Source organism: Thalassococcus profundi, assembly GCF_003344785.1.
GTDB lineage: Bacteria > Pseudomonadota > Alphaproteobacteria > Rhodobacterales > Rhodobacteraceae > Puniceibacterium > Puniceibacterium profundi.
The window spans coordinates 450456-505400 of the sequence record NZ_QPMK01000003.1 but is presented as its reverse complement, the minus strand read 5'-3'; the positions used below and the strand labels follow the sequence as shown (position 1 = coordinate 505400).

At 66.4% G+C, this 54945-nt stretch carries 56 protein-coding genes and 4 tRNA genes (1 of these 60 cut by a window edge); 32 read left to right on the top strand and 28 right to left on the bottom strand.

Annotated features, from left to right (window positions below; genetic code table 11):
- The 3 genes in view from ppk2 to DU478_RS06650 are tightly spaced (at most 38 nt apart) and all read left to right on the top strand, a layout consistent with a single transcriptional unit that may run on beyond the window.
- Positions 1–334, top strand: the 3' end of a protein-coding gene (gene ppk2 / locus DU478_RS06660; RefSeq protein ID WP_114510143.1) for a polyphosphate kinase 2. The gene continues 536 nt to the left of window position 1, outside the view; 334 of the gene's 870 nt are visible here — the last part of the coding sequence; its start codon lies off the left edge, out of view; it ends in the stop codon at positions 332–334.
- A complete protein-coding gene (locus tag DU478_RS06655; RefSeq protein ID WP_114510142.1) occupies positions 327–944 on the top strand; it encodes a TetR/AcrR family transcriptional regulator in 618 nt (205 codons plus the stop codon). Before ppk2 ends, DU478_RS06655 begins: the two co-directional genes overlap by 8 nt.
- A 38-nt stretch (positions 945–982) precedes the next feature.
- Positions 983–1837, top strand: coding sequence for a sulfotransferase family protein (locus tag DU478_RS06650; RefSeq protein ID WP_114510141.1), 855 nt, complete (start codon positions 983–985; stop codon positions 1835–1837).
- A 189-nt stretch (positions 1838–2026) separates the two neighbouring features.
- Here the strand turns inward: DU478_RS06650 and rpsI are convergent, their stop codons facing one another.
- The 3 genes from rpsI to DU478_RS06635 form a co-directional block, all read right to left on the bottom strand.
- Complete coding sequence (gene rpsI / locus DU478_RS06645; RefSeq protein ID WP_114510140.1) at positions 2027–2515, bottom strand: 30S ribosomal protein S9; 489 nt, start codon at positions 2513–2515, stop codon at positions 2027–2029.
- A 2-nt stretch (positions 2516–2517) separates the two neighbouring features.
- Positions 2518–2976 carry a 50S ribosomal protein L13 gene (gene rplM, locus DU478_RS06640; protein WP_114510139.1) on the bottom strand — a complete coding sequence of 153 codons (459 nt, stop codon included), beginning with the start codon at positions 2974–2976 and terminating at the stop codon, positions 2518–2520.
- A gap of 216 nt (positions 2977–3192) precedes the next feature.
- A complete protein-coding gene (locus DU478_RS06635) occupies positions 3193–4590 on the bottom strand; it encodes an aminotransferase-like domain-containing protein (protein WP_114510138.1) in 1398 nt (465 codons plus the stop codon).
- A 95-nt stretch (positions 4591–4685) separates the two neighbouring features.
- Between DU478_RS06635 and DU478_RS06630 the strand changes: the two genes are divergently transcribed.
- Positions 4686–4913 carry a DUF1127 domain-containing protein gene (locus DU478_RS06630; protein WP_114510137.1) on the top strand — a complete coding sequence of 76 codons (228 nt, stop codon included), beginning with the start codon at positions 4686–4688 and terminating at the stop codon, positions 4911–4913.
- A gap of 119 nt (positions 4914–5032) precedes the next feature.
- Here the strand turns inward: DU478_RS06630 and DU478_RS06625 are convergent, their stop codons facing one another.
- Positions 5033–5455 (bottom strand): PaaI family thioesterase, encoded by a 423-nt coding sequence (locus DU478_RS06625; protein WP_114510136.1) that lies wholly within the window; start codon positions 5453–5455, stop codon positions 5033–5035.
- Between the two features lie 56 nt (positions 5456–5511).
- On the opposite strand from DU478_RS06625, the gene DU478_RS06620 reads away from it, so the two are divergent.
- Genes DU478_RS06620 through gluQRS form a run of 4 tightly spaced genes read left to right on the top strand, consistent with a single transcriptional unit; the run spans position 5512 to position 9207 of the window.
- Positions 5512–6300 carry an enoyl-CoA hydratase gene (locus DU478_RS06620; RefSeq protein WP_114510135.1) on the top strand — a complete coding sequence of 263 codons (789 nt, stop codon included), beginning with the start codon at positions 5512–5514 and terminating at the stop codon, positions 6298–6300.
- A 46-nt stretch (positions 6301–6346) separates the two neighbouring features.
- Positions 6347–7711 (top strand): methylenetetrahydrofolate--tRNA-(uracil(54)-C(5))-methyltransferase (FADH(2)-oxidizing) TrmFO, encoded by a 1365-nt coding sequence (gene trmFO, locus DU478_RS06615; protein WP_114510252.1) that lies wholly within the window; start codon positions 6347–6349, stop codon positions 7709–7711.
- Positions 7712–7723: 12 nt separating this feature from the next.
- Positions 7724–8338 carry a class I SAM-dependent DNA methyltransferase gene (locus tag DU478_RS06610; protein ID WP_114510134.1) on the top strand — a complete coding sequence of 205 codons (615 nt, stop codon included), beginning with the start codon at positions 7724–7726 and terminating at the stop codon, positions 8336–8338.
- The gene (gluQRS, locus tag DU478_RS06605) at positions 8335–9207 is read left to right on the top strand and encodes a tRNA glutamyl-Q(34) synthetase GluQRS (protein WP_114510133.1); all 873 of its coding nucleotides are present in this window, start codon (positions 8335–8337) and stop codon (positions 9205–9207) included. The genes DU478_RS06610 and gluQRS overlap by 4 nt, the downstream gene beginning before the upstream one ends.
- Positions 9208–9214: 7 nt before the next feature.
- Here gluQRS and hisI read toward each other — a convergent pair whose 3' ends face one another.
- Positions 9215–9577: a phosphoribosyl-AMP cyclohydrolase gene (gene hisI, locus DU478_RS06600; RefSeq protein ID WP_114510132.1), complete on the bottom strand. Its 363-nt coding sequence runs from the start codon at positions 9575–9577 to the stop codon at positions 9215–9217.
- A 68-nt stretch (positions 9578–9645) separates the two neighbouring features.
- On the opposite strand from hisI, the gene DU478_RS06595 reads away from it, so the two are divergent.
- Positions 9646–10098 (top strand): iron-sulfur cluster assembly scaffold protein, encoded by a 453-nt coding sequence (locus tag DU478_RS06595; RefSeq protein ID WP_114510131.1) that lies wholly within the window; start codon positions 9646–9648, stop codon positions 10096–10098.
- Positions 10099–10152: 54 nt separating this feature from the next.
- Entirely contained in the window at positions 10153–11577 is a 1425-nt protein-coding gene (locus tag DU478_RS06590; RefSeq protein ID WP_114510130.1) for a methyl-accepting chemotaxis protein, read from the top strand.
- A gap of 185 nt (positions 11578–11762) precedes the next feature.
- On the opposite strand, the gene DU478_RS23550 is transcribed toward DU478_RS06590, so the two are convergent.
- From DU478_RS23550 to sciP, 5 genes are all read right to left on the bottom strand, one after another.
- Positions 11763–11885, bottom strand: coding sequence for a hypothetical protein (locus tag DU478_RS23550; protein ID WP_267897087.1), 123 nt, complete (start codon positions 11883–11885; stop codon positions 11763–11765).
- A gap of 120 nt (positions 11886–12005) precedes the next feature.
- Complete coding sequence (recG, locus tag DU478_RS06585) at positions 12006–14096, bottom strand: ATP-dependent DNA helicase RecG (RefSeq protein ID WP_114510129.1); 2091 nt, start codon at positions 14094–14096, stop codon at positions 12006–12008.
- The gene (ligA, locus tag DU478_RS06580) at positions 14093–16216 is read right to left on the bottom strand and encodes an NAD-dependent DNA ligase LigA (protein ID WP_114510128.1); all 2124 of its coding nucleotides are present in this window, start codon (positions 16214–16216) and stop codon (positions 14093–14095) included. The genes recG and ligA overlap by 4 nt, the downstream gene beginning before the upstream one ends.
- Positions 16217–16295: 79 nt before the next feature.
- The gene (gene ctrA, locus DU478_RS06575; RefSeq protein ID WP_114510127.1) at positions 16296–17012 is read right to left on the bottom strand and encodes a response regulator transcription factor CtrA; all 717 of its coding nucleotides are present in this window, start codon (positions 17010–17012) and stop codon (positions 16296–16298) included.
- Between the two features lie 93 nt (positions 17013–17105).
- Positions 17106–17384, bottom strand: coding sequence for a CtrA inhibitor SciP (gene sciP, locus DU478_RS06570; RefSeq protein WP_114510126.1), 279 nt, complete (start codon positions 17382–17384; stop codon positions 17106–17108).
- Positions 17385–17504: 120 nt separating this feature from the next.
- Here sciP and mnmA point away from each other — a divergent pair, with 120 nt between their 5' ends.
- Positions 17505–18647, top strand: a complete 1143-nt coding sequence (mnmA, locus tag DU478_RS06565; protein ID WP_114510125.1) for a tRNA 2-thiouridine(34) synthase MnmA — start codon at positions 17505–17507, stop codon at positions 18645–18647.
- Positions 18648–18956: 309 nt separating this feature from the next.
- Here the strand turns inward: mnmA and DU478_RS06560 are convergent, their stop codons facing one another.
- From DU478_RS06560 to DU478_RS06545, 4 genes are read right to left on the bottom strand one after another with little or no spacing between them, the layout of a single operon-like run.
- Positions 18957–20165: a beta-ketoacyl-[acyl-carrier-protein] synthase family protein gene (locus DU478_RS06560; RefSeq protein WP_114510124.1), complete on the bottom strand. Its 1209-nt coding sequence runs from the start codon at positions 20163–20165 to the stop codon at positions 18957–18959.
- Positions 20162–20434 carry an acyl carrier protein gene (locus DU478_RS06555; protein WP_114510123.1) on the bottom strand — a complete coding sequence of 91 codons (273 nt, stop codon included), beginning with the start codon at positions 20432–20434 and terminating at the stop codon, positions 20162–20164. The genes DU478_RS06560 and DU478_RS06555 overlap by 4 nt, the downstream gene beginning before the upstream one ends.
- A gap of 38 nt (positions 20435–20472) precedes the next feature.
- Positions 20473–21564, bottom strand: a complete 1092-nt coding sequence (gene lpxD, locus DU478_RS06550) for a UDP-3-O-(3-hydroxymyristoyl)glucosamine N-acyltransferase (protein ID WP_114510122.1) — start codon at positions 21562–21564, stop codon at positions 20473–20475.
- 30 nt (positions 21565–21594) lie between these two features.
- Entirely contained in the window at positions 21595–23208 is a 1614-nt protein-coding gene (locus tag DU478_RS06545) for a L,D-transpeptidase family protein (protein WP_407703150.1), read from the bottom strand.
- A 309-nt stretch (positions 23209–23517) separates the two neighbouring features.
- Here DU478_RS06545 and DU478_RS06540 point away from each other — a divergent pair, with 309 nt between their 5' ends.
- On the top strand, positions 23518–24087 hold the full coding sequence (locus tag DU478_RS06540) for a YcbK family protein (RefSeq protein ID WP_114510121.1): 570 nt from the start codon (positions 23518–23520) through the stop codon (positions 24085–24087).
- Between the two features lie 134 nt (positions 24088–24221).
- On the opposite strand, the gene DU478_RS06535 is transcribed toward DU478_RS06540, so the two are convergent.
- The 3 genes from DU478_RS06535 to DU478_RS06525 all read right to left on the bottom strand — a co-directional run bounded on the left by DU478_RS06535 (position 24222) and on the right by DU478_RS06525 (position 25571).
- Positions 24222–24298, bottom strand: a tRNA-Asp gene (locus DU478_RS06535).
- A 30-nt stretch (positions 24299–24328) separates the two neighbouring features.
- Positions 24329–24405 (bottom strand) — tRNA-Asp (locus DU478_RS06530).
- 227 nt (positions 24406–24632) lie between these two features.
- Complete coding sequence (locus tag DU478_RS06525) at positions 24633–25571, bottom strand: pirin family protein (RefSeq protein ID WP_114510120.1); 939 nt, start codon at positions 25569–25571, stop codon at positions 24633–24635.
- 265 nt (positions 25572–25836) lie between these two features.
- Here DU478_RS06525 and DU478_RS06520 point away from each other — a divergent pair, with 265 nt between their 5' ends.
- Both DU478_RS06520 and DU478_RS06515 read left to right on the top strand, forming a co-directional pair.
- Positions 25837–26706: a LytTR family DNA-binding domain-containing protein gene (locus tag DU478_RS06520; RefSeq protein WP_114510119.1), complete on the top strand. Its 870-nt coding sequence runs from the start codon at positions 25837–25839 to the stop codon at positions 26704–26706.
- A gap of 92 nt (positions 26707–26798) precedes the next feature.
- Positions 26799–27113, top strand: coding sequence for an SH3 domain-containing protein (locus tag DU478_RS06515; protein ID WP_199488293.1), 315 nt, complete (start codon positions 26799–26801; stop codon positions 27111–27113).
- A 9-nt stretch (positions 27114–27122) separates the two neighbouring features.
- Here DU478_RS06515 and DU478_RS06510 read toward each other — a convergent pair whose 3' ends face one another.
- The gene (locus DU478_RS06510) at positions 27123–28109 is read right to left on the bottom strand and encodes a LysR family transcriptional regulator (protein ID WP_114510249.1); all 987 of its coding nucleotides are present in this window, start codon (positions 28107–28109) and stop codon (positions 27123–27125) included.
- Between the two features lie 139 nt (positions 28110–28248).
- On the opposite strand from DU478_RS06510, the gene chvE reads away from it, so the two are divergent.
- From chvE to DU478_RS06450, 12 genes are all read left to right on the top strand, one after another.
- The gene (gene chvE / locus DU478_RS06505) at positions 28249–29313 is read left to right on the top strand and encodes a multiple monosaccharide ABC transporter substrate-binding protein (protein WP_114510118.1); all 1065 of its coding nucleotides are present in this window, start codon (positions 28249–28251) and stop codon (positions 29311–29313) included.
- Between the two features lie 81 nt (positions 29314–29394).
- On the top strand, positions 29395–30927 hold the full coding sequence (mmsA, locus tag DU478_RS06500) for a multiple monosaccharide ABC transporter ATP-binding protein (protein ID WP_114510117.1): 1533 nt from the start codon (positions 29395–29397) through the stop codon (positions 30925–30927).
- The gene (gene mmsB / locus DU478_RS06495; RefSeq protein WP_114510248.1) at positions 30927–32135 is read left to right on the top strand and encodes a multiple monosaccharide ABC transporter permease; all 1209 of its coding nucleotides are present in this window, start codon (positions 30927–30929) and stop codon (positions 32133–32135) included. The genes mmsA and mmsB overlap by 1 nt, the downstream gene beginning before the upstream one ends.
- 5 nt (positions 32136–32140) lie before the next feature.
- On the top strand, positions 32141–33133 hold the full coding sequence (gene araD1, locus DU478_RS06490; RefSeq protein WP_114510116.1) for an AraD1 family protein: 993 nt from the start codon (positions 32141–32143) through the stop codon (positions 33131–33133).
- Entirely contained in the window at positions 33133–34875 is a 1743-nt protein-coding gene (gene araD, locus DU478_RS06485) for an L-arabinonate dehydratase (protein WP_114510115.1), read from the top strand. The genes araD1 and araD overlap by 1 nt, the downstream gene beginning before the upstream one ends.
- Positions 34876–34954: 79 nt before the next feature.
- Positions 34955–35899, top strand: coding sequence for a galactofuranose ABC transporter, galactofuranose-binding protein YtfQ (gene ytfQ, locus DU478_RS06480; RefSeq protein WP_114510114.1), 945 nt, complete (start codon positions 34955–34957; stop codon positions 35897–35899).
- 72 nt (positions 35900–35971) lie between these two features.
- Positions 35972–37486, top strand: coding sequence for a sugar ABC transporter ATP-binding protein (locus tag DU478_RS06475; RefSeq protein ID WP_114510113.1), 1515 nt, complete (start codon positions 35972–35974; stop codon positions 37484–37486).
- The gene (locus tag DU478_RS06470; protein WP_114510112.1) at positions 37483–38505 is read left to right on the top strand and encodes an ABC transporter permease; all 1023 of its coding nucleotides are present in this window, start codon (positions 37483–37485) and stop codon (positions 38503–38505) included. Before DU478_RS06475 ends, DU478_RS06470 begins: the two co-directional genes overlap by 4 nt.
- A complete protein-coding gene (yjfF, locus tag DU478_RS06465; protein WP_114510111.1) occupies positions 38502–39467 on the top strand; it encodes a galactofuranose ABC transporter, permease protein YjfF in 966 nt (321 codons plus the stop codon). The genes DU478_RS06470 and yjfF overlap by 4 nt, the downstream gene beginning before the upstream one ends.
- A gap of 20 nt (positions 39468–39487) precedes the next feature.
- Positions 39488–40426, top strand: a complete 939-nt coding sequence (locus DU478_RS06460; RefSeq protein WP_233501137.1) for a Gfo/Idh/MocA family protein — start codon at positions 39488–39490, stop codon at positions 40424–40426.
- A gap of 16 nt (positions 40427–40442) precedes the next feature.
- The gene (locus DU478_RS06455; RefSeq protein WP_114510109.1) at positions 40443–41960 is read left to right on the top strand and encodes an aldehyde dehydrogenase (NADP(+)); all 1518 of its coding nucleotides are present in this window, start codon (positions 40443–40445) and stop codon (positions 41958–41960) included.
- A 484-nt stretch (positions 41961–42444) separates the two neighbouring features.
- Entirely contained in the window at positions 42445–42837 is a 393-nt protein-coding gene (locus DU478_RS06450; RefSeq protein ID WP_114510108.1) for a DUF2177 family protein, read from the top strand.
- Positions 42838–42930: 93 nt separating this feature from the next.
- On the opposite strand, the gene DU478_RS06445 is transcribed toward DU478_RS06450, so the two are convergent.
- Together DU478_RS06445 and soxR are read right to left on the bottom strand one after the other, a co-directional pair.
- Positions 42931–43006, bottom strand: a tRNA-Val gene (locus tag DU478_RS06445).
- 35 nt (positions 43007–43041) lie between these two features.
- The gene (gene soxR, locus DU478_RS06440; RefSeq protein WP_233501136.1) at positions 43042–43533 is read right to left on the bottom strand and encodes a redox-sensitive transcriptional activator SoxR; all 492 of its coding nucleotides are present in this window, start codon (positions 43531–43533) and stop codon (positions 43042–43044) included.
- Positions 43534–43603: 70 nt separating this feature from the next.
- Between soxR and DU478_RS06435 the strand changes: the two genes are divergently transcribed.
- A complete protein-coding gene (locus DU478_RS06435; protein WP_114510107.1) occupies positions 43604–43801 on the top strand; it encodes a hypothetical protein in 198 nt (65 codons plus the stop codon).
- Complete coding sequence (locus DU478_RS22855; RefSeq protein ID WP_158545752.1) at positions 43795–43947, top strand: hypothetical protein; 153 nt, start codon at positions 43795–43797, stop codon at positions 43945–43947. Before DU478_RS06435 ends, DU478_RS22855 begins: the two co-directional genes overlap by 7 nt.
- Before the next feature lie 92 nt (positions 43948–44039).
- Here the strand turns inward: DU478_RS22855 and DU478_RS06430 are convergent.
- A tRNA-Val gene (locus DU478_RS06430) sits at positions 44040–44114 on the bottom strand.
- An 18-nt stretch (positions 44115–44132) separates the two neighbouring features.
- On the bottom strand, positions 44133–44552 hold the full coding sequence (locus DU478_RS23285; RefSeq protein WP_233501135.1) for an HU family DNA-binding protein: 420 nt from the start codon (positions 44550–44552) through the stop codon (positions 44133–44135).
- A 245-nt stretch (positions 44553–44797) separates the two neighbouring features.
- On the opposite strand from DU478_RS23285, the gene DU478_RS06420 reads away from it, so the two are divergent.
- On the top strand, positions 44798–45094 hold the full coding sequence (locus tag DU478_RS06420) for a hypothetical protein (protein ID WP_114510106.1): 297 nt from the start codon (positions 44798–44800) through the stop codon (positions 45092–45094).
- 100 nt (positions 45095–45194) lie between these two features.
- Here the strand turns inward: DU478_RS06420 and lon are convergent, their stop codons facing one another.
- Positions 45195–47603, bottom strand: coding sequence for an endopeptidase La (gene lon, locus DU478_RS06415; protein ID WP_114510105.1), 2409 nt, complete (start codon positions 47601–47603; stop codon positions 45195–45197).
- 283 nt (positions 47604–47886) lie between these two features.
- Entirely contained in the window at positions 47887–48993 is a 1107-nt protein-coding gene (locus tag DU478_RS06410) for an alkene reductase (RefSeq protein ID WP_114510104.1), read from the bottom strand.
- Between the two features lie 218 nt (positions 48994–49211).
- On the opposite strand from DU478_RS06410, the gene DU478_RS06405 reads away from it, so the two are divergent.
- Positions 49212–49709: a hypothetical protein gene (locus DU478_RS06405; protein ID WP_114510103.1), complete on the top strand. Its 498-nt coding sequence runs from the start codon at positions 49212–49214 to the stop codon at positions 49707–49709.
- Positions 49710–49977: 268 nt separating this feature from the next.
- Here DU478_RS06405 and tgt read toward each other — a convergent pair whose 3' ends face one another.
- Positions 49978–51102, bottom strand: coding sequence for a tRNA guanosine(34) transglycosylase Tgt (gene tgt / locus DU478_RS06400; protein WP_114510102.1), 1125 nt, complete (start codon positions 51100–51102; stop codon positions 49978–49980).
- A gap of 170 nt (positions 51103–51272) precedes the next feature.
- On the opposite strand from tgt, the gene rimK reads away from it, so the two are divergent.
- On the top strand, positions 51273–52676 hold the full coding sequence (rimK, locus tag DU478_RS06395; RefSeq protein ID WP_114510101.1) for a 30S ribosomal protein S6--L-glutamate ligase: 1404 nt from the start codon (positions 51273–51275) through the stop codon (positions 52674–52676).
- A gap of 11 nt (positions 52677–52687) precedes the next feature.
- Here rimK and DU478_RS22850 read toward each other — a convergent pair whose 3' ends face one another.
- Positions 52688–52852, bottom strand: coding sequence for a hypothetical protein (locus DU478_RS22850; protein WP_158545751.1), 165 nt, complete (start codon positions 52850–52852; stop codon positions 52688–52690).
- Positions 52853–52946: 94 nt separating this feature from the next.
- On the opposite strand from DU478_RS22850, the gene DU478_RS06390 reads away from it, so the two are divergent.
- Positions 52947–53768, top strand: coding sequence for a LysR family transcriptional regulator (locus tag DU478_RS06390; protein ID WP_114510100.1), 822 nt, complete (start codon positions 52947–52949; stop codon positions 53766–53768).
- Here the strand turns inward: DU478_RS06390 and DU478_RS06385 are convergent.
- Together DU478_RS06385 and ubiG are read right to left on the bottom strand one after the other, a co-directional pair.
- Positions 53761–54150: a DUF4149 domain-containing protein gene (locus DU478_RS06385; RefSeq protein WP_114510099.1), complete on the bottom strand. Its 390-nt coding sequence runs from the start codon at positions 54148–54150 to the stop codon at positions 53761–53763. The genes DU478_RS06390 and DU478_RS06385 overlap by 8 nt on opposite strands.
- Complete coding sequence (gene ubiG, locus DU478_RS06380) at positions 54147–54854, bottom strand: bifunctional 2-polyprenyl-6-hydroxyphenol methylase/3-demethylubiquinol 3-O-methyltransferase UbiG (protein ID WP_114510098.1); 708 nt, start codon at positions 54852–54854, stop codon at positions 54147–54149. The genes DU478_RS06385 and ubiG overlap by 4 nt, the downstream gene beginning before the upstream one ends.
- Positions 54855–54945 lie beyond the last annotated feature (91 nt).

The window sequence follows — 54945 nt, the reverse complement described above, 5'->3', positions numbered from 1 at the left end:
CTTCAAGCTCTGGCTCAACGTCGGGCGCGCCGAACAGCTGCGCCGCTTCCTCGCGCGCGAAGCCGATCCTCTGAAACAGTGGAAACTCAGCTGGATCGACGTCGAGGGTCTGAAACGCTGGGACGCCTATTCGCAGGCCATCCCCGAGACGCTGACGCTCACCCACACGCAGGCCGCACCCTGGACGGTGATCCGGTCGGACGACAAGCGCCGGGCGCGGCTGGCGGCAATCAGGACGGTGCTGTCGGGGCTGGACTACGACGGCAAGGACGCAAAGGCGCTTGGCCAGGTCGACGGAAAAATCTGCGGCGGACCGGCGCTCTGGGATGCCTAAACGGGGGTATCACCACGGAAACCTGCGGCAGGCCCTGGTCGATGCAGCACTTGTGCTGATCGAGGACAAGGGACCCACCGGCTTCACCCTCTCCGAGGCGGCCAAGACCGCGGGCGTGACCCCGGCGGCGGTCTACCGGCACTTTTCCGGACGCGAAGACCTGATCGCCGAAGCGGCGCGGCAGGGCTACGAGATCTTCGTCGACCTCATGAACTACGCCTTCCAGTCCGGCCAGCCCTCGGCGCTCGCCTCCTTCGAGGCGACGGGCCGCGCCTACCTGGCCTTTGCCCGCAAGCACCCCGGCCATTACATCGCGATGTTCGAAAGCGGCATCTCGATCAACCATTCGCCGGAGCTGGCGGACGTGGCGGGCCGCGCCTGGGGCGTGCTGGAACGTGCGGCGCAAAGCCTGTCGGAACACATCCCGCCCGAGAAACGCCCGCCCGCCGCGATGTTCTCGGCCCATATCTGGGCGCTGAGCCACGGCGTGGTGGAGCTTTTCGCCCGAAATTCGCCGGGCCGCCAGTCTCCCTTTCCGCCAGAGGACCTGCTGGAATCGGGCATCGGCGTCTACCTGCGCGGCCTCGGTCTGATTCCGCCCGACACCTGACGCGCCGGTACACCGGCCACACGAGACGAAAGGACAAGATGCGCGGCGACAAGACATTCCTGTTGGGGCTCGGCGCCTCGAAATGCGGGACCACCTGGATGCAGGCCTATCTCAACGGCGCTTCCTGTGCGGATTTCGGTCGGCTGGGCGAATACCAGGTCTGGGATGCACTGCACGTGCCCTCTGCCGCGCGGTTCCGCGTCGACCGTCCCTCGGCGCTGCGGCGGGCCCAGGACCTCGTGGCGCGCACGACGGGCCGGCCGCGCAAGGCCGATGTGCTGCGCTTCGAGCTGCAACAGGACACCGCCCGGTATTTCACCTATTTCGCAGCGCTCCTCGACCGGCCCGGCATCCGCCTGACCGGCGACATCACCCCCGTCTACGCCCGCCTGCCCGCACGGATCCTGCGCGAGATCGACGACGGCTTTGCCCGCCGTGGCATCGCGGTCAAGGCCGTGCTGAGCCTGCGCGATCCGATCGAACGCGCCTGGTCGGTGCTGAAGATGCAAAGCCGCAAGGGGCGGCTCAGCGACGCCGATCTGGCCCGCGCGTTCCGCGACCGCCACGGCCCCGGCACGACGGCTCCGCCCGAAGACACCTATCGCCATGTGCTGGGCACCGTCACAGAAGCCTTCGACGAGTCCCGCCGCTTCGTCACGCTGTACGAGACGCTCTTCACCCCGCCCGAGATCGCGCGACTGAGCGCCTTTGCCGGGGTCCCGGACCGGCCCGACGCGGGCGGACGCCGGGTGAACGCGGCGGGCGACAGCTCTGCGGTCCCCGCCGATGTCGCCCGCGACTGTTTCGCGCATTTCGCGGAGGATTACGCGGCCTGTGACAGACGGCTTCCAGAGGTCGCAACGCTCTGGCCGCATGCGCATCTGGCGGGCTGACGCACCGGATGTCTCGAGACATCCGGACAATTTTCCTCGAGGAAAATTGCGCACCGGCGCGGGCCGTGGGCGCCAAAGACTTTTCAAAAGTCTTCGGCATTTTCCTTAAAGGAAAATATCCGGCGACCGCCGATCCATGCAAAAGGGCGGCCCGTTGGACCGCCCTTTCGAATGACGTTGCGCCGAATCTTAACGCTTGGAGAACTGGAAGCTCTTGCGCGCCTTGGCACGACCGAACTTCTTGCGTTCCACCACGCGGCTGTCGCGGGTCAGGAAACCTGCCGCCTTGAGCGCCGCGCGCAGGGACGGATCGTAGAGTTGCAGCGCCTTGGACACGCCGTGCTTGACCGCACCGGCCTGGCCGGAGAGGCCGCCGCCCTTCACGGTCGCCATCACGTCAAACTGGTCCTCGGTGCCCGACACGGTGAAGGGCTGCTTGAGGATCATCTGCAGCACGGGGCGTGCAAAATACTCGTTGATCGGCTTGCCGTTGACAACGACCTTGCCCGACCCCGGCTTGATCCAGACGCGGGCGACCGCATCCTTGCGCTTGCCGGTGGCGTAGGAGCGGCCCAGCGAGTCGCGCACCGGCTCGCGCGGGGTGTCCATTTCGACCGGGGCGGTGTCGACGCCGGCTGCCGATCCCAGCTCTTCCAGGGAATTGATTTGCTCAGCCATGCTTACACCCGCGTGTTCTTGGAGTTCATCGATTTCACATCCAGCACTTCGGGGCTTTGCGCCGCGTGGGGATGTTCGGCACCTGCGTAGACCCGCAGGTTGGTCATGACGCCGCGGCTCAGGCGGTTGCCCGGCAGCATGCGCTTGACCGCCTGGGTCACGACGCGCTCGGGATGCGCGCCTTCGAGGATCTGCTGCTTGGTGCGGCTCTTGATCCCGCCGGGATGGCCGGTGTGCCAGTAGAAGTTCTCGTGGCGCTTGTTGCCGGTCATCTGCACCTTGTCGGCGTTGATGACGATGACATTGTCGCCGCAGTCCATGTGCGGTGTGAAGGACGGCTTGTGCTTGCCGCGCAGGCGGGTGGCGATGATCGACGCGAGGCGGCCCAGCACCACGCCTTCGGCGTCGATGAGGATCCACTTCTTGTCGATATCTGCCGGAGTCGCAGAAAAGGTTTTCATCTGGGGTTACCCTTCAATGTTCGTGACGGGCCCTGCGGGCGCAGAGCCCCCGTGATCTGATGGGCGGGTTATAGAGATTGGATCGTGCGGGTCAAGAGGCTTACCATCGATAAAATCAAGCGATTTCAAACACCTGTAAATTAGGTATTAAAATACCCCATGTTTCTACCCCCTCATTGCGGACCGGCGGCGCCGATGTGCCTCTGCCCTCCGGCGTCAGACCGCAATGCGCTCCGGCGGGTTGTCCAGCAGGTGCCGCAGCCGCGTCAGCGCGGCCTCGAAACTCTTGAGGCTGACCTGCGCGTTGATGGCGAGGCGCACCGCGTGGGGCGCGAACCCGTCGCGCAGGGCGAATTCGTCCGAGGAGCGGATCTGCACCCCCTCGGCCTCTGCCGCCTGGCACAGCGCCGCCGCGCGCCAGCCGGCGGGCAACTCCAGCCACAAAAACGGCATGTCCTCGCGCCAGTTGAGTGCATGCCCGCCCAGCACATTCACCGCCACGCGGATGTACCGCGCCATCTCGGCCCGCACCCGGTCCATCAGCGCATAGGTCTCGTCCCGCATCAGCAGGTCGGCGGTCAGGTCCGCCAGCGGACAGGCTAGACCGAAGAACCCGTGCTCGGCCACCCGCCGCAGACGGCCGCCCTGCGCCCGCGGGGCCACGGCAAAGCCGATGCGCAGCGCCGGGGTGATCGTCTTCGAGATCGACGAGACGTACCAGGCCTGCTCGGGCAGCAGCGCGCGATAGGCCTGTTCATGGGCCCGCCCGACGCGGTAACAATCGTCCTCGAGGATGTGCAGCCCCGTGCGGCGGGCCACCTCGGCGATCTCGCGGCGCCGGGACAGCGGGGTGAAAAGCCCGGTCGGATTGTGCATCTCGGGCGAGGTGCACAGCAGCTGCGCATCATGCTTGCGCACCAGGCGCTCCAGCTCGTCCGGGATCAGTCCCTGCCCGTCCATCGGCACCGCCACCACCTCGGCCCGCAACAGTTCGGCGGCGCGGCGGAAGCCCGGATAGGTCAGCTCCTCGACCAGCACCACCGGACGCTTGCCGTGCAGCACCGCCTGCATCACCAGCGAAATACCGTTCTGCCCGCCGTGGCTCAGCACGATGTCGCTTTCGTCGATCGACCCCAGCGGCGTCCCGGTCAGCCAGCGCAGCACCGCCCGGCGCGCCGGTTCGAACCGCTTGCGCGACGGATAGTTCAGCAGCCCGTCGGCGGGTTGGGCGGCAAGCCGGGCAAAACCGTCACGGATCAGCGCCACCTGCCCCACGTCCGGCAGCCGCGGCGAAAAGAGCGACACGAGACCGGTCTCTTCAGCGGGCAGATGCTGGTGCCAGGGCGTGTCGACGCGCTGCACCTCGGACGCCGGGGCCGCGACGAAGGTGCCGCGCCCGACCTCGGCGATAAGCGCGCCCTCGTCGGTGAGGATCGTATAGGCCCGCGCCACGGTGCCGGGGGTGATGCCCAGTGTCCAGGCCAGGTCCCGCACCGGCGGCAGCTTCGCCCCGATTTCCAATTCCCGGTCAGCGATGGCCGAACGGATCGCCCCTGCGACGGCGCGGTATTTCGGGCCGCCGGTCGCCTCGAACCGTGTCAAAATTGTATCCATTACAATGTTTCCCTAGACCAGCTCACGCTCGCTTTGTATCAATAATCTGTAGCAAGATCGCTATATTGTGTCAATACAATTTACAGGAGTGACCCATGGCACAGACATCGCACGCCCCGCATATCGTCTTTCTCGGTGCCGAGCAGACGCTCGCCCCTCAGGCGGCCCTTGCGCTTTACGTAGCGGTGGTTCTGACCAAGTGGTCCACCCGCCACCGCACGCGAAAGGCGCTTGCCCGGCTGGAGCCGCACCAGCTGCGCGACATCGGCCTGACCCCCGAAGAGGCGCGGGCCGAGGCCAACCTCATGTTCTGGCGCGGCTGATCCCTGGCCCGCCGGTTCAACTTCGGGCGCGAGGCTGTCCTTGCGCCCCTTTTTGTCTGAGTATTCACGCCACTTTACCCAAAGCAGTTCACATGTTCCGCGCGGACAAAGCCACCCGATCACGTCACCGGTGGCAGCGAATAGGTGAGCGAAGCACGCGCCACCGGCTTGTCGTCCCCCTCCGAGAACAGCAGGCAATCGCAGACCGACAGGCTCCGCCCCAGCTTGAGCACCCGGCACTGCACCAGCACGTCCGCGCCAGCCACCGGCTTGCGCATGAAGTCTATCGAACAGTTCGTGGTGACCGCCAGCGCCTGCCGCCCGATCCGCGCCATCGTCGCCACGTAGGCCGCCACGTCCGCCAACCCGAACATCGCCGGACCCGACACCGTGCCGCCCGGCCGCAGATGCCGTTCGTTCTGGTACAATCGCATCACCAGCAGATCCTCGTCCAGCCGGTCGATGCCGAACATGCCGCGCACTTGCGGGAACACCTCGTCCAGAAACGGTGCCATCTCCTCTGCGGTCATTTTCAACGCCATGCTTTTCTCTCCTGTCCTGCGGCGCTACGCTGACCGCGATCAGACCGGAGGACAAGATGGCACTTTTGGACCGCGACGACCGCAACGCCGTGGCGCACCTCACGATGAACGCGCCCGAACGGCTGAACGCGCTGTCGGACGAGATGCTGGCCGCGCTGCAGGACCAGATCGACGCGCTTCAGGCAGATCGCAGCGTCCGTGCCGTGGTGCTGTCGGGCACCGGCAAGGCCTTCTGCGCGGGCCATGACCTCAAGCAGATGACCGCGGGGCGGCAGGCCGAGGATGGCGGTGCTGCCTATTTCAAGGATCTTTTCGAGCGCTGCTCCGCGGTGATGATCGGGCTGCAGACCCTGCCCCAGCCGGTGATCGCGCAGGTGCACGGGATCGCCACCGCCGCGGGCTGCCAGCTTGTCGCGAGCTGCGACATGGCCGTTGCGGCCGAGGGCACGCGCTTCGGCGTGAACGGGGTGAACATCGGGCTCTTCTGCTCGACGCCGATGGTGGCGCTCAGCCGCAACATCGCGCGCAAGCACGCCTTCGAGATGCTCACAACCGGCGCCTTCATCGACGCCACCCGCGCCGCCGAGCTTGGCCTCGTGAACCGTGTCGTGCCAGAGGCCATGCTGGCCCCCGCCGCCGAGGAACTGGCGGCCGCCGTGGCGGCAAAGCTGGGGGCGGCGGTCAAGATCGGCAAGGAGGCGTTCTACCGCCAGATCGACATGACGCTGGACGAGGCCTATGCTTATACCGGCAGCGTCATGGTCGAGAACCTCGCCTGGCGCGACACCGAGGAAGGCATCGCGGCCTTTCTCGAAAAGCGCCCGCCGGAGTGGGAGCAGTCGTGATCGCCCGCGTCTCGACAACGGGCGCGGCAGCGCTTAGATGCGCGGCATGACACAGGAATTGCATATCGTCGGCGGCGGCATGGCCGGATCCGAGGCCGCATGGCAGGCCGCCAACATGGGCGTGCAAGTGGTGCTGCACGAGATGCGCCCGAAGGTGAAGACCTTTGCGCATCAGACTGGAAACCTTGGGGAAATGGTCTGCTCGAATTCGTTCCGGTCGGACGATTCCGAACAGAATGCCGTGGGGCTGCTGCACTGGGAAATGCGCGCGGCGGACGGGTTGATCATCGACACCGCCCACCGCCACCGCCTGCCAGCGGGCGGCGCCCTGGCGGTGGACCGCGAGCCCTTTGCCGAGACGGTGACGGCGAGGCTCAAGGCGCATGCCAACATCCGCATCTCTTACGAGGAAATCACCGACCTGCCCGCCGATGGCCAGTGGATCATCGCCACCGGCCCGCTCACCTCGCAAGGGCTTGGCGCCGCGATCCAGGCACGGACCGGGTCGGACGCTCTGGCCTTCTTCGATGCCATCGCGCCCATCGTCTATTACGACAGCATCGACATGTCGAAGGCGTGGATGCAGTCGCGCTATGACAAGGGCGAGACCGAGGAAGAACAGCGCGCCTACCTGAATTGTCCAATGGACAAAGAGACTTACGAGGCGTTCATCGACGCGCTTCTGGCGGCGGACAAGACCGAGTTCCACGAGGGCGAGACCGCGGGTTATTTCGACGGCTGCCTGCCGATCGAGGTCATGGCGGAAAGAGGGCGCGAGACGCTGCGCCACGGCCCGATGAAGCCCGTGGGCCTCACCAACCCGCACCAGCCCGACGTCAAGGCGCATGCGGTGGTGCAGCTGCGCCGCGACAACGCGCTGGGGACGCTGTTCAACATCGTGGGCTTCCAGACCAAGATGAAATACGGCGCGCAGAAAGAGGTGCTGCGCATGATCCCGGGGCTGGAGAATGCGCAATTCGCCCGGCTGGGGGGCATCCATCGCAACACCTTCCTCAACTCCCCGACCTTGCTCGACGCGCAGATGCGTCTGAAATCGCAGCCGAATATCCGGTTCGCCGGGCAGATCACCGGGGTCGAGGGCTATGTGGAATCCGCCGCCATGGGGCTTTTGGCGGGACGCCTTGCCGCAGCCGAGATCCTGGGCCGCGATCTGCCGCCTCTGCCTCAGGACAGCGCGCATGGCGCGCTGGTGCACCACATCACCGGCGGCGCGGAGGCCAAGACCTTCCAGCCGATGAACGTCAACTTCGGCCTCTTCCGGCCGCTCGACGGCGTGCGCGGCGGGCGGCGCGGGCGCAAGGACCGGTATCGTGGCTATACCGACCGGGCCAAGGAGGTCTGGACCGACTGGCTCGCGGCGCAAAGGGTGGACGCCGCGGCGGCGGAGTGATTAACTTGTCGGATGCAGGATAAGTTTCTGGACAAAGCCTACGGCGTCACGGATCCCGAGGACCTCCGCAGGCTGTACGACGACTGGTCGCAAAGCTATGACGCGGAAATCTCGGAGAACGGCTATGCCACACCGGGCCGTGCGGCGAAAGCGCTGCGCAAATTCGTCTCCGACCCCGGCCTACCGGTTCTGGATTATGGCTGCGGAACAGGCCTTTCCGGCGCGGCTTTAAAGCACGAAGGATTCGAGGTTCTGGACGGTGCCGATATTTCGACCGAGATGCTGGACCAGGCGCGGGGCAAAGGTCTCTACCGCGAACTCCTGGCCGTGGACCCAGCCGATCCCGTGCCTTTCGACAAGGGCGCCTACGCCGCTATCGCCGCGGTCGGGGTGATCGGACCCGGCGCCGGCCCCATCGACCTGCTGGATCGGCTTATGGAGCAGCTCGACTCTGGCGGCTTCCTCGTCTTCTCGCTCAACGATCACGCGCTGAAAGACCGGCGGCACAAGGGGCGGATGAACGAACATATCGACACCGGGTCAGCCATGCTGCTGCATGCCAAACACGGGCCGCACCTGCCCGGTATCGGCCTAAAGTCCTCTGTCTACGTACTTGAAAAAAGGTGACATTTACCACTCGGTTCGCCCCGTCTCCGACGGGGCCGCTGCATCTGGGCCACGCCTATTCGGCGCTGTTGGCGCATGACATGGCGCAGGCGGCCGGCGGGCGCTTCCTGCTGCGGATCGAGGATATCGACCAGGGCCGCGCCCGGACGGATTGGGAAAGGCAGATCTACGACGACCTGTGCTGGCTTGGGATCGGCTGGGAAACGCCTGTGCTGCGGCAGGTCGAGAACTTGAAATCCTACCGGCAAGCGCTTGAAAAGCTGTGGTCAATCGGGCTCTTGTACCCCTGCACCTGCAACCGGCGCGACATCCTCGCAGCGGCATCTGCGCCGCAGGAGGGCGCCGAGATCGCGTACGGACCCGACGGCATCGTCTATCCGGGCACCTGCCGCCCAGAGGCTGCCCCGACCGGTGCGATACCCGACTCGGTGGCGCTGCGGCTGGACATGCGTCGCGCGGTTGAACGTCTGGACGCAAACCATTGGTATTTCGATGAAACCGGAGCTGGTCCGCAAGGCGAAACCGGACGTATCACCATTGACGCGGACAACCTGGTCCACGAGGTCGGCGATGTTGTCCTGGCACGGCGCGACATGGGCACCTCGTATCACCTGAGCGTTGTCGTCGACGATGCCGCGCAGTCCATCAGCCACGTGGTACGCGGCCAAGACCTGTTCGAGGCAACGCAGATTCATATTGTTCTGCAAAGACTTCTGGACCTGCCCTCGCCCACCTACCACCATCACAGGCTGATCCGTGACGCCGACGGCAAGCGGCTGGCAAAGCGCGACGACGCCCGCGCCCTCGCGCTTTACCGCGACCAGGGCGCGACACCACAGGAGATCCGTCAGATGGTCGGGTTGGGCTGATCCGCGCTCAGTCCGCTACAGGTGTCAGGATTTCCACCTCTTCGCCCGCGCGGATCGCGGTGTAGAAGCAGCTTCGCCGCCCGGTGTGACAGGCGGGACCAACCTGATCGACCGTCAGCAAGAGGCAGTCGCGGTCGCAATCCACGCGCATCTCGACCAGGGTCTGGACGTGGCCGGACGTCTCTCCCTTGACCCAGAACGCCTGCCGCGAGCGCGACCAGTAGGTGACGCGGCCCGTATCGAGCGTGCGGGCCACCGACTCGGCGTTCATCCAGGCCATCATCAGCACCTCGCCGCTTTGCGCATCCTGCGCGATGGCGGGGATCAGGCCCTGCGCATTATAGACCAAGGTCGCAGGATCGAAGGACATGGGCAAAAACCTTTTTGCAACGGCGTGGGAAATTCCTATCTAAGAGGCACGCAGAGGAAGGGAAAGCCATGTCCGGCGACAACGACCTGATCAAGCTCTACTCGACGCGCATTCTCGCGTTGGCGGCGGATATTCCCAATACCGAAAGGCTGGCGCAGCCCGATGCCACGGTCAAGAAACGCTCGCCTCTTTGCGGGTCCACGGTGACGGTCGATCTGCAGGTCGCGGACGGCAAGGTCAGCGCCTTCGGGCAGGACGTGAAGGCCTGCGCACTTGGCCAGGCGGCGGCGTCGGTCGTGGGCGGCGCCATCGTCGGCACCACGTCGGAGCAGATTGCCGAGGCGCGCGATGCGCTGAAGGCGATGCTGAAATCCGATGGGCCAACTCCGCCCGCTCCTTTCGACGGTCTCGAGGTGCTGCGCCCCGCCAGCGCCTACAAGAACCGCCATGCCTCGATTCTGCTCACGCTCGAGGCGGCGGCGGACGCCGCGGAACAGGCGATGAAAGCGCACTGCGCTTAAGACATCCTTGGTGAATTGTCCTTATCTCCGGTCGCGAACCGCGCGGGGATAGACATGTTCGTGAATGCAAAGCTCGAAATCGCCCCGAAACACGCCGAGACGACCGGTGACGACCTGACCGATGTCACCCGCGCGGCGTCGTCGCTGGGCTGCGAGCTCGTCGAGATCGGCGCGTTCCTGTCGGATATCGACCGGTTGTGCCACAGCCAGACCGGCGCCCTGCAGGCCATGCGCGACGGGACGACCCATGTGAACGAGGCCAACGCCCGCATGCAGGCCGCGGCGCAGGCGCTCGCGAAACGCACCGAAGAGGCAATGACCAAGGTCTCCGATTCGACCGCGCTGCTGGCCCGCACGACCCGCGAATCCCGCGCCATCGCGGAATGGGTGCGCACGGTCAACGACAACAGCGAAACAGTGGAAAAGATGCTGCTTGCCGTGCAGAAGGCGAACGAGCAGATCGCCTCGATCGCAGCGCAGGTCAACATCCTTGCCATGAATGCCAAGATCGAAGCCGCCCGCGCCGGCCCGGCCGGAAAGGGCTTTGCCATCGTGGCAGAAGAGATCACCGAGCTGAGCCGCAAGACCGGGGCGTCGGCCGACGATATCTCGGGGACGGTCACCGAGCTGGCCGACTGGATGAGCACGCTGAGTCAGGGGGCGCAGGTCACGGCGCGCACCGCCCGCGGGCTGATCGACAACGGCAGTGCCACCGATGCCGCACTGGCCGAGATCGGCGCGGCGATGGCAGAGGTCCAGTCCGGCAGCCGCGAGATCGAAAGCGGGGTGAGCCAGGCCAGCACCGCGATCGGCCGGCTTGCCCCCGCGCTTGCCGACATCGAAACGTCTGTGACGACCATCGCCGGCGGGATCGAGCAGGCCACGGGCCGCAGCGAACGGCTGATCGACGCGTCGGAAACCATCGTTCAGCGGGCGGTCGGCGCGGGCGGCGCATCGGACGATGCCGCGATGATCGCGCTGGTTCAGGACCGCGCGGCGGACATCGCCCGCGTCTTCGAAGAGGCCATTACGGCGGGCGGGATCGGGGTCGAGGATCTGTTCGACACGCAGTACCGACCGATCACCGGGCAGGCCGCCGGTCCGCAGCAGCTTTTGACCCGGTTCACCCACCTGACGGACGCGCTGTTGCCGGCGATTCAGGAACCGGTGCTGGACTGCGACGACCGCGTGGTGTTCTGCGCCGCGGTGGATCGCAACGGGTATCTGCCGACGCACAACCGCATCTTTTCGCAACCGCCCGGGCCCGATCCGGTCTGGAACACCGCGCATTGCCGCAACCGACGGATTTTCGACGACCGGGTGGGGCTGAAGGCCGGCAAGAGCGAGACCCCGTTCCTTTTGCAAATCTACCGGCGCGACATGGGCGGCGGCGTGTTCAAGATGATGAAGGACCTGTCAGCCCCGATCCGGGTGCAGGGGCGGCACTGGGGCGCGCTGCGGCTGGCCTACCGGTTCTGACAAAAAAAACCGCCGCGCTTCCTTGGGGAAGGCGGCGGTCAGTGGCGCTGCTTGTGGGCATCCGGGTCCGCTCGGTGGGGATGGGGTTCCCCGGGAATGGGACGGGACAGGCAGTGTCAGTCGCACGCATCGGGTTTGGGACAAGATGCGAGAGCGCCCGGCACAAGCACGCAGGCAGAAAGGGGTCAGGCGAGGCCGGGCAGATGCAGCGCCACCACGAGGATCACGACGAGAGACACGGCGCCAAGGGCATCCTGGATCAGCGTATCCTGGCTGCGGTGCAGGGCGGTCTTGATCTGGGTCAGCATCGTGTCACCTCGGGTTGCAGTGTCTTTGTTGCTCCTTTGTTCTCACATTGACCACGCCTCTGTAAAGAACTTTTTAAGAACATTTGAGAACAAATTATGATTTTCCGGAAGTGCTCGCCGTTAACCCACTGAAATCAAACGGATCGCCTCGTTCTGCCGCATCAGCCACAAAAGAACGCGTGCCGCCTGCCCGCGCGGGCTCTCGAGCGCCGGGTCCTCGGCCAACAACCGACGCGCATCGCTTTGCGCCACCGCCATGAGACCCGCCTGCCGTTCGAGGTCGGCCACGCGGAATTTCGGCAGACCCGATTGCGCCGTGCCGATAAGGTCGCCCGACCCGCGCATTTCCAGATCAACCTCGGAGATGCGGAACCCGTCCTCGGTTTCGCGCAGGGTGGTCAGGCGCTTCAGACCGGCCTCGCCCAACGGCGGCTGGTACATCAGCAGGCAGGTCGAGGCAGCCTCTCCGCGCCCCACGCGGCCGCGCAGCTGGTGGAGCTGCGCGAGGCCGAAACTTTCGGCGCGTTCGATCACCATGATCGTGGCGTTCGGGACGTTCACCCCGACCTCGATCACCGTGGTGGCGACCAGCACGGCGGTGTCGCCCGCGACGAACCGGGCCATCGCCGCGTCCTTTTCGGCCGGCGGCATCTGGCCGTGCACAAGCCCCACCACGCCCTCGCCCAGCACCGCGCGCAAGTGGCGAAAGCGGTCCTCGGCGGCCGTGAGGTCGAGCGATTCGCTCTCCTCGACCAGCGGGCAGACCCAGTAGGCCTGCCGCCCCTCGGCCACGGCGCGGCGCAGGTGGTCGACAACCTCCTCCATCCGTTCGGCGGACAAGAGCGCGGTGCGGATCGGTTTGCGGCCGGGCGGCTTTTCGTCCAGCACCGACACGTCCATGTCTCCGTATTGCGCCAGAGCCAGGCTGCGCGGGATCGGCGTGGCGGTCATCACCAGCACATCCGCCCCCTGCCCCTTTTTCCCGAGCTCGAGCCGCTGGCGGACGCCGAAGCGGTGCTGTTCGTCGACGATGGCCAGCCGCAGGTCGTGGAATGCCACGTCCTTCTGGAACACCGCATGGGTGCCGACGAGGATCTGCACGTCGCCGCGCGCCAGCGCCTCCAGCTTTGCCTTGCGCTCGCCCCCCTTGTCGCGGCCCGTCAGCAAGTCCAGCCGGACACCGGCAAAGGCCGCAAGAGGCTGCAACCCCTCCAGATGCTGCCGCGCGAGGATTTCCGTCGGCGCCATCATCACGCCCTGTCCGCCCGCCTCGACCGCGATCAGCAGCGCGAGGAAGGCCACCAGCGTCTTGCCCGCGCCCACGTCGCCCTGCAGCAGACGGTTCATCCGTTCCGCCCGGCCCATGTCGGCAGCGATCTCCTCGATGGCGCGGGCCTGCGCGCCGGTGGGGCTGTAGGGCAGCGCCGACAGCACCCGGGCGCGCAGCGCGCCGTCGCCTTTCGTGCCGCGCCCCTTGCCGCGCCGCCGGTGCAGCCGCGCGAGGCCCAGCGTCAGCTGGTGCGCCATCAGCTCGTCATAGGCCAGACGCGCCCGTGCCGGCGCGGTGGCGGCGAGGTCCGACATGGCGTCGGGCGCATGGGCGCGGTCAAGGGCGACGTGCCAGTCGGGCCAGCCCTCCTGCGCCTTCTGGCCGGGGTCGATCCATTCCGCGAGCTTCGGCAGGCGCGACAGCGCGTCGGCGATGCTGCGGGTCATCAGTTTCTGGGTGATGCCGGCGGTCAGCGGATAGACCGGCTCGAAGAGCGGCAGGCTTTCAGCCTCGTCGGGGCGCAGCACGTGGTCGGGATGCACCATCTGCGCGATGCCGTCGAACAGCTCCACCCGGCCCGAGACCAGCCGCCGCTGGCCTGTGGGCAGCAATCGGGCGAGGTAGTCGCCGCGGGCGTGGAAATAGACGATCTGAAAGCTGGTGGCGGCGTCCTGCACGGTGATCCGGTAGGCGCCGCCCCTGCTGCGCGGGGCGCGGTGCTGGCCGATCACCACCTCGACCGTGACGACGCCAGGCAGATCGGCGCCCTGCACCGTGTCGCGCGGGCGGCGGTCGATCCCCGATTGCGGCAGGGTCAGCAGCAGGTCTCGCGGCGCGACGATGCCCAGCTGTTCAAAGTGCTGCGCCGTCTTGGGGCCGATCCCGTCCAGCGCCGTCAATTCGCCGAAGAGCGGAAACAGGACCTCGGGCCGCCCGGTCATGCGGCCCCGATCAGCGCGAGCCAGGCCTCTTCATCCATGATCTCGACCCCCAGCTCGCGGGCCTTCTTCTCTTTCGATCCGGCGCCCGGACCCGCCACGACGATGTCGGTCTTGGCCGAGACAGAGCCGGACACCTTTGCGCCCAGCGATTCCGCACGCGCCTTGGCCTCGGCGCGGGTCATCCTTTCCAGCGTGCCGGTAAAGACCACGGTCTTGCCCGCCACCGGGCTGCCGTCGGTCTGCGGGCGCGCGGCCTCCTGGATGGAGAGCTTGGCCACCAGCCGGTCGATCGAGGCGCGCTCGGCCTCCTGGTTGAAGCTGGCGACCAGCGACCGCGCCATCACCGTGCCGACCCCGTCGATGCCGACCAGGTCGTCCCAGGCCGCGCCCTCTTCGCCCGCGGCGTCGCGCATGGCCGTCTCGAAGGCGTCCCAGGTGCCGTAGTGCCGCGCCAGGAGGTTCGACGCGGCCTCGCCCACATGACGCAGCCCCAGGGCAAAGATCACCCGGCCCAGCGGGATGCTGCGTTTCTCGGCGATGGCGGCAAAGAGGTTGGCGGCGGATTTCTCGCCCCAGCCTTCGCGGTTCTTCAGCTGCTGCATGCCGGAGCCGTAATTCTCTTCCAGATCGAAGATATCCGCCGGTTCCTTGATCCATCCATCGCGGTAGAACTGCTCCACCTGCTTGGCGCCCAGCCCCTCGATATCGAACGCGGCGCGGCTGACGAAGTGCTTGAGCTTCTCCACCGCCTGCGCCGGGCAGACCAGCCCGCCGGTGCAGCGGCGCACGGCGTCGCCTTCTTCGCGGATCGCGTCCGACCCGCAGTCCGGACAGGTTTCGGGGAAGTCGTAGGGTTTCGCGTCCTCAGGGCGTTTCGACAGGTCCACGTCGGCGATCTTGGGGATCACGTCCCCGGCGCGGTACACCTGCACCCAGTCGCCGACCCGGATGTCCTTGCCGCCACGAATCTCCTCGCCCTTGGAATCGCGCCCGGCGATGTAATCCTCGTTGTGCAGCGTCGCGTTGCTGACCACCACGCCACCCACCGTCACCGGCAATAGCCGCGCCACGGGGCTGAGCGCGCCGGTGCGGCCGACCTGGATGTCGATGGCCTCGAGCCGGGTCCAGGCCAGCTCTGCAGGAAACTTGTGCGCGATAGCCCAGCGAGGCGTGGTCGACCGGAACCCCAGCCGCTGCTGCAGCGCGAGATCATCAACCTTGTAGACGACGCCGTCGATGTCATAGTCCAGCGTCGCGCGCTGCGCCTCGATCGTCGCGTAATGCGCCAGCATCTCGTCCGGCCCGTCGCAAAGCGCTGTGAGCGGGTTGGTCTGGAACCCCAGCGCCGCCAGCCGGTCGATCGCGGCCTTCTGCGTCTCGGCCAGCGGGTCGGACAGCGCGCCCCAGGCGTAAGCGAAGAAACGCAGCGGCCGCGCGCGCGTGATCTCCGCATCGAGCTGGCGCAGGCTGCCGGCGGCGGCGTTGCGCGGGTTGGCAAAGGTCTTGCCGCCCCGCTCGGCCTGCCGGGCGTTGAGGGCGGCGAAATCGGCATGGCTCATGTAGACCTCGCCACGGACTTCGAGCAGGTCCGGCGCGCCGTCGAGCGTTTCGGGAATGTCGTCGATGGTCCGGGCGTTCTGCGTCACGTTCTCGCCCACGGCCCCGTCGCCGCGCGTGGCCGCCTGCACCAGACGACCGTCCTCGTAGCGCAGGCTGAGCGACAGGCCGTCGATCTTGGGCTCGGCGGTGTAGTTGAGCGTGTCGTCGGATCCGAGCCCGAGGTAGCGGCGGATGCGCGCGTCGAACTCGGCGATCTCAGCGTCCTCGAAGGCGTTGCCCAGCGACAGCATCCGCACCGCGTGGGTGACCTTGCCAAAGCCGTCGGACGGGGCGGCGCCCACCTGCTCCGACGGGCTATCGCTGCGCTTGAGGTCCGGAAACCGCGCTTCGATCGCGGCGTTGCGGCGTTTCAGCCGGTCGTAATCGGCATCCGGCATCTCGGGTGCATCGGCGCCATGATAGGCGGAATTGGCGGCCAGCAAAATCTCTGCAAGCCGCGCAAGCTCCTGTTTCGCCTGCGCTTCGGTCAGCTCTTCCACCGCTGTGTCTTCGGCCGCCATGCCCGCGCTGCCCCGTCTTGATCCGCACAAATGCAGTGATAGGCGCGCGCGTCAGACAGGTCCAGTGCCCGTGCGCCGGTCAGGCCCCCATGGCGATCGACGGAAGGCGGTCCTTGTCGACCTCGGGATCGCGCAGCACATAGCCGCGGCCCCAGACGGTTTCGATGTAACTGTCCTCGCCGGTGGCTTCGGAGAGTTTCTTGCGCAGCTTGCAGATGAAGACGTCGATGATCTTGAGCTCGGGTTCGTCCATGCCGCCATACAGGTGGTTGAGGAACATCTCCTTGGTGAGCGTCGTGCCCTTGCGCAGGCTCAGCAGTTCCAGCATCTGGTATTCCTTGCCCGTGAGATGCACCGCCTTGCCGTCCACCTCGACAGTCTTGGCATCGAGGTTGACCGAGATCTTGCCGGTGTTGATGACCGATTGCGAATGCCCCTTGGAGCGGCGAATGATCGCATGGATGCGGGCCACCAGTTCATCGCGGTGGAACGGCTTGGTCAGGTAATCGTCGGCGCCGAACCCGAAGCCCTTGATCTTGTTTTCCGTGTCGTCGGAGCCGGAGAGGATCAGGATCGGCGTTTCGATCCGGGCAAGCCGCAGCTGGCGCAGGACCTCGTGGCCGTTCATGTCCGGCAGATGCAGGTCGAGAAGGATCAGGTCGTAGTCGTAGAGCTTGGCCAGGTCGATGCCCTCTTCGCCCAGATCTGTCGCATAGACGTTCAGGTTGGCATGGGTCAGCATCAACTCGATGCTCTTGGAGGTCGTCGGGTCGTCTTCAACCAGAAGGACGCGCATGGGCTGTCTCCGCATAATCCAATGATTAAATCAGAACCTGAACAAAATTAGTTAACCACTGATTACCATAAATACGGCGAAATAAAATGCAATTTATGGTTGTCGATATTTCTGCAATGTCGTCGCTTTCAGCGCGTCTTCTCCGTGGGTGGCCACGGCGCGAATCCATTCGTTCAATTCATCGGAACTGAGGCGGTAGCGCGCCATGGCCTGGTCTTCGGTCAGAAGCCCGTAAAGCACGGCCCGGACCACGGTGGCCTTGCGCGACGCGACCCAGCGCAGGGTGTCTTCCGGAGGCAGGTCCGCGCGGGTCATGACCCGCCCGTCGGGCAGTGTCACGGCCCTTGGCCCGTCGACTTTTTTCAGATACATGGCACAATCTCACTCTCTGGTCGGGGCAATCTGCGATTTTCGCGCTTAACGCCCGGTGAAACCGCCCCTTGAGAGTGTTTCGGATTTTCCTATATTTCCGCCGATCATCAGGAGTCTGTCATGCCGCTCGATGCGCCGAAGCTGAATTCGCTTGGCTTTGCCAAGCCGCCGTCCGAAACCCGTGTGGTCGTTGCCATGTCGGGCGGGGTGGACAGTTCCGTGGTGGCGGCGCAACTGGCCTCCGAGGGCTACGACGTGGTCGGCGTGACCCTGCAGCTTTACGACCACGGTGCGGCGCTGGCCAAGAAGGGCGCCTGCTGCGCCGGCATCGACATCCACGATGCCCGTCGAGTGGCCGAGGACATGGGATTCCCGCATTACGTGCTGGACTACGAGAACATCTTCCGCGACGCGGTGATCGACGAATTCGCCGACAGCTACTTGGGCGGCGCGACGCCGGTGCCCTGCATCCGCTGCAACGAGCGGGTCAAGTTCAAGGACCTGCTGGAGACGGCGCGTGACCTCGACGCCGACTGCATGGCGACCGGGCACTACATCCAGCGCAAGATGGGCGCCGCCGGACCCGAGCTGCACTCCGCGGCCGATGCGGCGCGCGACCAGAGCTATTTCCTGTTCTCGACCACACCCGAACAACTCGCCTACCTGCGCTTCCCGCTCGGGCACCTGTCGTCCAAGGCCGAAACCCGCGCGCTGGCCGCCCGCCACGGGCTCGTCGTGGCCGACAAGCCCGACAGCCAGGACATCTGCTTCGTCCCAGATGGCAACTACGCCGCGGTGATCGAAAAGCTGCGGCCCGGTGCGGCGGAACCGGGCGAGATCGTGCATGCGGACGGCCGCGTGCTGGGGCGGCACGAGGGCGTCATCCACTACACCATCGGCCAGCGCCGCGGCCTGGGGATCGGCGGGCTCTCCGAGCCGCTCTACGTGGTAAAGCTGGATGTCGAGGCCAAGCGCGTGGTGGTCGGCCCGAAAGAGATGCTGTCGACCCGCACCATCCCGGTGCGCGAGATCAACTGGCTGGGCGATGCGCGCTTCACCTCGCGCGAAGAATGGCCGGTGTCGGTCAAGGTGCGCTCCACCCGCCCCCCGCGCGAGGCGGTGATCCGGCCGATTTCCGACACCGAGGCCGAGGTCGAACTGCTGTCACCCGAGGAAGGCGTTTCGCCGGGGCAGGCCTGCGTCTTCTACGAGACCGAAGGCAGCCGCATTCTGGGTGGCGGCTGGATCTGGCGCGGACACTGATCGGGCGTTCTTATGCGTGGCAATCGACGGAGCGAGGGGCCAGCCCCTCGCGCTCCCCGGAGGTTTATTGGCAAGATGAAGCAGGCAAGGGCCCGCAGCTGGCACCACGGGCCCCGATGAAGCGTTGCTTCACCTGCCACGGTCATCGGCGCTTCCGCCTGTACCGCGCCGCAAGAAGACCCGAAGTCGGTTAAGAAAGCGTTTTCATCTGCCCGGAAATACTTCGGGGGAGTCGCGGCATGCCGCGACGGGGGCAGCGCCCCCTGAAGAAACCTGTGCGGGCCGCAGGCCCGCTCCGCCGGATCACGGTCAGACGCGGCGCAGGGCCAGCACGGCGTTCAGACCACCGAAAGCAAAGGCATTGGACAGGGCCACGTCGACCCGCGCGTCGCGCGCCTCGTTCGGGACCACGTCCAGCGCGCATTCGGGATCGGGTTCCTCGTAACCGATCGTGGGCGCGATCACCCCGTCGCGCAGGGCCATGATGCAGGCCAGAAGCTCCACCGCGCCGGTCCCGCCGATGAGGTGGCCGTGCATGGACTTCGTCGAGGACATCATCAGCCTGTCCGCATGGGTGCCGAAGACATCCGCAACCGCGGCGCATTCGGTCTTGTCGTTGGCCGCGGTGCCGGTGCCGTGCGCGTTGATGTAGCCGACGCTGTCGCGCGCGATTCCGGCATCGGCCAGCGCGCCCGAGATGGCCCGCGCCGCGCCCTGTTTCGACGGCATGACGATGTCGGCGGCGTCCGAGGACATGGCGTAGCCGATCACCTCTGCCAGGATCTCGGCGCCGCGGGCGCGGGCGTGGTCGTAGTCCTCGAAGACGAAGATGCCGGCGCCTTCGCCCTGCACCATGCCGTTGCGATTGGCCGAGAAGGGGCGGCAGGCGTCGCGGCTCATGACCCGCAGGCCCTCCCAGGCCTTCACCCCGCCGAAGCAGAGCATCGACTCCGACCCGCCCGTGACCATCGCCTTCGACATGCCGCTGCGCACGATCTGAAAGGCCTGGGCCATGGCGTGGTTGGACGAGGCGCAGGCGGTGGAGACGGTGAAACTCGGCCCCTTGAGGTTCCATTGCATCGACAGGTGGCTGGCGGCGGCGTTGTTCATCAGCTTCGGCACCACGAAGGGATGCACCCGGTTCTTGCCGTCCTCGTAGACCGATCGATAGTTGTCGTCCCAGGTGCTGACCCCGCCCCCGGCGGTGCCCAGCACCACGCCCGCCCTGGCGGCCAGTTCGCCGTCAAAGCGCAGGCCGGACTGGGCGATGGCCTCGGCCCCGGCAATGAGGGTGAACTGGGTGAAACGGTCGTAGAGCGACAGCTGCTGGCGGTTGAACACGGCTTCGGGGTCGAAGCCCTTGACCTGCCCGCCGATCTTGATCGACAGGCGATCGACGTCGCGGAACTCCAGCTCGCCGATGCCGCAGCGGCCCTCGCGCATCGCCTCGAGCGTCTGCGGCACGTCCTGTCCCAGCGCGTTGATGGTGCCCGCGCCGGTGATGACGACGCGGTTCATCCCGCGGCCTCGGCCTTCAGACGCTGGATGCCCGCCACGATATCGGCAACGCTGGAGATGTCGAAGTCACTCTTGTCGGGTTCGTTGGCGTTGAACGGGATCGAGATGTCGAATTCTTCCTCGAAGGCAAAGATGCACTCCACAAGACCAAGAGAATCGATGCCCAGGTCCTCAAGCGTGTCGGTCGTCTTGACGTCGCTCGCGTCGATCAACGCCTGTTCGGCGAGGATTTCCTTCACCCTGGTTTCCACATCCTGTCCGAAGGTCATCGCTTGCGTTCCCCTGCCTTGCGTCACCTGCCTGCGATTTAGTCGTTCCCCACCAGCTTGGAAACCGCTTTCTGGAGCGCTGCAACATCGCGGAAGAGCCGCGGCAGGCGGCGCAGGCCCTTGTAGCTTTCGATATGCGTGTCCATCTTCATTGCCGGATAGCCCAGCATCACCCGGCCGGCGGGCACATTGGCCAGCACCTTGGTGGCACCGCCGGTGATGACGTTGTCGCCGATGACAAGGTTGTCGGACACCCCGGTCTGCCCGCCCAGCACGACGTTGTTGCCGATCCGCGTCGATCCGGCAATGCCGACCTGGGCACAGATCAGGCAGTCGCGGCCGATGACGACGTTGTGGCCGACCTGGGCGAGGTTGTCGAACTTGCAGCCGTCTCCGACCAAGGTGTCGCGCACCGTTCCGCGGTCGATGCAGGCATTGGCGCCCAGTTCCACGTCGTCGCCGATGCGCACCGCGCCCAGCGAGTGGATGCGCGCCCAGGATTGCGCGGCGTCCGTGCCCTCGGCCCCCAGCGACTCGCGCGCGCGCTCGACCCCCGACACCTCGGGGGTGACGAAGGAAAAGCCGTCGGCGCCGACCACCGCGCCGGGCTGCGCGATGAAGCGCGCGCCGATCCGCACCCGAGCGCCGATCCGGACGCCCGCATGCAGCAGCGCGCCGTCGCCCAGCGAGGCTTTCCAGCCGATGTGACACTGCGGACCGAGCACGCTGCCCGCCCCGATCCGCGCACCGGGGCCGATGACGCAGAAGGGGCCGATGCTGACCTCCGTGCCGAGGATCGCGCTCGGGTCGACCACCGCCGAAGGGTGGATGCCGGGCGCATACCCCTGACCGGGATCCATCATCGCCGACAGCCCCGACATGGCGAAACGCGGGCGCGGCGGCAGGATCGCGGCCTCGAGACCCAATGCCCGCCAATCGGCGCCCTGCCACAGCATCGCCGCGCGGGCCTGACCGTGCGGCAAGTCTTCGGCATAGGCCGGGCGCATCGCCAACGCGATCTGATCCGGGCCGCAGGTGGCCGGCTCGGCCACGCCCGAGACCGTCAACGCGCCGTTGCCCTCGGCCGTCAGGCCAAGGGCGGTTGCGATGTCCTGGATGCTGTAGGCCATGCGGCTCCCCGGTCTGGTCCGGGTCCAGCTTTAGCTGCGTTGGGCCGGCAGGGCCACCCCCGCGGCACGCAACGCCTGCCAGATGCGTGCGTCGCGGCCATAGACGTCGCGGCGGAAATTCACCTGCCCCTTCGCTGTGGTGAAGGCCGTGCGGTAGATCAGGTGCACCGGCACGGGATCGTCGAGGTCGACACGGGTTTCGGCCCCGCTGCGCAGGCGGGCCTGAAAGAAGCCCTGCGGATCGTCCGACTGCCGAGCCAGCAGCGCATAGGCAAAATCGTGCGGATCGTTCAAGCGGATGCAGCCGTGGCTGTAGGCGCGCACCTCGCGGCTGAACAGGTTTTTCGCAGGGGTATCATGAAGATAGATGTTGTACTTGTTGGGAAACATGAACTTCACCGTCCCCAGCGCGTTGCGCGGACCCGGCGGCTGGCGCATGGAGAACGGGAAGCTGCTGGCCGAATATTGCGAAAAGCCGCGGCCACGATTGACCCGGCGCCCGCGCGAGTCGGTGATCTCGAGATGGCTTACGGCGCCGGGGTTTCGGCGCAGAAGCGGCAGGTATTCGTTGACGATGATCGACCGCGGCACGTACCAGCTGGGGTTGATGACCATGTGGTCCATCTCGTCCGAGAATTCCGGCGTCTGGCGGTCCAGCCCGCCCGCCCCGATCACGGCGCGGGTTTCGAAGGTGATCTTGTCGTCGTCGACGATCTTGGCCGAGAAATCGGTGAGGTTGACGCGGATATGCCGCTTGCCCAGACCGCCGGGCAGATTGATCCAGCGCTCGCGCTCCATCGCCACGAGGACGGATTGCATCCGTTCTTCGAGGGGGGTGTTGATTGCCGTGAGCGTGTCGCCGCCGGCCACGCCGTCGACCGTCAGGCCGTTGTCCTCCTGGAAGTTCTGGACGGCTTCGGTGACCGCATCGTCATAGACCGCGGATGCGGTGGGGCGCAGGTAGCCCATGGAGATCAGCCGGTCGCGCAGGGCGACCACCGCGGCACCGCTTTGCCCCGGTTCGACCTTGGCGGCGCTCACGGCCGGGCCCCAGCCGCCCTGCTCCATCTGCCGTTCCATCATCATCTTGGCGCGCATCAGGCGGTTATATTCGTAGCTTTGCGGCGGCAGCGCCCGCAGGAACGCCGCCGGTTCGGCACTGGCGAAATCCGACAGCAGGCTTTCGGCGCTTCGCTTCGGCGCCTCGCGCTTGATCAGCGACACCACCTGTCCGGGCGTCAGAACGCCGGACTGGATATCCTGGGCGAACTGCACGAAGGCGCGGCTCAGGGCCACTTCGACTTCGCCCATCTCGCGGGCGGTGCGTGCCGCCTGCATCTGCGCCACCAGCGCGCGGTCGTCGTAGCGGTCGCGCGGCAGGCCGTGGTCGGCGGCCATCGCAAAGGCCTCGAGCAACGCCGCTCGGCGTGCACGATCCGTGTCGCCGGGGCCGGTCCAGATCGGTTCGAAATCGCGGGCCCGGTAGAAGGCGGCGATTCCGTCGCTGCGCGCAGCCTGCTCTGCCACGGTCTGTTTGAAGGCCGTCACCTGGGCCTCGGCGCCATGCGGTACGGCAAGGCCGATCACTCCGGCGGTAAGCGCAATGATCAGGGGGCGCGTGAAGGCGTGTGCGGTCATGGCCATGGTCGTTCCGATCCGATTTTCCGTTTTTATCATGTCACCCAATGCCTTGAGCGCTGTCTATTCACAATTGCACCAGCGGGGAAATCTATTGCCGATTTGACGCAGTAACTCTGGTCCTTGCGGCGCGCGCACCACACTGCACCGCATTTAAGCAAAAATTCGCCGAAACCGCTTGAAGAAATGGAACCAAAAGACTTCGCGCTTTCGACGAGAATCTGATTGTGCAATAACTCCTTCACATCTTGGGGATAGGATGTAACCGCCGCACAACGTTGTGGCACGGCAGCAAGATACGGGACAGGCATTCTCATGACTGACGCACGCTCTGGCAGCATTACGCGCCGCGGACTTCTTGGCGCATTCGCCGCAACACTGGTAACTGCAGCACCAACGTATTCAAACGCCGCAGGGTTCCTGCGCGGGGGCGGAGATATTCGCCGAATCCGGATGTATTCGGGCCGCACCGGCGAACGCATCGACATGATCTACTGGGTCGAGGGGCATTACATCGCCGACGCGGTGAAGGAAGTGAACTTTTTCATGCGCGACTGGCGCACCGACGACGTCAAGAACATCGACCTGCGCACCATCGACATCATGGCAGCCGCGCATAACATGCTGGACGTCAACGAACCCTATATGCTGATTTCCGGCTACCGCAGCCCGCGCACCAACGCGATGCTGCGCTCGCGGTCTGGCGGCGTTGCCAAGAATTCGCGCCACCTGCGCGGCGAGGCGGCCGACCTGCGACTCAATTCGCGTTCCGTCAATCAGATGGCCAAGGCCGCCTCGGCCTGCCGGGCCGGTGGCGTCGGGCGGTATTCGGGATCGGATTTCGTGCACATGGATTGCGGTCCGGTCCGCAGCTGGGGCAGCTGATCGAAACTTCCATGCACAGGCCGAAAGGGCGCCCTCGGGCGCCTTTTTCTTTCTGCTGCAACGACTTGCCCATAAAACACATGCAGCATGCGCATTTCCTGCACATGCTTTTCCACAGGCGAATGTCTGAAAAGTGGCGCGGTTGACGGGGCTCGAACCCGCGACCCCCGGCGTGACAGGCCGGTACTCTAACCAACTGAGCTACAACCGCGCATCGCGCGAGGGGCATTACGGGCAGTGGTGGCGCGGTTGACGGGGCTCGAACCCGCGACCCCCGGCGTGACAGGCCGGTACTCTAACCAACTGAGCTACAACCGCTCACTGCCGCGAGGTTCCCCAAGCGTGAGCGGGGTAATAGGATGCCCGCCCTGCCCCGTCAAGCAAGGAATCCGCAGATTTCCGCAGGCCGGCGGCATGCTGCATCGCGGAGGCGGATACCGCCCCCGCAGAACGTGATTTTCCCGGCGGACGGGCGGCTCTTGGGGCGTCCGGAGGCGCAACAAGGCCGATTGCGGGCCATGGCGCGGCACGACCCGCCATGACCTTCACTTCTCGGGCAGCGGGATGAATTCCGCGTCGTCGCCGGGCGGCAGATGGAACCGGCCATCGGCCCAGTCCTCGCGACGCCAGGCTTCCTTGGCCTCTTCGATCCGTTCCTTCGACGAGGCGACGAAGTTCCACCAGATGTACCGCGGTCCTTCCAGCGTCTCGCCACCCAGCAGCATCACGCGGGCGCCGCGGGCGCCGGCGGTCAGGCTGATCGCATCGCCGGGCCGGAATACCATCATCTGCCCGGACTCATAGGTCTGCCCGGCGATGCTGACCGCGCCCTCGACCACGTAGACGCCCCGGTCCTCGTGGTTGTCCGGCAAGGGCAGACGCGCCCCCGCCTCGAGCACCGCATCGGCATAGAACATCTCCGACGCCGTCTTCACCGGCGCGCGCTCTCCGTAGGCGTTGCCGAGGATCAGGCGCAGGCGCTTGCCCTCGCCTTCGAGCAGCGGCAGCGCGTCGGCGGCGGCATGTTCGAATTCCGGCGGCCGGTCCTCGTGATCCCTGGGCAGCGCCACCCAGGTCTGGATGCCGAAGAAGGGCATCGGGTCCTTTTGCGTGGCGTCGTCAGTGCGTTCGGAATGGGTGATGCCCTGCCCGGCCACCATCCAGTTCACAGCGCCCGGTTCGATCCAGGCATCGGTGCCCAGCGAATCGCGGTGATGCATGCGCCCGCGGTAGAGATAGCTGATCGTGGCGAGGCCGATATGCGGATGCGGCCGCACGTCCAGCCCGCGCGACGGCAGAAACTCTGCCGGGCCCATCTGGTCGAAGAAGATAAAGGGACCGACCATCTGCCGTTTCGGTGCCGGCAGGGCACGGCGCACCTCGAAACCGCCCAGGTCGCGGGCACGGGGCACGATCACCGTTTCGATGGCATCGACGTCATCGCCGGTCGGGCAATGCGGGTCAAGCGCGGGGTTCCAGCTCATTCCAGGTCTCCGTTTTCAAGACACCGCCTGGGATCCGGCGGCAGGAAGAAGGTAGTCTCTGGCAAAATTTTCACAAATCCCCAAAAGATTGACTAAAGTGTGCATAAACGCACAATACTCAACTTTAAGATACGTGCGTCAAATCGACTTCTCCGTGCAACAGATCAATCTTCCTACCTTTGTGCAGAGACCACTTGAGAGCCAACATGGTAAGATGCAATTGTCGCCAACAAGCGTCAACACCTGCAGGAAATGATACGTCATCGTGATTTCGACAGCGCATCAAAAACTACGCCTCTGCATCCTGATGGGCGCCCCTGTTTCCTTGTCGGTCAAGGACTTTCTGGGGCTGCTTCGGGATCGAACCTCCTGGACCTTCATCGTGCTCGTGCTGCTGGGCCTGGCCGTCGGCGACCCGTTCGCCATGCTCGGACAGACGTCCCTGTGGCAGATCCTGCTGTTCTGGCCCGCGGCCGTGCTGATCTACCTGGCGTTGATCACCGCCGGGCTGACGGTCTGTTCCCCCCTTGCGCGCCGCTGGCCCGATCTGCCGGTCCCGCTCCCGCTGATCAGCGTCTTTGCCACCCTGCCGGGCGTCATCATCGGCGACCGGATCGCTGCCGCCCTGAGCGGGGGCGCGCGCTTTGTCGCTCTCGACGGGAGGATGCTGCTGCTCTTCGGACTGGTGCAGGTCTTCGAGACGGTGTTTTTCCTGTTCGTTCTGAACCAGACCGCCTACTGGCAAAACCGGTCTGATGCCGCACAACCCCGCGCCGCCGCCACCGACGGGGACGGCGACCGCACCCTCGTGATCGGCGCCGAACGTGTCCCGGTCGCACGGGTGTTGCATATCGAGGCGCGGGAACATTATGTCCGCGTGACGCTCGACGGCGAAAGCATCACGCAGCGCGCCCGGCTCAGCGACATCGTCGCCCAGACCGCGCCCGAGGACGGGGTGCAGCCGCACCGGTCCTGGTGGGTGTCGAAGCGCGCCGCGCACGAAGTGATGCGCGACGGGACCCGGCACGTGATGAAGCTGACCGACGACACGCTCGTCCCGGTGGCGCGCACCCGTTTGGGCGAGGTGCAGACCTGGGTCGCCCGCCATATCCAGCGCCCGCAATCCGATTACTGACACCCGATCCGGTCGACGCCCCGCACAAAGCCGTTTCAAAGACGATCCCGCGTCTTTAGAACCGAAGACGAGGCAGCCGACAGGAGAAAAACATGGGCAAGACACTTTCGAAAACCGTGGCAGTGGCCGCGGTCACCGCTCTGCTGGGCGGCGCGATGATCGCCGGCCCGGCGCAGGCCGGGTGGCGCGACCGTCACGAGGTCTACGGCGTGCCCGAGGACGACATGCTGAAAATGCGTGGCGGCCCCGGCATCGGGTTCAGCGTCATCGTCGGACTGCCCAACGGCACTGTCCTGCGGGTCCAGAGCTGCCAGTCCACCGGCGGCACGCGCTGGTGCAAGGTGGCGCTCGACCGGGCGCCGGGCCTCAAGGGCTACGTCTCGGCCGCGTATCTGCGCGAGATGTGACCCGAAGCGTCAGAGCGGCGCCCGTCCGCGCGACGGCAGAAGATCGGTCCGGACGCGCAGCAGCTTCATGAACCGCTCTGCCGCGGGCGGCTGCGTATCGCCCTGCCGCGAGACGATGCCGAAATCCTCGACGGCCATGTCGTTGCCGACCGACAGGGTGGCCAGGCGGCTGCCCAGTTCGGCGCGTTCGATGAAAAATCGCGACACGGCGCGGGCCAGCGGCGCGATGGCGTTGGTTTCGTTGACCAGCGCCAGCGTGAACAGGATCGAGGTCGTGCTCACCACACGCGGCGGCACCGGCAGGCCGCGTTCCAGCAGATAGCTTTCCGCGGTGCGGCGCAACAGACCGCGCGGCGGCTGCATCACCCAGTCGTACTCCATGCAGTCCCAGAGCGTCGCATCCGGCTGGCGCGTCAGCGGATGGTCCAGCCGCACCACAAGGTCGATCGGTTCCGGCCCGATCCGGTGGAAGGCAAAGGCGCGGGCATCCGCCGTGTTGGGAATACGCCCGATGTAGAAATCCAGATCGTCGGTCAGCAGCGCCTCGGCCAGCCGGTCCGACGTGTCGACCTGCACCGTGACCTCGATCTCGGGATAGGCCTGCCGCACCTCGCGCTGCACTGGCAGCAGGTGTTCCAGCGACGGCCCGGTGACCGATCCGATGCGGACGTGGCCGCGCACCCCGCCGCGCAGTTCCGTCACCCGCTGATGCGCGCGGTCCAGACCCTTGAGCGTCTCGGCCGCCTGGTCGGCGAGGATGCGCCCGGCCTCGGTCAGATCGATGCCGCGCGGGTGGCGCAGGTAGAGCGGCGTGCCCACCAGCGGCTCGAGCTGCGCGAGCAGCCGCGAGGCCGCCGGCTGGGTCATGCCAAGCTGCTGCGCCGCGGCGCCGACCTGGCCGTGATCGCGCAGCGCCACCATCAGCCGCAGCTGCGAGAATTTCAGCCCCCGGCGGACCAGTTCATCGGTGCCGGGCACGGTGCGGGATGTCGCCATGGCCATATCACTTTCGGTATATCAAACTGCCTGATCGGAATTTGTTGTATATCGCGGAATAAAGCAAGGATGTCCTCGGACCGTCCGGGAGAGACGGATCAGACAGGCGCGCCAAGGACAGCGCGCAAGGGAGGATAGAATGACACTGACCCGACGCGCCCTCGGCGCCACCGCGCTTGCGACCATCTTGGCCTTTCCGGCCTTTGCCCAGGACAAGGGCACCATCGGCATCGCGATGCCGACGAAATCCTCGGCCCGCTGGATCGCCGACGGCGACAACATGGTGAAGCAGTTCGAGGAAGCCGGTTATGCCACCGATCTGCAATATGCCGAGGACGACATTCCGAACCAGCTCGCGCAGATCGAGAACATGATCACCAAGGGCGTCGACGCGCTGGTCATTGCCGCCATCGACGGCACCACCCTGACCAACGCGCTGGCCAATGCCGCCGCTCTCGACATTCCCGTGGTGGCCTATGACCGGCTGATCCGCGGCTCGGGCGACGTCAGCTATTACGCCACCTTCGACAACTTCCAGGTCGGGGTGCAACAGGCCGAAACTCTGGTATCGGGGCTGGAAGAGCGCTTTCCCGATGCCGAGACCTGGAACGTGGAGCTGTTCGGCGGCTCCCCGGACGACAACAACGCTTACTTTTTCTACGACGGCGCCATGTCGGTGCTGCAACCGCTGATCGACGACGGCAGGATCACGGTGCTGTCGGGCCAGGAGGGCATGGACACGGTCGGCACCCTGCGCTGGGACGGATCGGTGGCGCAGGCGCGGATGGATAACCTTTTGTCGGCCAATTACACCGATGCGCGGGTGCATGGCGTTCTGTCGCCCTACGACGGGCTTTCCATCGGCATCATCTCCTCGCTGAAGGGCGTGGGCTACGGCTCGGGCGACATGCAGATGCCCATCGTCACCGGTCAGGATGCCGAGATCCCGTCGATCAAGGCGATCCAGCGCGGCGAGCAGTATTCGACGATCTTCAAGGACACCCGCGAACTGGCCAGCGTCACCGTCGGCATGGTCGAGGCGCTGTTGCAGGGCGGCGAGCCCGAGATCAACGACACCGAGACCTACGACAACGGCGTCAAGGTGGTGCCGTCCTACCTGCTGGAGCCGGTGAAGGTCACCGAAGGCGACATCCAGGGCGTGCTGATCGACTCGGGCTATTACGACGCCTCCGAGCTTCAGTGATCCGAGCAGGGGTCCGGCCCGGTGCCGGCCCCGCAACCGCCCTGCCCGGCCCACCGGCCAATCCGCAAGATGGAGACGACGATGGCGACCATCCTCGAGATGCGCGACATCACCAAGACCTTTCCGGGCGTGAAGGCGCTTGACCGGGTGAACCTGCAGGTGGCCGAGGGCGAGATCCACGCGCTCGTGGGCGAGAACGGGGCCGGCAAGTCGACGCTGATGAAGGTGCTGTCGGGGGTCTATCCGCACGGCAGCTACACCGGCGACATCGTCTATGACGGCGAGGTCCAGGCCTTCGGCTCGATCCGCGACAGCGAAAGCCGCGGGATCATCATCATCCACCAGGAACTGGCGCTGATCCCGCTGCTGTCGGTGGCCGAGAACATCTTTCTGGGCAACGAACGCGCCCGCGGCGGCATCATCGACTGGCAGGAAACGGAACGCCGCGCGGCCGAGCTTCTGGCCCGCGTCGGCCTGAAGGAAAGCCCGAAATCCATCGTGGCCGACCTGGGTCTGGGCAAGCAACAGCTGATCGAGATCGCCAAGGCGCTGTCCAAGGACGTGCGCCTGCTGATCCTCGACGAGCCGACGAGCTCGCTCAACGAACAGGACAGCGAAAAACTGCTGGTCCTGCTGACGGAATTCCGCAGGCAGGGCGTGACCTCGATCCTCATCAGCCACAAGCTCAACGAAATCTCCCGCGTGGCCGACACCATCACCGTGTTGCGCGACGGGGCCACGGTGGCCCGGCTCGACTGCAAGAACGGCATCAGCGAAGACGACATCATCCGTGACATGGTGGGCCGGTCGCTCGACGACCGCTACCCGCCGCGCACGCCCGACATCCGCGACGAAGTGGCGATGGAGGTGCGCAACTGGACGGTGCGGCACCCGGTCGATCCCGACCGAACCGTGGTCCGCGATGTGTCCTTTCACGTCAAGCGCGGCGAGGTGCTGGGCATCGCGGGGCTGATGGGCGCCGGGCGCACAGAGCTGGCCATGAGCCTTTTCGGCCGGTCCTACGGACGCGACATCACCGGCAGCGTGACGATCAACGGCAAGCCCGCGGACCTGTCGACCGTGCGCAAGGCGATCAACGCGGGCCTCGCCTATGCCACCGAGGACCGCAAGACCTACGGGCTGGTGCTGGACGACACGATCCGCCGCAACGTGCCGCTGGCCAGATTGGAGTCGGTGGCCGACGGCATGGTCGTCAACGCCCGGCGCGAGGCCGAGGTGGCAGAGCGGTTCCGCCAGCGGCTCAACATCCGCTCCAGCTCCATCGAGCAGGAGACGGTGAACCTTTCGGGCGGCAACCAGCAGAAGGTGGTGCTGTCCAAGTGGCTTTTCGCCGATCCTGACATCCTGATCCTCGATGAGCCCTGCCGCGGCATCGACGTCGGCGCGAAATTCGAGATCTACACCGTGATCCGCGACCTCGCCGCCGCCGGCAAGGCGATCATCGTCATCTCGTCGGAAATGCCCGAACTCCTGGGCATTTCCGACCGGCTCTACGTGATGAACGAAGGCCGCTTCGTCGGCGAGATGCAGACCGCCGAGGCCAGCCAGGAAAAGATCATGGCCCGCATCATCAAATCCGGGGAGGCCGCGTGATGAGCGACGTATCCGACCAGACCGCCGCCGAGACCGGCCGCCACCAAGCGGGGGCCAGCTGGCGCTTTCTGAAGAACCACATGCGCGAATACGGTATCCTCTTCGCCCTGATCGCGATCATGGCCTTCTTCCAGGTCGCGACCGGGGGCATCCTGCTGAAGCCCGTGAACCTGACCAACCTGGTGCTGCAGAACAGCTATATCGTGATCATGGCCATCGGTATGCTGCTGGTGATCGTCGCGGGCCATATCGACCTGAGCGTCGGGTCGGTGCTGGGCTTCATCGGCGCGCTGGCGGCGGTGATGATCGTCAACTGGGACATGCATTACCTCGTGGCAGGCGTACTGTGCCTAATCGTCGGCGCGCTGATTGGCGCGGCGCAGGGGTTCTGGGTCGCCTATTTCCGCATCCCCAGCTTCATCGTGACGCTGGCGGGCATGCTGGTCTTCAAGGGGCTGACCCTGTGGCTGCTGGCCGGGCAGTCGGTCGGCCCCTTCCCGCCGCAGTTCCAGCTCATGTCGTCGGGCTTCCTGCCGGACCTGCTGGCGATGGACGGGTTCAACCTCATGTCATTCCTGATCGGGCTGACGGTGGCCGCGGGGCTGACGCTGCTCGCGCTCCGTAACCGTGCGGTGCAGTCCCGGACCGGCACGCCGGAAGAGCCGTTCGCCTTCTTCGCCGCCAAGGTCGCGATCATCTTCATCGGGATTTCCTGGATGAGCTGGCTGATGGCCGATTTCCGCGGCCTGCCCAACGTCTTCATCGTCATGGCGCTGCTGATCGCGGTCTATTCCTTCGTCACCAGCCGCACCACCGTGGGCCGCAGGCTCTATGCCATCGGCGGCAACGAGAAGGCGGCGGCGCTGTCGGGCATCAACGCCAAGCGGCTGACCTTCCTCACCTTCGCCAACATGGGGATGCTGGCGGCGCTGGCGGGTCTGGTCTTTGCCGCGCGGCTCAACACCGCGACGCCCAAGGCCGGCGCGGGGTTCGAGCTGGACGTGATCGCCGCGGTCTTCATCGGCGGCGCGTCGATGGCGGGCGGCGTGGGCACGGTCGTGGGTGCGGTCATCGGCGCCTTCATCATGGGGGTGATGAACAACGGCATGTCGATCCTCGGCATCGGCATCGACTACCAGCAGGTGATCAAGGGGCTGGTGCTGCTGGCCGCAGTGATCTTCGATGTCATGAACAAGAAAAAGGGCTGAGACCGATGCTGCTCTCGCAATATCTCGACGACGCGGGCAACGCACGGGTTGCCGCACGGACGGGCGGACCGGCCCGCGCGGTGCAGAGCGATCTGCCGCTCTACCACCTGGCACGGCAGGCTATCTCCAACGGCACAACGCTCTTGGCGCATATCGACAGCCTGGGCACCGGCGATCCCGTCGACCTCGGAGGTTTGCTGGACGAGGGCCGCCTACTGCCGCCCCTTACCCATCCGGATCCGGCACACCTGTACCTCACGGGCACCGGACTTACGCATCTGGGATCTGCATCCACCCGTGCGTCCATGCATGCGAAACAACCCGAGGACGAAACGGATTCGATGCGCATGTTCCGCATGGGGGTCGAGGGCGGAAAACCCGCCAACGGCCAGGCCGGCGTGCAGCCCGAATGGTTCTACAAGGGCAACGGTGCCGCGCTGGTGGCGCCCGGTGCGGCGCTCGAAAGCCCGGCCTTCGCGCTCGACGGCGGCGAGGAGCCCGAGATCGCGGGCATCTACATCATCGACACGGACGGCACCCCGGTGCGGCTGGGCTTTGCTCTGGCCAACGAGTTTTCCGACCACGTGACCGAGCGGCAGAATTACCTCTACCTCGCGCATTCCAAGCTGCGGCCCTGCGCCATCGGCCCGGAACTGCGCGTCGGGCCCCTGCCCGACAGCATCGAAGGCACCAGCCGTATCCGGCGCGGGGCGGAGGTGATCTTTGAGAAACCCTTCCTGTCGGGCGAGGCCAACATGTCCCATTCGATCCGCAACCTCGAACATCATCATTTCAAATACGCGCTGTTCCGGCAGCCCGGCGACGTCCATGTGCACATGTTCGGCACCGCGACCCTGTCCTTTGCCGAGGGCATCGCCGCGCAGGACGGCGACGTGTTCGAGATCGAGGCCGCCCCCTTCGGCCTGCCGCTGAGCAATCCGCTGGCGCAGGCCCCGGCGGCGCAGGCCGCCCCCATGACCGACGTGAAGGTGCTCTGATGGCGTTTCGACCGGCAGACTGGCCCAGGCGGCTGCGCAGCCAGGAATGGTACGGCGGCACCAGCCGCGACAACATCTATCACCGCGGCTGGCTCAAGAATCAGGGTTATCCGCACGACCTCTTCGACGGCCGGCCGGTGATCGGCATCCTCAACACCTGGTCCGACCTCACCCCCTGCAACGGCCACCTGCGCGAACTGGCCGAGAAGGTAAAGGCGGGCATCTGGGAGGCCGGCGGCCTGCCGCTCGAGGTGCCGGTGTTCAGCGCGTCCGAGAACACCTTCCGCCCCACGGCGATGATGTACCGCAACCTCGCCGCCATGGCGGTCGAGGAGACGATGCGCGCCCAGCCCATCGACGGCGCGGTGCTCATGGTGGGATGCGACAAGACCACGCCCTCGCTGATCATGGGGGCGGCGTCGACCGACATCCCATCGATCGTGGTGACCGGCGGGCCGATGCTGAACGGCTGGTTCCGCGGCGAACGGGTGGGCAGCGGCACGGCGCTCTGGCAAATGTCCGAAGACATCAAGGCCGGCAAGATGAGCCAGGAGGATTTCCTCGAGGCCGAACAGGCGATGAGCCGCTCGACCGGCACCTGCAACACCATGGGCACCGCCTCCACAATGGCCAGCATGGCCGAGGCGCTGGGCATGGCGCTGTCGGGCAACGCGGCGATCCCGGCAGTGGATGCGCGGCGGCGGGTGATGGCGCAGATCTCGGGCCGGCGCATCGTGCAAATGGTCAAGGACGACCTCAAGCCGTCGGACGTGCTGACCCGCGCGGCCTTTGAAAACGCCATCCGCTGCAACGGCGCCATCGGCGGGTCGACCAACGCCGTGGTGCACCTGCTGGCCATCGCCGGGCGCTGCGGCGTCGACATCACGCTCGACGACTGGGACCGGTTGGGCCGCGACGTGCCCACGATCGTGAACCTGATGCCCTCGGGCAAGTACCTGATGGAAGAATTCTTCTATGCCGGCGGCCTGCCGGTGGTGCTCAAACGGCTGGGCGAGGCCGGCATGCTGCACAAGGATGCGCTTACCGTGTCCGGCGGCGCGATCTGGGACGAGGTCAAGGATGCCGTGAACTGGAACGAGGACGTGATCCGCCCCGCAGACAAGGCGCTGACCGCCTCGGGCGGGATCGCGGTGCTGCGCGGCAACCTCGCGCCCGAGGGCGCTGTGCTGAAACCGTCTGCCGCCAGCCCGCACCTGCTCAGGCATCGAGGTCGCGCCGTGGTCTTCGAGGATATCGACGACTACAAGGCCAAGATCGCCGACGACACGCTCGACATCGACGAGACCTGCGTGATGGTGCTGAAGAACTGCGGCCCCAAGGGCTATCCGGGCATGTCCGAGGTGGGCAACATGGGCCTGCCGCCCAAGGTGCTGAAGAAAGGCATCACCGACATGGTGCGCGTATCGGATGCACGCATGTCGGGCACCGCCTACGGCACCGTGGTGCTGCACACCGCACCCGAGGCCGCCGTCGGCGGGCCGCTGGCGGTGGTGCGCGATGGCGACATGATCGAGCTCGACGTCGAGGCCCGGCGCCTGACGCTGGACATTCCCGATGACGAATTGCTGCGCCGGCTCGGCGACTGGACCGCGCGCGAAGAGGCCCCCCAAAGCGGGTATGCGAAACTTTTCCACGATCACGTCGAAGGCGCCGATACCGGGGCGGATTTCGACTTTCTCAGGGGGTGCAGAGGGAGGGACGTACCGAAGGACAGCCACTGACGGTCCCGAGGGGCCGCACATTTTCCACATGACGGCGCGAGACAACCGCGCAAAGACCGAACCTAAGGGAGAGAGACTCATGATGAAGACCTTGTTGACCAGCGCCGCCATCACGGCCTGCGCTTTCGCTGCCTCGGCACAAACCGTGGGCTTTTCGCAAATCGGATCCGAATCCGGCTGGCGCGCGGCGGAAACCACGCTGACCCGCCAGCAGGCCGAGGAACGCGGCATCGACCTGCGCTTTTCCGATGCGCAGCAGCGCCAGGAAAACCAGATCGCCGCGATCCGGTCCTTCGTGGCCCAGGGCGTCGACGCGATCCTGCTGGCCCCGGTGGTCGCCACCGGCTGGGACAGCGTGCTGGAAGAGGCGAAGGAGGCCGAGATCCCGGTCGTCCTGCTCGACCGCCGCGTCGATTCCTCGGATGACCTGTACCTGACCGCCGTCGGCTCCGACCTTGTGCACGAGGGTTCGGTCGCGGGTCAGTGGCTCGTCGACAACAAGCCCGAGGGCACCTGCCGCGTGGTCGAACTTCAGGGCACCACCGGGTCCTCGCCCGCCATCGACCGCGCCACCGGCTTCCGCAACGCCATCGAGGGCAACGCGGATATCGAGATCGTGCGCAGCCAGACCGGTGACTTCACCCGCACCGGCGGCAAGGAGGTGATGGAAAGCTTCCTGCAGGCCGAGGCCGGCAACGAGATCTGCGCGCTTTACGCCCACAACGACGACATGGCGCTGGGGGCGATCCAGGCGATCAAGGAGGCGGGCATGGACCCGGGCGACGATATCCTGATCGTCTCCATTGACGCGGTGCCGGATATCTTCCAGGCCATGGCAGACGGCGATGCCAATGCCACGGTCGAGCTGACCCCGAACATGGCCGGTCCCGCCTTCGACGCGCTCGAGGCCTACTGGGCGGACGGCACGGAGCCCGAGAAGTTCATCCAGACCGAATCGAAGCTCTACACCCAGTCCGACGATCCGATGGCCGAATACGAGGCCCGCAAGGACCTGGGCTACTGATCGCCGACCGCCGGGGCGGCCCACCCGCCCCGGCCCTTACTTCCCTACTCCGCATCACCCCGAAGGCCGCCCATGTTGCTGACCATCCGCTCCCTGTCGAAATCCTTTCCGGGCACGCGGGCGCTCGACGCGGTTGATTTCGACCTCGCGGCCGGAGAGGTGCACGCGCTGCTGGGCGAAAACGGCGCGGGCAAATCCACGCTGATCAAGTGCCTCACCGGCGCCTACAGCCGCGACGCGGGCGAGATCCGGCTTGACGGTGCACCCGTATCGCCTGCGTCGACCTCCGAGGCGCAGGAACTGGGCATCGGCACGGTCTACCAGGAGGTCAACCTGCTGCCCAACCTCACCGTGGCGCAGAACCTGACCTTCGGGCGCGAGCCGCGGCGCTTCGGCCTGATCGACGGCCGCGCGCAGGCCGACATGGCGCGCGAGATGCTGCGCGGCTACGGGCTCGACATCGACGTGACGCGCGACCTCGGATCCTATTCGGTGGCGGTGCAGCAGGTGGTGGCTATCGCCCGCGCCGTGGCGCTGTCGGGCAAGGTGCTGATCCTCGATGAGCCGACCGCCAGCCTCGACGCCGCCGAGGTGCGGATGCTCTTCGACGTGGTCCGCGACCTGCGCGACCGCGGGCTGGGCATCGTCTTCGTGTCGCATTTCCTCGACCAGGTGTTCGAGCTCTGCGACCGGCTCACCGTGCTGCGCAACGGCCAGAAGATCACCACCGAACGGGTCGCCGACCTCGACCGGGTCAAGCTGATCGGACACATGCTGGGCCGCGAGCTTGACGATGCGATCGAAACCGCCGAACACAGCCCCGCCGCCGCGCAGGAAGCGCCCGAAATCCTGCGGTTCGAAGGCATCGGCCGCGCTGGTGTCGTGGCCCCCTTCGACCTCAGCGTGCGCCGGGGCGAGGTGATCGGCCTGGCCGGGCTTCTGGGCTCGGGCCGGACGGAAAGCGCCGAACTGCTGTTCGGCGTGCGTACGGCCCAGACCGGGACCGCCCGCGATGCCGATGGCCCGGTCGCCCATGCCACCCCGCGCGAGGCGGTCCGCGCCGGTTTCGGCTTTGCCCCCGAGGACCGCAAGACCGACGGTATCGTGGCGGACCTGTCGGTGCGCGAGAACATCATCCTTGCCATGCAGGCCCGGCGCGGCTGGACCCGCCCGATCCCGCGCGCCGAACAGGCGCGGCTGGCGGACGAGTATATCGCGAAACTCGACATCCGCACCTCGGACGCGGAAAAACCCATCGGAGAGCTGTCGGGCGGCAACCAGCAGAAGGTCGTGCTGGCGCGCTGGCTGGCGATGAACCCGCGGTTCCTGATCCTGGACGAGCCGACGCGCGGCATCGACGTCGGCGCCCATGCGGAGATCCTGCGCCTCATCCGCGACATGACCGATGCGGGCATGTCGATGCTGGTGATCTCGTCGGAATTCGACGAGCTGGTGGCCGCCGCCGACCGCATCGTGGTGCTGCGCGACCGCCGCCATACCCGCGAATTGACCGGCGCCGAGGTCGCGACAGACGAGATCGTGCGCGCCATCGCCGCCGCAGACCCGCGCGAGGCCGCCGCGTCATGACCCGCACCCTGCGCCGCATCCTCCCGCAGATCCTGACGCTGGCCGTGCTGGTGGCGCTGGTGTCGCTGTTCTTTCCGCAATTCCTGTCCGTCGACTACCAGGGCGGGCGGCTCTCCGGCCCGGTGATCGACGTGCTGAAGCGCGGCGCGCCGGTGGCGCTGCTGGCCGTCGGCATGACGCTGGTCATCGCCACCCGCGGCATCGACCTGTCGGTGGGCACGATCATGGCGATCACCGGCGCGACGGCCGCCTGGGCGCTGGCCAGCGGCTGGGGCGCCGCGGCGGCGGTGCTGCTGGCGCTAATGGCGGGGCTGGCCTGCGGGGTCTGGAACGGCTGTCTGGTGGCGCTGATCGGCATCCAGCCCATCGTCGCCACGCTGATCCTGATGACCTCGGGCCGCGGCATCGCGCAGCTCATCACCGAGGGCCGCATCCTCACCTTCACCGATCCCGGGTTCGCCTGGCTCGGCTCGGGCATCCTGCTGGGCCTGCCGGTGCCGGTCTACATCTGGGTCGGCACCGCCATCGCCGTGGCGTTGCTGATGCGGCGCACGGCGCTGGGACTGCTGGTCGAATCCATCGGCATCAATCGCTCGGCCTCGGCGCTGGCGGGGATCAACGCCACGGTGCTGCTGATCGCGGTCTACGTGGCCTCGGGCCTTTGCGCGGCGCTGGCGGGGATCATCGCCACCGCCGACATCCGCGGCGCGGATGCCAACAACGCCGGGCTCTGGCTCGAGCTCGACGCGATCCTGGCGGTGGTGATCGGCGGCAATTCCCTGCTCGGCGGACGCTTCTCGGTCGCGGCCTCCGTGCTGGGCGCAATGATCATCCAGACCATCGACACCGGCATCCTGCTGGCGGGTTTTCCGTCGGAATACAACCTCGTGATCAAGGCGGGGCTGGTGCTGATGGTGCTGCTGGTGCAGTCGCCCAACCTTGCCGGGCACTGGTACGCGCTGCGCCGGCACGTCCGGCGCCGCCGCGAACCCGCGCCATCGGACCGGAGCGCGCCATGACCGTGAACCCCCGCCTCTACCCGCTGCTCGCGACCATCGGCATCTTCGTCGTCGCCTATATCGTCTGCTGGCTGCAGTTTCCCTACATGCTGTCCACGCGCGTGGCGGGCAACCTGCTGACCGACAACGCCTACCTCGGGATCGTCGCGGTCGGCATGACGCTGGTGATCCTGTCGGGCGGCATCGACCTGTCGGTGGGATCGGTGATCGCCTTTTCCGGCGTCTTCATCGCGGTGATGCTGCGCGACACGGGCCTGCATCCGCTGCTGGTCTTCGCGCTTCTGCTGGCGGTGACCACCGCCTTCGGCGCCGCCATGGGCGCGGTGATCCACGGGCTGGCCATGCCCGCCTTCATCGTCACGCTAGCGGGGATGTTCCTGGCGCGCGGCGCCTCCTACATGCTGACCATCGAATCGGTGCCCATCGCGCATCCGTTCTACGATCTGCTCAAGGACGCCTACTGGCTGATGCCCGGAAAGGGACGGCTGACGCTGATCGGCGTGCTGATGCTGGTGGCGGTCGCCGCCGGCGCGCTCATCGCCCACCGCACGCGGTTCGGCGCGCAGGTCTTCGCCATCGGCGGCGGAGAGCAGACGGCGCGGCTCATGGGCGTGCGGGTCGGCGCCACCACGGTCGGCATCTACGCCTTCTCTGGCTTCATGGCGGGCCTCTCGGGCATCGTCTTCTCGATCTACACCGGGTCGGGCTATCCGCTCGCCACAGTGGGCACAGAACTGACGGCCATCGCCGCCGTAGTGATCGGCGGCACGCTGCTGACCGGCGGTGCGGGCTACGTCGTCGGCACGCTCTTCGGGGTGCTGACCATGGGGCTCATCCAGACCTACATCGTCTTCGACGGCACGCTGTCGAGCTGGTGGACCAAGATCGTCATCGGCGTGCTGCTTCTGCTCTTCATCCTGCTGCAGCGGGGCCTCTTGCGGGTCACCGCGCTGCGCGCCTGACCCTGCCCTTAGGAGCCGCCATGCCGCCCAATGACCACCCCATGTCCATCGCCCTTGTCGGCATCGGCAAGATCGCGCGGGACCAGCACCTGCCCGCCATCGCCGACAGCGACCGCTTCGCCCTCGCCGCAACGGTGAGCGGATCGGGCGGGATCGACGGGGTCGAGAACCATGCCGACATCGCCGCCCTGCTGCACGCACGCCCCGACATCCCGGCTGTGTCGCTCTGCATGCCGCCGGTGCCGCGCTTTGTCGCCGCCCGCGCCGCCATCGCCGCAGGCCGTCACGTGATGCTGGAAAAGCCGCCGGGCGCCTCGGTGACCGAGGTGTTCCGGCTTGAAAGGCTGGCCCGCGCGGCGGGCGTGAGCCTCTTTGCCACCTGGCATTCGCGCATGGCGGCGGGCGTGGCGCCGGCGCGCGCGTGGCTGGCCGGCAAGCGGATCACGCGCCTTCGCATCGACTGGAAGGAAGACGTGCGCAAATGGCACCCCGGGCAGGACTGGATCTGGCAGCCGGGGGGCCTCGGCGTCTTCGATCCTGGCATCAACGCGCTATCGATCCTGACCGAACTCTGCCCCGGCGCGCTGCACGTCGCAGAGGCCGAGCTGACCTTTCCCGCGAACCGAGACACCCCCATCGCCGCCCGCCTGACCTTCACCGACGGTGCCGGCCTAGACGCCACGGCGGATTTCGACTGGCGGCAGGAGGGCGGCGAGATCTGGCAGATCGAGATCGAGACGGACATCGGCGCGCTGAAGCTGACCGAGGGCGGCGCACGGCTTTTCATCGACGGCGCCGAACAGCCCACCGCCGGCTGCGGCGAATACCCGGCTCTCTACCGGCATTTCGCGACGCTGCTCGCAGAAGGCCGACCCGATGTCGACACCGCCCCGCAGCTGCATGTGGCAGATGCCTTTCTGCTGGGGCGTCGCGTCACCGGCGCGCCATTTCACGACTGACCCAAGGGAGCACAGAATGACCGACCTCACCGGACGCCACCTGATCGCCGGACACTGGACCGACGGAGGCGACAGCTTTGCCTCTTCCCCGGTCACCGGCGCCCCCCTGACCGTCTGCAACGGCGGCGCCGCCGAGGTGGACGCCGCGATGGCCACCGCCGAGGAGGCCTTTACCGTCTACGGCTGGACCAGTCGCGATGACCGCGCGGCCTTCCTCGACGCCATCGCCGAGGAGATCGAGGCGCGGGTCGATGCGATCACCGAGGTCGGCATGGCCGAGACCGGCCTGCCCGAGCCGCGCCTGCGCAGCGTGGAGCTGCCGCGCACCGCGAACCAGATCCGGCTGTTTGCCTCCCACATCCGAAAGGGAGACTACCTTGATCGGCGGCACGACACCGCCCTGCCCGACCGCCAGCCGATGCCGCGCCCGGACCTGCGGATAATGCAGCGCCCGGTCGGGCCGGTGGCGGTCTTCGGCGCGTCGAACTTCCCGCTCGCCTTTTCCACCGCCGGGGGCGACACGGCGGCGGCGCTCGCGGCGGGCTGCCCGGTCGTCTACAAGGGCCACCCCGGCCATCCCGGCTGCGGAGAGCTGGTGGCCGCCGCCATTGCCGCGGCCATCGAGCGGACCGGCATGCCGCCCGGCACCTTCGGCTTCATTCAATCCAACACGACAGAGGCCGGGGCCGCGCTGGTCACCCATCCGCTGACCCGTGCCGTGGGCTTCACCGGCTCGTTCCGCGGCGGCAAGGCGCTTTTCGACCTCGCCATGTCCCGCGACGAGCCGATCCCCTTCTTCGGAGAGCTGGGCGCGATCAACCCGGTCTTCGTCTTTCCCGCCGCCCAGGCCGCGCGCGGATCGGACCTCGGCACCGCCTGGGCCGGATCGCTGACCATGGGCGTCGGGCAGTTCTGCACCAACCCCGGCGTGGTGATCCTGCAGGAGGGCGACGGCGCGGAGGCCTTAGTCTCCGCTGCGGAAAAGGCCCTCTCCGAAGTCGCCGCGCAACCGATGCTGACCGACGGCGTGGCACAGGGCTACCGCTCGGGCGTCGCGCGGGTCGCGGGAAGCGATGCGGTGCGCACGCATCTGCGGACCGCGGCAGAGGGGCGCCAGGGCGGCCCGGCGCTGTTCGAAGTCTCGGGCGCGGACTGGCGCGCGCATCCCGAGCTGGCCGAAGAAGTCTTCGGCCCCGCCGGCATCGTCGTGCGTGCCACTGATGCCGACGAGGCGCTGGCCATTGCCCGCGCCTTGCAGGGCCAGCTGACCGCGACGCTGCAGATCGACGACGGCGACACCGAGGCGGCGAAGCCCTTCCTGCCGGTGCTGGAGCGCAAGGCCGGCCGGCTGCTGGTCAACGGCTTTCCCACCGGGGTCGAAGTCGCGGATGCCATGGTGCACGGCGGCCCCTTCCCGGCCTCGACCAATTTCGGCGCGACCAGCGTCGGCACGCTGGCGATCCGGCGGTTCCTGCGGCCGGTCTGCTACCAGAACATGCCCGAGGCGCTGCTGCCCGACGACCTGCGCAAGTGACGGTGCCGCCGTCGCTTGGGGTCGGTGCTGCCATTGCACGCAAAAAACGGTCGCAAAAGCTGCGCCCGGATCGCAGCTGGCGCGGGAACATGTCTCGCACGGCGGCGGGCCACCCCGCGCCGCCGGTCTGACGACAGGACCACCGGCTCACGAAGACATTCGGCCCCGACGCTACCGGTGTTCGGAGCTTTGCCGCCGCCTGAGCGGCCCGGCCCGAAGGCAGAGCCGAGGGATGTCCGGTCCTTCGATCCGCCGGCTCCATCGGCGCGCGACGACGGACGCCCGACCGGCCCTTCCCGTTTCGAACCGTCGTATCGTGCCACCCCACGCCCGCCGATCCGTTCATGGTCTTGACACGTTCGTCACGGCACAAAGTTCATGACGGCCGAAATCATACGGGCCCGCCGCGCAAACCGGCGGGCTCCACCTGGGCGGCCCCATTTTAAGCGCTACCATTCCATCACAACCTCAAAAGGGGCGCAGATTGATCCTTTACGCGATAACCGCCGTCATGTTCCTGGTCATCGATGCCGTCATGCTGACGCTGGTGATGAAACCGCTGTTCACGCGGCATCTTGGCGATGCCATGCGCGACAGCCCGATGCTGGCGCCTGCCGGTCTGTTCTATCTCGCCTACGTGGCAGGCCTGGTCTTTCTCGTCTCGAACCCTGCCTTGCGCGACGCCGCACCGGGACGCGCGGCGCTGCACGGAGCGATCATCGGTGCAATGGCCTACGGCACCTACGAGTTCACCTCCATGTCGATCATGAAGGCCTGGTCCTGGCAGATGGTCACCGCAGACACGCTCTGGGGCGCGGTGCTGACAGGCTTTTGTGCCTGGGCCGGCGTCGTGTTGATGTTGCGCCTGCAGAGCTGAGACCGGAACCGCGCGGTCAGGCCGGAAGCGCAGCCGACGGCCCGGATTGGCCCGGCGTTCGACAGGCGCGTCTGCGGTACCGATGCCTTGGCATGGTGGGTGATGAGAGACTCGAACTCCCGACATCTTCGGTGTAAACGAAGCGCTCTACCAACTGAGCTAATCACCCGCTGACGCGCGGTCTAAGCCGGGCACCGGGCGGAATCAAGTGCCTTCGACAGGGTCTCCTGACGATCCTGTCGGCACCCAGCGTTGCGGCCCCGGACCCTGGCGGGACAGGCTGTCGTTGCGGTTGTAGAGCGGGCAGCTCTCCAGCGACAGACAGCCGCAGCCCATGCAGTGATCCAGCTGGTCGCGCAGCTTGGTCAAAAGCGCGATGCGGTGGTCGATCTCTTCGCGCCAGAGCGCCGAGACATCGGCCCAGTCGCGTTTACCGACCGCCGCGCCCTTGGGCAGACGGTCCAGCAATTCACGCACCTGCGCCAGAGGGATGCCCAGGCTTTGCGCCACGCGGATCACCGAGACGCGGCGCAGTTCGCGCCGGTCGTAGCGACGGTGGTTGGCCTCTGTGCGCCAGCTCTGGATCAGTCCCTCGGCCTCGTAATAATGCAAGGTGGACACCGCGACACCGGCGCGGCGCGCCATCTCTCCGACGCTGAGATCGGACGGAACGGGTTTGGCGGATTTGCCGGACATGGCGCTTGACCTCAAGTGAACTTGAGGAAGCAGGATAGGCGCATCAGCCGATTCTGCAAGGAGACAGCCCATGGCCGCACATGACCTCGACCCGCTTTTCCCGCCCCGCCCCCGCAGGCGCCTCTGGCATCGGTTGACGCTCTGGCTGGCACGCCGCCGTCAGGAAAGACGGATGGAGATGCTGCGCCGCGACCCGGCGCTGGCCCGCGACCTTGGCCTCACGCCCGGCCCTGCGCCGCGCATTCCGGACTGGAGGGCGAGATGGTGAACCTGTTGCGCGCGATCGCCCGGATTTACGCGCCGACCGAAGCCTGCGGGCCGCTGTGCCGGCAGGTCGCGGAGGAAGTGGCATCGATGCGCCACCGGGCCGATGTCGTCACGCTGGCACGCGCCAATGGCTGTCGGACTTCGTGACGTTGCGCAGGCGCGAACATGTGGACAGAAGAGGCCCCTTCGGCACGAGAGGCCTTTTCAGGGACACTGGGACGCGCACCGGCAGGAGGAAATGGTGGGTGATAAGAGATTCGAACTCCTGACATCTTCGATGTGAACGAAGCGCTCTACCACTGAGCTAATCACCCGTGGGCCGCGTCTTAGCGTTACTCGGCGGCCTGCGCAAGAGGGTCCGGCCCATCATTCGTGGCCTTGTCGTTCTGGCGCAGGCGGAGGGTCAGGACGGAGCCTTGAGAGATCTTCTTCTGCTTCTTCACCATGACCTTGCCCATCGGCGCGAGGTTCAGGTCACGGCCTTCGGACAGGGCGTCGCCAAGGATGGCAAGGGCCGCTTCGACCGCCGGTTTGGCGTCGCGCTTCTTGACTCCGGACCGGGCCACGACAGCGTCGACAAGGTCCTTCTTCTTCATCTCCGGCAGGGCGACGCTGGGCGGTTCGGGTTGCGTCACCACCGGGGCCGCCGCCTCTGTCAGCCGCTCCGCGGCCTTCGCCGGGGCCGCCGTGGCCTTGGCTGTGGTCGTGCGGGTGGACGGGGTGCGCGGCTTGCGCGTCGACGTCGTCGTCATGGCCTGTCTCTCTTTCTCGTCTTCTGACGTTGGTTTGGTCCGAGCTGCTCTGCCCTTGGCTCAACCATACGAAAATTGCGTGTGCAAATCCAGTGTCGCAACAAGAGGGCCGGCCCGCGAACCTGTCCCACCTTTGCCCTGCACGCAAGAATAGTGTAGTCTGTCGGCGTTTGAAGAACGATTGTTTCGGCCGATTTTCCGGTCACGTTGATCATCAATTACCCCTGAAAATGATTGGAACTGCCATGAAATCGACCATTCTGACCAGTATCCTTTGCATGAGCCTTGGTGCTGCCGCCTTTGCCGACAGCATCGCAAACACCCGGATGAGCGCCGAAGAGCTACGCGCAGACCTGATGGGCCGGGCCACCGCCGCCGCGCCGAGCCGTGTCCCTGTGGTGTCCACCAGGGTCAGCGAACAGCAGCAATCCGCCACGGGCGGGATCATCATTCCACTGCTGATGCTGGCGCTGGTCGCCGCCGCCGTTGCGTCCGGCGGCGGGGACGGTGGCGGCGGCGGTCGTCACATGTCTTACGACTGACCCTTCGGGCGGGCGCTGACCAAGACGAAAAACGCCGCCGGAACGGTGGCTCCGGCGGCGTCTTTATTTCATGTCAGCGACAGGCGTGCCTGTCAGAGCGTCAGTGCGCGATGGCGCTTGGCACCGTGTCGCCCTTTTCGCGTTGCGCCTGTGCGGCGGCCTCTTCGGCTTCCTCGTCCCAGTCGATGCCGACCGGTTCGTCGATCAGCGCGATCTTGAGCACTTCGGAGACATGCTCGACCGCCATGATCTCCAGACCTTCCTTCACGTTGTCGGGGATCTCGGCCAGGTCCTTTTCATTCTCTTTCGGAATGAGAACCGTCTTGATCCCGCCACGCAGGGCGGCCAGCAGCTTTTCCTTGAGCCCGCCGATGGCGCTGGCGTTGCCGCGCAGCGTCACCTCGCCGGTCATGGCGATGTCCTTGCGGACCGGGATGCCGGTCAGCACCGACACGATGGCCGTGACCATGGCAAGGCCGGCCGACGGGCCGTCCTTGGGCGTCGCACCATCGGGCACGTGCACGTGGATGTCCCACTTTTCGAACCGCGGCGGTTTCACCCCGATCGAGGGCGAGATCGACCGCACGTAGCTCGAGGCCGCGTCGATGCTTTCCTTCATCACGTCGCCCAGTGTGCCGGTGGTCTTCATCCGGCCCTTGCCCGGCAGGCGCAGAGCCTCGATGTGCAGAAGGTCACCGCCGACCGAGGTATAGGCCAGCCCGGTCACGACGCCGATCTGGTGATCGTCCTCGGCCAGGCCGTACCGATACTTGCGCACGCCCAGGTAGTCGGGCAGCACCTCCGGCGTGATGACGACCTTTTTCTCCGCACCGCGGACGATCTTGGTCACAGCCTTGCGCGCCAGCTTGGCCAGTTCGCGTTCGAGGTTCCGCACGCCCGCCTCACGGGTGTAGTAGCGGATCACGTCGGTGAGACCCTCGTCGGTGACCTCGAATTCACCCTTCTTGAGACCGTGGTTCTTCACGACCTTCTCGATCAGGTGGCGTTTGGCGATCTCTGCCTTTTCGTCCTCGGTGTAGCCCGACAGCGGGATGATCTCCATACGGTCCAGAAGCGGCCCCGGCATGTTGTAGGAGTTCGCCGTGGTCAGGAACATCACGTTGCTGAGGTCGTATTCCACCTCGAGGTAGTGATCGACGAAAGTGCCGTTCTGCTCCGGGTCGAGCACTTCGAGCATGGCCGACGCCGGGTCGCCGCGGAAATCCTGGCCCATCTTGTCGATCTCGTCGAGCAGGATCAGCGGGTTCGTGGTCTTGGCCTTTTTCAGCGCCTGGATGATCTTGCCAGGCATGGAGCCGATGTAGGTCCGGCGGTGCCCGCGAATTTCGCTCTCGTCACGCACGCCGCCCAGCGAGATCCGGATGAATTCGCGTCCCGTGGCCTTGGCGACCGACTTGCCCAGCGAGGTCTTGCCGACGCCCGGAGGGCCGACGAGGCACATGATCGGGCCTTTCAGCTTTTTCGAGCGCTGCTGCACCGCCAGATATTCGACGATCCGTTCCTTCACCTTTTCAAGGCTGTAGTGATCGTCGTCGAGGATCTTCTGCGCCCGGCCCAGGTCCTTCTTGACGCGGCTCTTCACGCCCCACGGGATGCCCAGCATCCAGTCGAGGTAGTTGCGCACGACCGTGGCCTCGGCGCTCATCGGCGACATGTTCTTGAGCTTCTTGATCTCGGCATCGGCCTTTTCACGGGCCTCTTTCGACAGCTTGGTCTCGGAGATTTTCCGCTCCAGTTCGGCCACTTCGTTCTGGCCGTCCTCGCCGTCGCCCAGCTCCTTCTGAATGGCCTTCATCTGCTCATTCAGGTAGTATTCGCGCTGGGTGCGCTCCATCTGGCTCTTGACGCGGGTCTTGATCTTCTTCTCGACCTGCAGCACGGACATCTCGCCCTGCATCAGGCCATAGACCTTCTCCAGCCGTTCGGAAATCGACAGCGTTTCCAGAAGCTCCTGCTTCTGGTTCACCTCGATGCCGAGGTGCCCGGAGACGAGGTCGGCGAGCTTCGCCGGTTCGGTGGTCTCCGAGACCGCCGACAGGGCCTCGTCGGGGATGTTCTTCTTGATTTTCGAATAGCGTTCGAATTCCTCGGCCACGGTCTTGACCAGCGCCGTGATCGACGCCTCATCTCCCGGCATCTCGGTCAGGTATTCGGCCGCAGCTTCGAAATAGTCGTCGTTGTCGAGGTATTCGGTGATGCGCACGCGCGCCTGCCCTTCCACCAGCACCTTCACGGTGCCGTCGGGCAGCTTCAACAGTTGCAGCACGTTGGCCAGCACGCCGGCCTTGTAGATGCCATCGCTCTTGGGATCGTCCTCGGACGGGTCGACCTGGCTTGACAGCAGGATCTGCTTGTCGTCGGCCATCACCTCTTCCAGTGCGCGGACGGATTTGTCCCGGCCCACGAACAGCGGCACGATCATGTGCGGGAAGACCACGATATCGCGCAGCGGCAGCACCGGGTATGAGGTATTGAGGGGCTTTTTCATGCTCGTTTCCTTGGTTCTTGGCAGGATGGCACCGGCCCCGCTTTGCGGCAGCCCCGGCCATCCCCGGTCTGGACCTTAAAGGTGGGGTGCGGATGTGCATTTTCAAGCGCGCGCCACCCCCGGCCTGACGCAGCATGACCGGGCCGCGGGACGGGTGCAAGCCTTAGTCGCGGCGATTTGTCGGCAAGCGGCCGATCCGGCCCCGCGGCATGGAAACGCGGCCCTGCAAGAGGCCGCGTTTCGGTTTCGGAAGTGTTCGGCTCTGGGGGTGCGGCCCGGGCCGTCAGCCGGCCTTCCTGGACTGCACCTCTTCGAGGAAGGGATAATCGGTATAGCCCTCCTCGCCCCCGCCGTAAAACGTATCGGGATCCGGGTCGTTAAGCGGCGCGTTCTGTTCCAGCCGTTCGGCAAGGTCCGGGTTGGCGAGATAGGGCACGCCGAAGGCCACGAGGTCCACATGCCCGTCGGTGACGTGCTTGATCGCAAGGTCCCGGTCATAGCCGTTGTTGGCCATGTAGGCCGCGCCCGATGCACGCTTCAGCGCGTCTAAGTCCACATCCTCGGGCCATTCGCGCGGTCCGCCGGTCTGGCCTTCGATCATGTGCATGTAGGCCAGGTTGTATTTGCCCAGCCGCGTCGCGACGTGGCGCGCCAGCGCCGCCGGATCGCTGTCGGTCGCGCCGTTGGCGCCCGAGAACGGCGAGAGCCGGATGCCCACATGGCCGGAATCCCAGACCTCGAGGATCTTGTCCAGCACCTCGAAGGTCAGGCGCGAGCGGTTTTCGAGCGACCCGCCGTAGTCGTCCCGGCGCTGGTTCGGCCCGTCCTTGAGGAATTGGTCCAGCAGGTAGCCATTGGCCGCGTGCAGCTCGACCCCGTCGAACCCGGCGTCCTTGGCATGCTGTGCGGCCAGGCGGAATTCCTCGAGCAGGCGCGGGATTTCGGACAGCTCCAGCGCCCGCGGTTCGGAGGTATCGACCATCTTCTCGCCGTCGAACGTCTGCACCCCGGCGGCGATGGGCGACGGGCCGACGGGCTTCTGGCCGCCCTTCTGCAGAGAGGTGTGCGACACGCGGCCGACGTGCCAGAGCTGCAGCACCATCTTGCCGCCCTTGGCATGCACGGCCTCGGTCACGCGGGTCCAGCCTTCGAGCTGCGCCGGGCTGTAGATCCCGGGGGTGAAGGCATAGCCCTTGCCTTCGGGGCTGATCTGCGTCGCCTCCGAGATGATCAGCCCGGCGCCGGCGCGCTGGCTGTAGTACTTGACGTGGATGTCATAGGGCGCGTCATCCTCGTGGCGCGCGCGGTTGCGGGTGAGTGGCGCCATGACGATGCGGTTCTTGAGCGCCAGCTTGCCTGCGATGAACGGGGTAAAGAGGATATCGGTCATCTTTGCGGTCCTTGTTTTTCCGAAGCCATTTCAACGGCAACGCCGCAACACGCGGCAGAGGTCCGCGGTCACGCAGATGTGCGCGGCATGCCGCAGAGACCGCGACCGGAACCGCTCCACGAAATGGCCTCAGTCGCGCTGCCCTGCGGGCGTATTCTCGCCCGACTGCCGGGCGATCCTGAGGTTAACAAAGTTCCGCGAGCAGAAAGACCATCGCCATGATCCGCAGAGACCGCCGCCAGACCTGCCTGCCCCGCTACCGCTCCCGCCCGGCGGACACCGCCGAAGCCTTTGCCCGCGATACCGTGGAACGGTTGCTGGCGGCGATGACGCGCCACGGCAGCTTTGCAGATGCGGTGCAGGGCGCTCCGGGCTTCGACAGCAATGTGCTGCCCGACGGCATTCGGCTGGTATCGCACCGGGCGCAGATGACCGGCGCGGTGCTGGCGCGCGACACCGCGGGGCTGTCCTTTGCCGGGCTGACGGCGGAGCGGCTGGCGCATGACGTGATGGACCCGGTGCTGCGCGATCTGTTCGGCGAGGCTGCGCACTGGCGCGGCATGGGGGCGCTGTTGACCGGGATGCTGGAGACCCCGCGCCTGTTGCTGCGCTTCGAATGCGAAACGGCGCTGGTCGATCCGCTGTTCGGCGGCGATGCGCTGCGCGGCGGCGCGCTGATCCTGCAAACCGCGCCGCAGCACGCGCCGCTGCACTGATACCAAGGTCAGGACCCATTACTCCTGCACCGTCAGTTTGGCAGATTTTCTGTCCTGCAACGAGCGATGCTGCCGGAATAGTGGTTCTATTTCAAAGCATTGAGAGGCAGCAGGGCGGGAAATCCGCCAAATCCTTCGGACGCCTCGAAATGCACGCTTTTAGCCGCTCGGTCCGCTTGCCAAGGCAGCCAGCCTTCCCGGCGCGTGCCAAACATCTGAAATCGCGCATTTCGAGGCGCTGACGGCGCAGGAGTAATGGATCCTGACCCTAAAGCGGGTCGATATCGCCCGCCGCCCGGCCCGCGTGAAAGGCCGCTTCCCAATCCGCGAACGTTCCGGCGGCGATGGCGTCGCGGATGCCCTGCATGATCTCCTGGAAGTAATGCAGGTTGTGCCAGGTCAGCAGCATGCCCGAGATCATCTCGTGGCTGCGGAAGACATGGTGCAGATAGGCGCGGGAATAATCGCGGCAGGCCGGACAGGTGCAGGCCTCGTCAAGAGGCCGCGGATCGTCCTGGTGGCGGGCGTTCTTGATGTTGACGACGCCATGCCGGGTAAACGCCTGCCCGGTGCGGCCCGACCGCGACGGCAGCACGCAATCCATCATGTCGACGCCGCGCTTCACCGCCCCCACGATATCGTCGGGCTTGCCCACGCCCATAAGGTAGCGCGGCTTGTCCGCCGGCAGCATCTCCGGCGCGTAGTCCAGCACCCCGAACATCGCCTCCTGCCCCTCGCCCACCGCAAGCCCGCCGATGGCATAGCCGTCGAAACCGATTCCCGTCAGCGCCCTGGCGCTTTCGGCGCGCAGTTCCTCGGTCACGCCGCCCTGCTGGATCCCGAAGAGCATGTGGCCCGGCCGGTCGCCGAAGGCCAGCTTGGATCGCTCCGCCCACCGCATCGACAGGCGCATGGAGTCTGCCACGGCTTCGTCGGTCGCAGGCAGCGCCGGGCATTCGTCGAAACACATGACGATGTCCGAGCCCAGCAGCCGCTGGATCTCCATCGACCGCTCGGGCGTGATCTCGTGCTTCGACCCGTCGATGTGGCTCTTGAAGGTCACCCCATGCTCGGTGAGCTTGCGCAGGTCCGCGAGGCTCATCACCTGGAAGCCGCCCGAGTCGGTCAGGATCGGCCGATCCCAGTTCATGAACTTGTGCAGCCCGCCCAGCCGGTGCACCCGCTCTGCCGTGGGCCGCAGCATCAGGTGGTAGGTGTTGCCCAGCAGGATATCGGCCCCGGTGGCGCGCACCGATCCGGGCAGCATCGCCTTGACCGTCCCGGCAGTGCCCACGGGCATGAAGGCGGGCGTGCGGATGTCGCCGCGCGGGGTCGAGATGACGCCGGTGCGGGCGCGGCCATCGGTGGCGTGCAGGGTAAAGGATGTGCTCATGCCGACCCTTTAGGCCCTGCATGCGCGCCAGACAAGCGCCGCGCGCCGCCGGTCCGCGGGCGCGGTGCGGCCCGTGCGTCTTAACCTGCGCGTCACACCTCCCCGTTAGGTGATCTTGCGAGCCTGCGGCCCGCTTGGTAGGGCTGCGGCCTGTTTTGGAAGGATCCGCCATGAACGACGACGCACCGATGCCCGACCTGATCCGCTTCGGCTGGGAGGAATGGGTGTCGCTGCCTGACCTCGGCCTTCCCGCGCTCAAGGCCAAGGTCGATACCGGCGCCCGGACCTCTGCGCTGCATGCCTATGACATCGAAACCTTCGGCCCCGCCAACGCTCCCAAGGTACGGTTCACAATCCACCCCGTGCCCGGACGCGACGACCTCATCATCCCCTGCTCCGCCCGGATCGTCGACCGGCGCACCGTGACCTCGTCCAATGGCGAGAGCGAACAGCGCTATGTCATCGCCTCGACCCTGCGGGTGGGCGACGACAGCTGGCGGATCGAACTGACGCTGACCAACCGCGACCGGATGAACAGCCGGATGCTGCTGGGGCGAGAGGCGCTCAAGGATCATATCTCCATCGTCGCCACCGACCGGTTCTGCCAGCCCGAGCTCAGCTACGACGTCTATTCCAGCAAGCAGGTGCGCACCGCCGCCCCCAACCGGTCGTTGCGCATCGCCGTGCTCAGCCGCGAGGACAACTATTCCACCCGCCGACTGGTCGAAGAAGGCGAAAAGCGCGGCCACACGGTCGAGGTGATCGACACCACGCGCTGCTACATGGCGATCAACGCCATGGCGCCCGAGGTGCATTACGACGGCGCCCGCCTGCCCCGCTACGACGCGGTGATCCCGCGCATCGGCAGCAGCGTCACCGCCTACGGTACCGCCGTGATCCGGCAGTTCGAAACCATCGGCACCCATTGCATCAACGGCTCCGAAGGCATCACCGCCAGCCGCGACAAGCTGCATGCGCACCAGCTGATGGCGCGGCACAAGATCGGTATGCCCAACACCGCCTTCGCCTCCTCGCCCAAGGACACGGATTCGCTGATGCGGCTGGTGGGCACCGCGCCGCTGATCGTGAAACTGCTGGAATCCACCCAAGGAAAGGGCGTGGTGCTGGCCGAGACCAAGAAGGCGGCGCAATCGGTGATCGACGCCTTCCGCGGCCTGCGGGCGAATTTCCTGGTGCAGGATTTCGTCAAGGAAGCCGCCGGAGAGGACATCCGCTGCCTTGTCGTCGGCGGAAAGGTCGTCGCCTCGATGAAGCGCACCGGGGCGGAGGGCGATTTCCGGTCGAACCTTCACCGCGGCGGATCAGCCAAGGTGGTGCGCATCTCGAAGGAAGAGCGCGACACCGCGATCCGCGCCGCCAAGGCGTTCAAGCTGAACCTCGCGGGCGTCGACCTTCTGCGCTCCGAAGCCGGACCGAAGGTGCTCGAGGTAAACTCGAGCCCCGGCCTTGAAGGAATTGAAACCGCGTCGAAAAAGAACATCGCGGGCCTACTTTACGATCACATCGAAACCAACGTCCGCCCCGCCCCGGTGCGGCGGCGCAAGCTGGGCTGATCTTCCGGCGCTCAGCGCGCGCGCGCCAGCCAACGGCGCAGGTATTGCCAACGCTCGCGGCGTCGTGTCGCGCGGATCTTGAGGTCCGCGGCTTCGCGCAGCGCGCGTTCGTGCTCGTAGCTTGTCAGCATGTGCGGGTCTTGCGGCCTGGGCGTGTCGGTGCGTGGCAGGATCATCTCGTCTTTCCTTGCATAAATGACGGTACAGGATGAAGATGAGACTTGATTTTCCGCCGGAACACGCCTGAAACACGAAACTGAACTTCCAGATATGAAAGACGCGCCTTCGCTCGACGACCTGCGGCTGTTTCTCGCCGTGGCCGATGCCGGCAGCCTGGGGGCGGCGGCGAAAACCACCGGAGTGTCCGCGCCGACGCTCAGCCGCCGGATGTCGGCGCTGGAACGCGCGCTTTCTGCGCGGCTTTTCGAACGCGGTCCGCAGGGCTATCGCCTCACCTTGCGCGGCCGCGCTTTGCTGGAAGAAACGGCAGACCTGCGCCGGGTAACCGCCGGTCTGGAGGCGTTTGCAAGCGCTGCCCCGATCCCCAGGGTCCGGATCACCGCCGGCCTCTGGACGGCCCGGCACATCGCCCGCCATGCCGACGCGCTCACCGGCGCGGGACGCGACTGGTGGCCGGAATTGCTGGCCTCGAACGCCACCGTCGACATTGCCCGCCGCGAAGCGGATATCGGCCTGCGCAACCGCCGCCCCGAGCAGCCCTGGCTGGCCGGACGCCGCACCCGGCGCATCGACTATGCAGCCTTCGCGCGCGATGGCGGCGTGACCGGATATATCGCCCGCCCGGGGTCCGCGCTCACCCCGTCCGAACGCTGGCTGCGCGACAGCCATGGCGACGAGATCGTCACCACGGCCTCCGACGCTCGGCTGGCCTGCGATCTGGCACGTGCCGGACTGGGGCGCGTGATCCTGCCGGTCTTTGCCGCGCCCGACGGGCTGCTGCAGATCGGCGCCCGCATCGACGCGCTCAGCCACGATGAATGGCTTGTCTGCCACCATGACGGCCGGCACGATCCGCCCGTGCGGCGGGCGCTGGACGCGCTGGCAGAGCTTTTGACGGCTGAGGTCAGATGAAGCGGGCCAAGGCCCAAGCGGACAGCGCGATATGCGTCAGCGTCAGCATCACCGACCCGCCGTACAGCAGACCGAAGCGCCGCTTGTCGCCCGCGTCGGACGCGGCGTTGATCGCGGGCATCAGCACCTGCCGCGCCGGGATCACCGTCACCGCGACCGCCGCCAGCAGCGCTGCCCCGATCAGATCACCCGGGAACCGCAGCGCCGCAGCCAGCGCCGAGGCGCCAAGCACGAAAAGGTAGAAATGCGGACAGGCCCGGCGCAGCAGCCGCCCGGCCTCGTCCGGCTGCAAGGCATTGAACAGAAACGCCGCGAAACCGAAGGAATAAAGCACCATGCCGCCAAAGAGCAGCGCCGTGACCAGTAGCGCGAGGACGGTCATCCGGACGCCTTCCGCGCACTGCCCATGTACAGCACGGCGGTCAGCGGCAGGGGTCCGAAAACCAGGTCGAACCGGCGGTTGACCCCGCGCGGCCCAAGCCCGGTGAACGGCCCTGGTTTCAGGCCGGCGGTTTCAAGAGCGGCGCTCAACTCCTTGGGTTTGATAAACATCTCCGGATCATGCGTGCCCTTGGGCAGCAGTTGCAGGAGGTCTTCGGCCAGGGTGATTGTCGCCAGCCGCGCGACCGGGTTTCGGTTGATCGTGTCGAAAAGGAACAGCCCGCCGGGCCGCAGCACCCGCGCCACCTCGGCCAGCACCCGGTCGAGGTCCTGCACATGCTCTAGCACGTCGACGCAGACCACCGCGTCGAAGGACGCCGCCGCATAGGGCAACGCTTCGCCCACGCCCACGTCATAGGCGATCCCGCGCCCCTCCTGCGCGGCGTGGGCACGGGCCGCGGCGATGGCCTTTTCCGCCGGGTCGATGCCGGTGACCCGCGCGCCCCGCGCGTCCAGCGCCTCGGCCATGAAGCCGCCGGCGCAGCCCAGGTCCAGCACGTCGCGACCCTGCCAGTCGATCTGGCGATCCATCCAGCGCAGCCGCCCCGGCACCAGGTTCCTGAGCGTGCGCACCCAACGGATGTCGTCGGACCACCAGTCCGCGGCCACGGTGTCGTAGATCGTGAGGTCGTTGCGTGTGGTCATGTCCTGCCCCTTCCCGGCACCATGTAGGGTACCGTGTCGCGATACCTGCGGAAGCGGTCGCCATCGCGTTGCCGGAACCGCCGTTCCGTGC

Excerpts from the sequence above, each read along its gene's own strand:
- DU478_RS06545 (WP_407703150.1), bottom strand. The coding sequence starts at position 23,208 with ATGGCCATGACCGCACACGCCTTCACGCGCCCCCTGATCATTGCGCTT.
- DU478_RS06560 (WP_114510124.1), bottom strand. The coding sequence starts at position 20,165 with ATGAACCGCGTCGTCATCACCGGCGCGGGCACCATCAACGCGCTGGGA.
- DU478_RS06555 (WP_114510123.1), bottom strand. The coding sequence starts at position 20,434 with ATGACCTTCGGACAGGATGTGGAAACCAGGGTGAAGGAAATCCTCGCC.
- DU478_RS22850 (WP_158545751.1), bottom strand. The coding sequence starts at position 52,852 with ATGATCCTGCCACGCACCGACACGCCCAGGCCGCAAGACCCGCACATG.
- ligA (WP_114510128.1), bottom strand. The coding sequence starts at position 16,216 with ATGGCGGCCGAAGACACAGCGGTGGAAGAGCTGACCGAAGCGCAGGCG.
- rplM (WP_114510139.1), bottom strand. The coding sequence starts at position 2,976 with ATGAAAACCTTTTCTGCGACTCCGGCAGATATCGACAAGAAGTGGATC.
- DU478_RS06435 (WP_114510107.1), top strand. The coding sequence starts at position 43,604 with ATGGCCGCACATGACCTCGACCCGCTTTTCCCGCCCCGCCCCCGCAGG.
- DU478_RS22855 (WP_158545752.1), top strand. The coding sequence starts at position 43,795 with ATGGTGAACCTGTTGCGCGCGATCGCCCGGATTTACGCGCCGACCGAA.
- DU478_RS23285 (WP_233501135.1), bottom strand. The coding sequence starts at position 44,552 with ATGACGACGACGTCGACGCGCAAGCCGCGCACCCCGTCCACCCGCACG.
- DU478_RS06470 (WP_114510112.1), top strand. The coding sequence starts at position 37,483 with ATGACCCGCACCCTGCGCCGCATCCTCCCGCAGATCCTGACGCTGGCC.
- DU478_RS06540 (WP_114510121.1), top strand. The coding sequence starts at position 23,518 with ATGACTGACGCACGCTCTGGCAGCATTACGCGCCGCGGACTTCTTGGC.
- DU478_RS06635 (WP_114510138.1), bottom strand. The coding sequence starts at position 4,590 with ATGGATACAATTTTGACACGGTTCGAGGCGACCGGCGGCCCGAAATAC.
- mmsB (WP_114510248.1), top strand. The coding sequence starts at position 30,927 with ATGAGCGACGTATCCGACCAGACCGCCGCCGAGACCGGCCGCCACCAA.
- DU478_RS06410 (WP_114510104.1), bottom strand. The coding sequence starts at position 48,993 with ATGACCGATATCCTCTTTACCCCGTTCATCGCAGGCAAGCTGGCGCTC.
- hisI (WP_114510132.1), bottom strand. The coding sequence starts at position 9,577 with ATGTCCTTCGATCCTGCGACCTTGGTCTATAATGCGCAGGGCCTGATC.
- lpxD (WP_114510122.1), bottom strand. The coding sequence starts at position 21,564 with ATGGCCTACAGCATCCAGGACATCGCAACCGCCCTTGGCCTGACGGCC.
- DU478_RS23550 (WP_267897087.1), bottom strand. The coding sequence starts at position 11,885 with ATGCTGACCCAGATCAAGACCGCCCTGCACCGCAGCCAGGATACGCTG.
- ytfQ (WP_114510114.1), top strand. The coding sequence starts at position 34,955 with ATGATGAAGACCTTGTTGACCAGCGCCGCCATCACGGCCTGCGCTTTC.
- lon (WP_114510105.1), bottom strand. The coding sequence starts at position 47,603 with ATGAAAAAGCCCCTCAATACCTCATACCCGGTGCTGCCGCTGCGCGAT.
- DU478_RS06405 (WP_114510103.1), top strand. The coding sequence starts at position 49,212 with ATGATCCGCAGAGACCGCCGCCAGACCTGCCTGCCCCGCTACCGCTCC.
- DU478_RS06390 (WP_114510100.1), top strand. The coding sequence starts at position 52,947 with ATGAAAGACGCGCCTTCGCTCGACGACCTGCGGCTGTTTCTCGCCGTG.
- DU478_RS06475 (WP_114510113.1), top strand. The coding sequence starts at position 35,972 with ATGTTGCTGACCATCCGCTCCCTGTCGAAATCCTTTCCGGGCACGCGG.
- mnmA (WP_114510125.1), top strand. The coding sequence starts at position 17,505 with ATGCCGCTCGATGCGCCGAAGCTGAATTCGCTTGGCTTTGCCAAGCCG.
- DU478_RS06595 (WP_114510131.1), top strand. The coding sequence starts at position 9,646 with ATGTCCGGCGACAACGACCTGATCAAGCTCTACTCGACGCGCATTCTC.
- DU478_RS06420 (WP_114510106.1), top strand. The coding sequence starts at position 44,798 with ATGAAATCGACCATTCTGACCAGTATCCTTTGCATGAGCCTTGGTGCT.
- recG (WP_114510129.1), bottom strand. The coding sequence starts at position 14,096 with ATGACCGGGCGGCCCGAGGTCCTGTTTCCGCTCTTCGGCGAATTGACG.
- DU478_RS06515 (WP_199488293.1), top strand. The coding sequence starts at position 26,799 with ATGGGCAAGACACTTTCGAAAACCGTGGCAGTGGCCGCGGTCACCGCT.
- DU478_RS06625 (WP_114510136.1), bottom strand. The coding sequence starts at position 5,455 with ATGGCGTTGAAAATGACCGCAGAGGAGATGGCACCGTTTCTGGACGAG.
- chvE (WP_114510118.1), top strand. The coding sequence starts at position 28,249 with ATGACACTGACCCGACGCGCCCTCGGCGCCACCGCGCTTGCGACCATC.
- rpsI (WP_114510140.1), bottom strand. The coding sequence starts at position 2,515 with ATGGCTGAGCAAATCAATTCCCTGGAAGAGCTGGGATCGGCAGCCGGC.
- DU478_RS06525 (WP_114510120.1), bottom strand. The coding sequence starts at position 25,571 with ATGAGCTGGAACCCCGCGCTTGACCCGCATTGCCCGACCGGCGATGAC.
- tgt (WP_114510102.1), bottom strand. The coding sequence starts at position 51,102 with ATGAGCACATCCTTTACCCTGCACGCCACCGATGGCCGCGCCCGCACC.
- DU478_RS06460 (WP_233501137.1), top strand. The coding sequence starts at position 39,488 with ATGCCGCCCAATGACCACCCCATGTCCATCGCCCTTGTCGGCATCGGC.
- araD (WP_114510115.1), top strand. The coding sequence starts at position 33,133 with ATGGCGTTTCGACCGGCAGACTGGCCCAGGCGGCTGCGCAGCCAGGAA.
- DU478_RS06655 (WP_114510142.1), top strand. The coding sequence starts at position 327 with ATGCCTAAACGGGGGTATCACCACGGAAACCTGCGGCAGGCCCTGGTC.
- araD1 (WP_114510116.1), top strand. The coding sequence starts at position 32,141 with ATGCTGCTCTCGCAATATCTCGACGACGCGGGCAACGCACGGGTTGCC.
- DU478_RS06510 (WP_114510249.1), bottom strand. The coding sequence starts at position 28,109 with ATGGCGACATCCCGCACCGTGCCCGGCACCGATGAACTGGTCCGCCGG.
- rimK (WP_114510101.1), top strand. The coding sequence starts at position 51,273 with ATGAACGACGACGCACCGATGCCCGACCTGATCCGCTTCGGCTGGGAG.
- DU478_RS06455 (WP_114510109.1), top strand. The coding sequence starts at position 40,443 with ATGACCGACCTCACCGGACGCCACCTGATCGCCGGACACTGGACCGAC.
- yjfF (WP_114510111.1), top strand. The coding sequence starts at position 38,502 with ATGACCGTGAACCCCCGCCTCTACCCGCTGCTCGCGACCATCGGCATC.
- soxR (WP_233501136.1), bottom strand. The coding sequence starts at position 43,533 with ATGTCCGGCAAATCCGCCAAACCCGTTCCGTCCGATCTCAGCGTCGGA.
- sciP (WP_114510126.1), bottom strand. The coding sequence starts at position 17,384 with ATGTATCTGAAAAAAGTCGACGGGCCAAGGGCCGTGACACTGCCCGAC.
- DU478_RS06630 (WP_114510137.1), top strand. The coding sequence starts at position 4,686 with ATGGCACAGACATCGCACGCCCCGCATATCGTCTTTCTCGGTGCCGAG.
- ubiG (WP_114510098.1), bottom strand. The coding sequence starts at position 54,854 with ATGACCACACGCAACGACCTCACGATCTACGACACCGTGGCCGCGGAC.
- DU478_RS06385 (WP_114510099.1), bottom strand. The coding sequence starts at position 54,150 with ATGACCGTCCTCGCGCTACTGGTCACGGCGCTGCTCTTTGGCGGCATG.
- DU478_RS06590 (WP_114510130.1), top strand. The coding sequence starts at position 10,153 with ATGTTCGTGAATGCAAAGCTCGAAATCGCCCCGAAACACGCCGAGACG.
- DU478_RS06620 (WP_114510135.1), top strand. The coding sequence starts at position 5,512 with ATGGCACTTTTGGACCGCGACGACCGCAACGCCGTGGCGCACCTCACG.
- mmsA (WP_114510117.1), top strand. The coding sequence starts at position 29,395 with ATGGCGACCATCCTCGAGATGCGCGACATCACCAAGACCTTTCCGGGC.
- DU478_RS06610 (WP_114510134.1), top strand. The coding sequence starts at position 7,724 with ATGCAGGATAAGTTTCTGGACAAAGCCTACGGCGTCACGGATCCCGAG.
- DU478_RS06650 (WP_114510141.1), top strand. The coding sequence starts at position 983 with ATGCGCGGCGACAAGACATTCCTGTTGGGGCTCGGCGCCTCGAAATGC.
- trmFO (WP_114510252.1), top strand. The coding sequence starts at position 6,347 with ATGACACAGGAATTGCATATCGTCGGCGGCGGCATGGCCGGATCCGAG.
- ctrA (WP_114510127.1), bottom strand. The coding sequence starts at position 17,012 with ATGCGCGTCCTTCTGGTTGAAGACGACCCGACGACCTCCAAGAGCATC.